38 protein-coding genes and 1 pseudogene are annotated in these 44,947 nt (G+C 44.6%); 12 read left to right on the top strand and 27 right to left on the bottom strand.

Going from position 1 to position 44,947, the window contains the following annotated elements:
- The first annotated feature begins 18 nt into the window (after positions 1–18).
- The 3 genes from AB6D93_RS21485 to AB6D93_RS21475 all read left to right on the top strand — a co-directional run bounded on the left by AB6D93_RS21485 (position 19) and on the right by AB6D93_RS21475 (position 1,767).
- On the top strand, positions 19–354 hold the full coding sequence (locus AB6D93_RS21485) for a type I restriction endonuclease subunit M (protein ID WP_136975210.1): 336 nt from the start codon (positions 19–21) through the stop codon (positions 352–354).
- Positions 355–408: 54 nt separating this feature from the next.
- Positions 409–852, top strand: a complete 444-nt coding sequence (locus AB6D93_RS21480; protein WP_102333049.1) for a lytic transglycosylase domain-containing protein — start codon at positions 409–411, stop codon at positions 850–852.
- 555 nt (positions 853–1,407) lie between these two features.
- Positions 1,408–1,767: a hypothetical protein gene (locus tag AB6D93_RS21475; RefSeq protein WP_029224421.1), complete on the top strand. Its 360-nt coding sequence runs from the start codon at positions 1,408–1,410 to the stop codon at positions 1,765–1,767.
- A gap of 20 nt (positions 1,768–1,787) precedes the next feature.
- Here AB6D93_RS21475 and traI read toward each other — a convergent pair whose 3' ends face one another.
- Together traI and traD are read right to left on the bottom strand one after the other, a co-directional pair.
- Complete coding sequence (traI, locus tag AB6D93_RS21470) at positions 1,788–7,571, bottom strand: conjugative transfer relaxase/helicase TraI (protein ID WP_102333050.1); 5,784 nt, start codon at positions 7,569–7,571, stop codon at positions 1,788–1,790.
- A 181-nt stretch (positions 7,572–7,752) separates the two neighbouring features.
- Positions 7,753–9,792: a type IV conjugative transfer system coupling protein TraD gene (gene traD, locus AB6D93_RS21465; protein ID WP_102333051.1), complete on the bottom strand. Its 2,040-nt coding sequence runs from the start codon at positions 9,790–9,792 to the stop codon at positions 7,753–7,755.
- A gap of 372 nt (positions 9,793–10,164) precedes the next feature.
- Here traD and AB6D93_RS21460 point away from each other — a divergent pair, with 372 nt between their 5' ends.
- The 4 genes from AB6D93_RS21460 to AB6D93_RS21445 all read left to right on the top strand — a co-directional run bounded on the left by AB6D93_RS21460 (position 10,165) and on the right by AB6D93_RS21445 (position 15,387).
- The gene (locus AB6D93_RS21460) at positions 10,165–11,862 is read left to right on the top strand and encodes an ATP-dependent endonuclease (protein ID WP_102333052.1); all 1,698 of its coding nucleotides are present in this window, start codon (positions 10,165–10,167) and stop codon (positions 11,860–11,862) included.
- Positions 11,859–13,232 (top strand): UvrD-helicase domain-containing protein, encoded by a 1,374-nt coding sequence (locus AB6D93_RS21455; protein WP_102333053.1) that lies wholly within the window; start codon positions 11,859–11,861, stop codon positions 13,230–13,232. The genes AB6D93_RS21460 and AB6D93_RS21455 overlap by 4 nt, the downstream gene beginning before the upstream one ends.
- 88 nt (positions 13,233–13,320) lie before the next feature.
- A complete protein-coding gene (locus AB6D93_RS21450) occupies positions 13,321–14,355 on the top strand; it encodes a restriction endonuclease (RefSeq protein WP_102333054.1) in 1,035 nt (344 codons plus the stop codon).
- A 201-nt stretch (positions 14,356–14,556) separates the two neighbouring features.
- The gene (locus AB6D93_RS21445; protein ID WP_102333055.1) at positions 14,557–15,387 is read left to right on the top strand and encodes a hypothetical protein; all 831 of its coding nucleotides are present in this window, start codon (positions 14,557–14,559) and stop codon (positions 15,385–15,387) included.
- A 275-nt stretch (positions 15,388–15,662) separates the two neighbouring features.
- On the opposite strand, the gene AB6D93_RS21440 is transcribed toward AB6D93_RS21445, so the two are convergent.
- The 4 genes from AB6D93_RS21440 to AB6D93_RS21425 are packed head-to-tail and all read right to left on the bottom strand — an operon-like array spanning position 15,663 to position 20,320.
- Positions 15,663–16,130 carry a Mov34/MPN/PAD-1 family protein gene (locus AB6D93_RS21440; RefSeq protein WP_102333056.1) on the bottom strand — a complete coding sequence of 156 codons (468 nt, stop codon included), beginning with the start codon at positions 16,128–16,130 and terminating at the stop codon, positions 15,663–15,665.
- Entirely contained in the window at positions 16,120–17,898 is a 1,779-nt protein-coding gene (locus AB6D93_RS21435) for a ThiF family adenylyltransferase (protein WP_102333057.1), read from the bottom strand. Before AB6D93_RS21435 ends, AB6D93_RS21440 begins: the two co-directional genes overlap by 11 nt.
- Positions 17,899–17,903: 5 nt before the next feature.
- Positions 17,904–19,229 (bottom strand): CBASS cGAMP synthase, encoded by a 1,326-nt coding sequence (locus tag AB6D93_RS21430; RefSeq protein ID WP_102333058.1) that lies wholly within the window; start codon positions 19,227–19,229, stop codon positions 17,904–17,906.
- On the bottom strand, positions 19,226–20,320 hold the full coding sequence (locus tag AB6D93_RS21425; protein ID WP_102333059.1) for a CBASS cGAMP-activated phospholipase: 1,095 nt from the start codon (positions 20,318–20,320) through the stop codon (positions 19,226–19,228). The genes AB6D93_RS21430 and AB6D93_RS21425 overlap by 4 nt, the downstream gene beginning before the upstream one ends.
- A gap of 640 nt (positions 20,321–20,960) precedes the next feature.
- Here AB6D93_RS21425 and AB6D93_RS21420 point away from each other — a divergent pair.
- From AB6D93_RS21420 to AB6D93_RS21410, 3 genes and pseudogenes are all read left to right on the top strand, one after another.
- Complete coding sequence (locus AB6D93_RS21420) at positions 20,961–21,689, top strand: zeta toxin family protein (protein WP_102333060.1); 729 nt, start codon at positions 20,961–20,963, stop codon at positions 21,687–21,689.
- A gap of 18 nt (positions 21,690–21,707) precedes the next feature.
- Positions 21,708–21,866, top strand: a complete 159-nt coding sequence (locus AB6D93_RS21415; RefSeq protein WP_016799988.1) for a hypothetical protein — start codon at positions 21,708–21,710, stop codon at positions 21,864–21,866.
- Between the two features lie 249 nt (positions 21,867–22,115).
- Positions 22,116–22,315: pseudogene (locus AB6D93_RS21410) on the top strand (group II intron reverse transcriptase/maturase); the annotation flags it as partial.
- A 617-nt stretch (positions 22,316–22,932) separates the two neighbouring features.
- On the opposite strand, the gene AB6D93_RS21405 reads toward AB6D93_RS21410, so the two are convergent.
- Positions 22,933–23,754, bottom strand: coding sequence for a restriction endonuclease (locus AB6D93_RS21405; RefSeq protein WP_102333061.1), 822 nt, complete (start codon positions 23,752–23,754; stop codon positions 22,933–22,935).
- A gap of 331 nt (positions 23,755–24,085) precedes the next feature.
- On the opposite strand from AB6D93_RS21405, the gene AB6D93_RS21400 reads away from it, so the two are divergent.
- Complete coding sequence (locus AB6D93_RS21400; protein ID WP_102333062.1) at positions 24,086–24,358, top strand: helix-turn-helix domain-containing protein; 273 nt, start codon at positions 24,086–24,088, stop codon at positions 24,356–24,358.
- 131 nt (positions 24,359–24,489) lie between these two features.
- Here the strand turns inward: AB6D93_RS21400 and AB6D93_RS21395 are convergent, their stop codons facing one another.
- The 20 genes from AB6D93_RS21395 to AB6D93_RS21300 all read right to left on the bottom strand — a co-directional run bounded on the left by AB6D93_RS21395 (position 24,490) and on the right by AB6D93_RS21300 (position 43,107).
- Positions 24,490–24,936, bottom strand: coding sequence for a hypothetical protein (locus AB6D93_RS21395; protein ID WP_102333063.1), 447 nt, complete (start codon positions 24,934–24,936; stop codon positions 24,490–24,492).
- 108 nt (positions 24,937–25,044) lie between these two features.
- The gene (locus tag AB6D93_RS21390; RefSeq protein WP_102333064.1) at positions 25,045–27,729 is read right to left on the bottom strand and encodes a conjugal transfer protein TraG N-terminal domain-containing protein; all 2,685 of its coding nucleotides are present in this window, start codon (positions 27,727–27,729) and stop codon (positions 25,045–25,047) included.
- A gap of 11 nt (positions 27,730–27,740) precedes the next feature.
- Positions 27,741–29,102, bottom strand: a complete 1,362-nt coding sequence (locus tag AB6D93_RS21385; protein ID WP_102333065.1) for a conjugal transfer protein TraH — start codon at positions 29,100–29,102, stop codon at positions 27,741–27,743.
- Positions 29,099–29,536: a conjugal transfer protein TraF gene (gene traF / locus AB6D93_RS21380; RefSeq protein ID WP_102333066.1), complete on the bottom strand. Its 438-nt coding sequence runs from the start codon at positions 29,534–29,536 to the stop codon at positions 29,099–29,101. The genes AB6D93_RS21385 and traF (AB6D93_RS21380) overlap by 4 nt, the downstream gene beginning before the upstream one ends.
- A 15-nt stretch (positions 29,537–29,551) precedes the next feature.
- Positions 29,552–30,361, bottom strand: a complete 810-nt coding sequence (gene traF / locus AB6D93_RS21375; RefSeq protein ID WP_102333067.1) for a type-F conjugative transfer system pilin assembly protein TraF — start codon at positions 30,359–30,361, stop codon at positions 29,552–29,554.
- A gap of 12 nt (positions 30,362–30,373) precedes the next feature.
- Entirely contained in the window at positions 30,374–30,580 is a 207-nt protein-coding gene (locus AB6D93_RS21370) for a hypothetical protein (protein WP_102333068.1), read from the bottom strand.
- A 24-nt stretch (positions 30,581–30,604) separates the two neighbouring features.
- Complete coding sequence (gene traN / locus AB6D93_RS21365; protein ID WP_102333069.1) at positions 30,605–32,365, bottom strand: type-F conjugative transfer system mating-pair stabilization protein TraN; 1,761 nt, start codon at positions 32,363–32,365, stop codon at positions 30,605–30,607.
- On the bottom strand, positions 32,362–33,048 hold the full coding sequence (trbC, locus tag AB6D93_RS21360) for a type-F conjugative transfer system pilin assembly protein TrbC (protein ID WP_102333070.1): 687 nt from the start codon (positions 33,046–33,048) through the stop codon (positions 32,362–32,364). The genes traN and trbC overlap by 4 nt, the downstream gene beginning before the upstream one ends.
- Positions 33,049–33,059: 11 nt before the next feature.
- Positions 33,060–34,040: a conjugal transfer pilus assembly protein TraU gene (traU, locus tag AB6D93_RS21355; protein WP_102333083.1), complete on the bottom strand. Its 981-nt coding sequence runs from the start codon at positions 34,038–34,040 to the stop codon at positions 33,060–33,062.
- Positions 34,041–34,072: 32 nt separating this feature from the next.
- Positions 34,073–34,798, bottom strand: coding sequence for a type-F conjugative transfer system protein TraW (gene traW, locus AB6D93_RS21350; RefSeq protein WP_102333071.1), 726 nt, complete (start codon positions 34,796–34,798; stop codon positions 34,073–34,075).
- A gap of 4 nt (positions 34,799–34,802) precedes the next feature.
- Positions 34,803–35,150 carry a TrbI F-type domain-containing protein gene (locus tag AB6D93_RS21345; protein ID WP_102333072.1) on the bottom strand — a complete coding sequence of 116 codons (348 nt, stop codon included), beginning with the start codon at positions 35,148–35,150 and terminating at the stop codon, positions 34,803–34,805.
- On the bottom strand, positions 35,147–37,690 hold the full coding sequence (gene traC, locus AB6D93_RS21340) for a type IV secretion system protein TraC (RefSeq protein WP_102333073.1): 2,544 nt from the start codon (positions 37,688–37,690) through the stop codon (positions 35,147–35,149). Before traC ends, AB6D93_RS21345 begins: the two co-directional genes overlap by 4 nt.
- A 4-nt stretch (positions 37,691–37,694) precedes the next feature.
- Positions 37,695–38,078, bottom strand: a complete 384-nt coding sequence (gene traV, locus AB6D93_RS21335) for a type IV conjugative transfer system lipoprotein TraV (RefSeq protein ID WP_102333074.1) — start codon at positions 38,076–38,078, stop codon at positions 37,695–37,697.
- Between the two features lie 11 nt (positions 38,079–38,089).
- A complete protein-coding gene (locus AB6D93_RS21330) occupies positions 38,090–39,502 on the bottom strand; it encodes a TrbI/VirB10 family protein (RefSeq protein ID WP_102333075.1) in 1,413 nt (470 codons plus the stop codon).
- Entirely contained in the window at positions 39,502–40,224 is a 723-nt protein-coding gene (gene traK, locus AB6D93_RS21325) for a type-F conjugative transfer system secretin TraK (RefSeq protein ID WP_102333076.1), read from the bottom strand. Before traK ends, AB6D93_RS21330 begins: the two co-directional genes overlap by 1 nt.
- Positions 40,221–40,781 carry a type IV conjugative transfer system protein TraE gene (gene traE / locus AB6D93_RS21320; protein WP_102333077.1) on the bottom strand — a complete coding sequence of 187 codons (561 nt, stop codon included), beginning with the start codon at positions 40,779–40,781 and terminating at the stop codon, positions 40,221–40,223. Before traE ends, traK begins: the two co-directional genes overlap by 4 nt.
- A complete protein-coding gene (gene traL, locus AB6D93_RS21315) occupies positions 40,781–41,086 on the bottom strand; it encodes a type IV conjugative transfer system protein TraL (RefSeq protein ID WP_016800278.1) in 306 nt (101 codons plus the stop codon). Before traL ends, traE begins: the two co-directional genes overlap by 1 nt.
- Before the next feature lie 49 nt (positions 41,087–41,135).
- Complete coding sequence (locus tag AB6D93_RS21310; RefSeq protein WP_102333078.1) at positions 41,136–41,438, bottom strand: type IV conjugative transfer system pilin TraA; 303 nt, start codon at positions 41,436–41,438, stop codon at positions 41,136–41,138.
- Positions 41,439–41,612: 174 nt separating this feature from the next.
- Positions 41,613–41,984, bottom strand: a complete 372-nt coding sequence (locus AB6D93_RS21305) for a hypothetical protein (protein WP_102333079.1) — start codon at positions 41,982–41,984, stop codon at positions 41,613–41,615.
- 616 nt (positions 41,985–42,600) lie between these two features.
- The gene (locus AB6D93_RS21300; protein WP_235612492.1) at positions 42,601–43,107 is read right to left on the bottom strand and encodes an EAL domain-containing protein; all 507 of its coding nucleotides are present in this window, start codon (positions 43,105–43,107) and stop codon (positions 42,601–42,603) included.
- A 198-nt stretch (positions 43,108–43,305) separates the two neighbouring features.
- Here AB6D93_RS21300 and AB6D93_RS21295 point away from each other — a divergent pair, with 198 nt between their 5' ends.
- Positions 43,306–44,013 carry a KilA-N domain-containing protein gene (locus tag AB6D93_RS21295; protein ID WP_102333082.1) on the top strand — a complete coding sequence of 236 codons (708 nt, stop codon included), beginning with the start codon at positions 43,306–43,308 and terminating at the stop codon, positions 44,011–44,013.
- The last annotated feature ends 934 nt before the right edge of the window (positions 44,014–44,947 follow it).

Genomic DNA, 44,947 nt, shown 5'->3' with positions numbered 1-44,947 from the left:
AATACAGGGGTAAATAAAATGAACATTAAAAATGTTACATCAGGTAACGAAGAAACAAAAGAAAAAAATTATGTTTGTACGGCTGTGCCGTTTGATCTTGGCAAAGTTGTTTGTACACAAGGCATTGCTGAACTGCTAAACAACAATATTGGTGTGAATTTACCGATTTACTTACATCGTCACCAAAATGGTGATTGGGGAAATGTCTGTGTTGAAGATAAACTTACCAATGACGAAGCCACCAAGACAGGCGAGCGGGTTTTATCCAGTTACACCATTTGTAATGAACAAGTCTGGATAATTACCGAGCGTGATCGTAGTTGCACTACGATTTTACTCCCTAATGAATATTGATGACGTCAATTCACACGATATAATGGAGTTCCTTTGGGCTCCATTTTTTAGCTTATGAAAAAACTAATGTTATTATTGTCGGTATTTCCAAGTGTCGGGTATTCGTTTTGTTTTGATGAAGCAGGACAACATTATAATGTTGATCCAGATTTGCTGCGATCGATAGCACAAGTTGAAAGCAGTCTTGATCCTAATGCTTATAACGAAAACAAAAATAAAAAAGGTCAAGTAACCAGTCGTGACTTTGGACTCATGCAAATTAACTCTAGTTGGTTTCCTCGACTGACTGAATTTAATGTCAATGAAACCAATGTCTACGAACCATGTTTTAATGTTTCATTAGGTGCGTGGGTATTAAGCTCTAACTTTGCCAGCCATGGTTATAACTGGAATAGCGTAGGTGCTTATAATGCAGGATTTCTTAAACGTACCGAAAACGCCAGAAGAATATACATCAAAAAAGTTCAAAAAGTCTATTATCAGTTGCCATTAAAATAACCTTTCTTGCACCATAACGGTGCGGCGCTAGTTGTGTCACGATCTTCTTTTTCCGTTTTACATTCCTTCCCTAATGGTCTCAATCACCCTAGATTCAATCGCCAACGGTTCGGCTTTTGAGCTCGACGTCCCTAAAACACACCCCAAGAAAACAAACTAGATGCAGACTCATTGGAGGTCATTGTTACCACTTGGGAATCATCCACACACCACGGCGCATTGAAATCAATGCAAATGGTTGTCTGTTAAAAACATAAAGACAATAAAAACAAGAATTTAAAGATATAATAGTCGTTTAAAGTAACGTGGAAAAATTTTCAAAAATTACACTAATTAGCCGCTTAAATTTCAATGGATAAATATATATTTTCAATGAATATTGATTGATCCCTTATATGTAAAGCGATGAGAGCGTTTTCAATGTTATTTTAATTGGAAATCATTAAATGTTGATTGAGCCCTTTATTGACAAGGCTCAATGGGTGTTTTATAAAATTAATTGATTGAAATTTCATTGGAATAACAATGCTTTTAATTGGGATTGAGGAGGGCAATATGACACGTTCTTATCCATTACAAAGCTCATTACGTGGAAAGTTAGCGCAAGATTTTAAGACGTTTAGGGATAAGGAAGCGTTAAGTGATGCCGAGGCCACGCGGCAACTTTTGATGTTGGCACTGCGCATTAAACTCAATGATAGTGAGGATGATAGTCCATCGAATCGTGCGTTGATGGAAGAGATTTATCGTGTCGTTCGTGGTTCATCTGCGATCACTGATGTGGTTCATGGACAAACCTTTGATGGTGAAAAATTATTCCGAGAACAAAAAGAATCCAAACCCTTTAGGCAACAGGTGAAATCTGATATCGATAATAAAGTCGATGAGTTTCTGGCAGGCAAAAAAAAAGGGTAGTCCATTGGACACCCCTTTTTCTACCGCTCTAACTCTCTATCTAGTTTATTATATTGGTCATTGTTGTTGTCACGCTCCTGATTAAAATCAAACGTTTTTTGAGGGGAGGGTTCTTTGCTGTCGAAGTGTTCAAGCTCTTTATCTTTGATTTCTTTTGTGTGTTGATTAATATCAGTGTCCTGCTTGTTGGTTAATGAATCATGGTCTTGAGTGGGTGTGTCGAATTCCTCTTTTTGTTGATGCGTTTGTTGATGGTATTGTTCAATACCCTGTTTGATTTCCTCAAGCATATTGTCAGGCGAAACAAACTGAATATTTCTCCCTGAAAAGTTAGCCATGATTTTTTCAATGTTGTTGGGATTTAAATCAGTATTGCCTTGACTCAGTACAATCACAATGTTCTGTCTGAGTTCATCGGTAGAGATATTCTGAATGTCATTCTTATGATTGACATTGATAATGTCGTATTGGCCTTGATGCGCTTGATTAATAATAAAAGCATTCTCGATTGAGGTACTGATGATGGTGGTGTGCAAATCACGGCCTTGATGGAATTGCGTTATTTGTTTGGATTTCGTGCCTAATATCCGTGGATTGATGTCGAGTGCCGGATCTTTATTTCCTTGCCCGTCTAAATAAGTCACTTCAATCGCTTTTGTTTCTCCTTTTTTATCGTGAATGTTAGTTATCATCGCCGGGTGAAATGTTTTGTCCTCTGAGGAATATACTGCTTGATGAAAATGAACATGGTCATTCTTAGGGTGTTCAATCCCCAATTTATTGAGGTAAGTTTCGGCTAATGTGCCTGTGAGTGGCAGGCTGGTTTGTATATATTCTTTCGCTCTCTCTTCAAATTGTGCCATGTGTTTTGGCGTCGTATTCAGTAATTGGTCATGTTTGGGGTTGGCGGTGAGTTGGTATTTATCAGGATCATTAAGAATGTTGTGGGCTTCTTGCATTGCCTCCTTATAATATATTTCCTTATGAATCATCATTAAATTGATTAATGAGCCTTTTTTACCGGTGGTATAGTCTTTAAAATACCCTCGATATTCCCCCGTTAACGATACCTTTATTGCCGATTTTCCAATACCAAAGGTGAGATAATCACGGTCTGATTTAGATGGGTTCGGTTGCCCCAAGAGGTTGATGGCTAAGCTTTCGGTGTATTTCGGTAACGTTTGGCTGATGTGTTCTTTAAATTGGTTGTAGTCAAAATCTCCGTTTCTATTGTGATAACGCACGTCTTCATGAGATAGGGCTTTGTCATTAAAGTAAGGCGTACTGTGTGGTGCTATGTTCTCGATGGTTTCAATGGCACTGTGTTTATTGACCTCTTTCGATAACCAGCTCTTCATCATCTGTTTTGGGCTGTCAGTAAAGAGTTTCACATGACTACTCGCCCGGCTTAAATCGATGTAAGCGCGTCTTAAGTTCGTCAGTGCGCCTTTACCCTTTAGGGTGGTAATGACGTTCTGATACGTCGCGCCTTGCGCCATATCTGCGGTTCTGGTGTAAGCGTAATCCCAATGGCCGTCTTTCAGTTGGTTTGGATTAAGGCTTAACGCTTGCCCCTCTTTCGACAGCGCGGTGATTTCTTCTTTGGTGGCATGACTGATGGTGTATTCCACATTGGCTTTAATGCCTCGCGCTTTGTCGGTAAATCGGGTCATGATTTTATCCCCGGTTGAAAGTGGCTTTTCTGATTGAACGAAGAGTGACGTGTATTTGTGGTCTTTGTTGCGTGGTAAAAATGGCTTTGTCTTACCTGTATTTACGTCTTGAAGAGTCACCAAACCGTGCTCCGAATCAACGTGGGTAATGATGTCGTACTCTCCTGGCTTGGTGCTTAAAATGAGCCCTTTCTGATAAGGCATCATGGTGGTCAGCTCTTCTTTGCTATCACCTGTAGAGCGTAATCGGGTGGTGATGATGTTTTCTTGGCCTATCTCCTGTGTTTTCATCAGTCCGGCACGAATGTGCTCAGTGATGTGGTCACGCTCATTATTTGTGTAAGCGATGATCAGCGTGTTTTCTCGTGTCTCGGGCGTGCGGGCAAGGTAGTCCTGCGCCACCGCGTAAGGCAGCTTTTCGGTGGCGATGAGTTGCGCTTTGCTTTGGTCTTTCGCATTCTCATCGAGGGTTGAGACGATATGTTGCGTGCTACCGAGTGTATCAGGGCCTTGCTGAGAGAGTTTATCGAGGGCGCTGTCTGGCTGCTTATCTACAATGTTGTGTACGGCGCCAAGCAGTATTTCATTCTTCTGACGAACGATGTCGGTCATGTAAGCCGTATCGATACGGCCCTGACTTATGCTCAATTCAAACGGTTTACCAGCATTAAGAGAAAGCAGCTGCTCTTTATCCCCAAGCAAGGTGGCTTTGGAGCCGCTTTTCAATACAAGGTCGGTGAGCTCTTTGGCTTGTTGGTTGCTGACCATGGAGCTTTCATCGAGGAAGAACAGCGTGTTTTTGTGCTCCTCTGGTAAGGTGATGCCACGTCTTAGGTCGGTCAGTAAGCTTTCCAGCGTTTGCGCTTGTATCCCTTTGCTTTCCAGTTCGCTGACGGCGGCGTGAGTGGGCGCTAGGCCGATCACTTGCGAAGGTGCCTGGTTACAGGCTTGGGTGGCGTGTTGAATCAATTCAAGGTTGGATTCGAGCAGGGTGGATTTACCGGTGCCCGCCAAACCTTGCACGGCCACAAAACTGTCTTTGGTCGTTGAGATAAGGGTGATGCCGTCCTTTTGTCCTTGGGTAAGGAGAGGCTGTGCATCGAGATAATTTCTGACTTGTTGGTGGGTGGCAAACGGCTTGTGTTGATTTTTCCCTTGCTCAATGTTTCGTAAAATGTGTTTTTCGGTATCGAGTGCCGCTTGGGTGGTCCAGCGTGTACCATCGCTGTATTCGGCAGAGAGGACGTCACTGCGTTTGGCGAGCTCTGTTTCAATTTGCTCTTTGATTATCGGTTGATTGGCCTCTTCAAAAGCGTAACGGATCGCTTCGACGACTAACTCTTTTTGTGTAAACGCCGCTTCTTTTTCAGAAAGATGACCCAGGGCAAAGTTCAACGCTTTCTCTTGCAGTGGTGAATTGTGCTCTTTGTTTAAGAGAGTGAGGGCTTGCTGGATGTCGCTTTTGACTGTGGCGGCGGTGGTTTCAGAGAGGTAGCGGTCGTTGACGTTTTGAGTCTGCATGACTCGCTCGATGGCAGAAAGCTTCACTTCGCTTTTCTCAAGCGCGGCCTGGGCTTTATCGGGGTTGTCGGTAAACACATCGATGCGCGCGCTTTTCTCGGTCAGCTCGTGAAAGAGCGCTTTCGAGAGCGTAAAGGCTTTGCCTGAAAGGAGGGTGTGCGCCCTTGGTTCGATATGACTGGCGGTATGGACATAGTCGTATTGTAGTGGTGCGTCTTTCAGGGCTTCAACGGGGATGGTGTTCGATTCGCCCTGTGTGTCCGTTAACGTTAGGGTTTCTTTAGAAATATCCGTGACTACGTAACGCTCATTGGCGTTCAACTCAGATGGAAAGTGCTTACCTGTGGTCATGAGGCGTTCACCTTGGTTAACTTGCAGCGAGTCAGGTTTAAAGATCTGCATGTTGAGGGCTTTGAATCCGGCGGAAGCGGGATCGAGGGTGTATTCTTGTCCATCGGTTTTGCTCAGGACATGGAGTCGATTGTTTGCCTTATCCGAGGTTGAAACCACTAACTCTTGAGGTTGTCCGTCTTCCCAATGGCGAAGGGTCATACCTGGCTTGTAATGTTGCGCTAACTCCTGTTGGGGCTTAGACAAATAATGAGGCTGCTGAGTGAACAAGGTGATACCGCTGCGGGCAAGTTGACCCTCGTTCTGCAGAGAGGACCGGATCGCGTCCGTCAATCGTCGTTGTTCAAGGTGAGAAGTCGCCAGCACTTGTGTGTCTTCTTTGTTTGGTAAGTGGGTATACGCTCTAGCGAGGGTGCGTGTATCGCTGTTGTGCAAGGTAACCTTACTGTCTTTCTGTTTGCTGTCTACCCAAGAGTGCGAGACGACGTTGCCTCTGCGATAAAGCTCGATCGCGTTATAAGATTTAAAACCTTGGCGACTGGACGTGTTGTTCAGCAAGATGACTTTGCTACCCGATCCCTTAGCTTTTGCGTTTAAAGCCATCAACTCATTGGCGCTCATTTTGTGGGCGCTGTCGACAAGAAGGATGTCTTTGTTGGTCATAGGGACGTCTGAGTGCAACAAACTATGGACAGAGTGGCGCTGCTCTTCTTGAAATCGGTGTTTTATCCAGGTGGCGACCGTATGACTTTCACGTTGGATGGTTTGGCTATGACGGTGTTTGTCTTTGGCGTTTTGTGACACTAAGTGGACACGTTTACCGACATGGTTGCCGACGTTCAAGAGGTTTTGCGCGATTTGCTCACTGTTGCCAAACACATTAACCACATGAAACTGCTTGGTGGACTGGTAAATGTCCGCCACCTTTTGGCGGTTGCCTTGAGTGAGGTTTAATTTATCTAACGTAGCGTCATTGACTGGCGTGCGCATATGGCGCGTACGCCCTTTGCTGGCCGCCATTAACGCTTGTTCGGTTTTCAGCATGGCTTGAGTGGTGTATTGACCTTTTTCTGAAAGAGGGATGAGAGCACCGTTTTTCACCCATTGGTCAGCGACCATTTTAAGGTCAATCGCATTGGCTTGTACGCCGCCTTTGGTAAACTCGGCCGCGGCTAATTCTATAATCTTTTCCAGTTTTAATGCTGTGTTGTATTGCCCTAAGTGTTCAACGGCGCGACCAAACGCGTCTTTAGCGATTTCTTCAGGGTTCTGTTCTTGTGGAGTGATCCCCAGGGCGTTTTTAACCAGTTCTTCGGGCTTATGGCCTGCGTTGCGCACCGTTTGTTGCCAATGAGCATTGAGCGTTGCCTCACTTTCGTAGGTTTTGGACTTGCGCGTATCAAGGTTGGCTACGTCTTTTGCCGCGCGGGATTCAAAGCCTAAGTCTAAGGTTTGTTGTTCTATTTGTTGTGAGCGAGTGGAGAAGGTGTCGATTAATACTTGAGGAACGCCTTCAACATCAAATTGACCATTGCCGAGGGCTCGCGTTGTATAGCCTAACTCTATAACTTCTTTAGCCAATTGGCTCTGGTACAAAATACCGTAGTATTTTTGGAAGTTGTAAATGCGCTCGCCTGTCCCATTGATGACGCCGCCTTTTTGTTTGAGAGAAGAGGCGAGTGTACGCAGTTGCCCTTCTTTGTCGCGGGTCATGTTTGCCGTCAAGGCATGGGAATGGAGTTGTGGATCGTTTTCACGACTGGTTTTGTGGCGGACGACCGCAAAGGCCATGTTTTCGGTATTGTTAAACTCACGCTCCCCTTCTTTGTTAATCGAGACGGCTTGTGCTGCGTCTGTCTCTAATTGAGATAGAGCAAATTTGACCGCGTCATTATGTGCATCAATAAGGCGAGTATCCCCGCCAACGAGTGCGAGCGTGCTTAATCTTTTTGGTGCTGAAAAAGTCAGGTCAAAACCACATTTATGGTCGCCCCGTTTACCTTTGATGGTTTCATTGCCTAGGTGTCCAGATAAAACGGACTCTAACGTTTTTTGGTTAACCGGTTTACCGATTAGACCTGCTTCTTTGGCTAACTGACCGTGCCAAAAAGTGTTTTCATTGGTACTGCTTTCTTTGAGGTAGTAGTTGTCGTTACTGTCTTTCTCGAGTGACGTATCAAAGGTATTTGGTGTGTTTTCTTCGTTCAAGTAATACTTGGCGGCGCCAGAGGCGGATTTAAGAGGGCTAATAGACATCATAAGGTGTTCTCCTTTTGTTGGGGCGCAGCAAAGCTGCCACGTCAGCGAAATGCCGGTGATTTGGATTCCGTGCGAATGGGTTAGCGACGGTGTTGATGCGAATGGAGGGGGCCGGGCTTGTTACAGGGGAGGGCTAAATTGTTTTTGCTCTCAGTGAGCATTGATGTTGTATTTCGTGTGGTTAATCGTACATCTCGCCCTGTTCTATTTGTGTTATGGATGCCTCTTCGGTTTCTCGCTGAAGTGCATTTTGTGTGTCTTCTGCGAGCTGTTGGTTTTGGGTTGCGTTATTGGTCGGGTTTTTCTTTTTCGAGGCTTTGGCAAGAGTTTGTTTTTGACGGGCTCTGGTTTGCTGCTGCTCTTCTTCGTTTTCATAGGTACTTTGCTGGATGGCAAGTAATCGGTTTCTTTGGGTTTCATCGAGTTCATGCAAAGCAATTAATTCATGAAAAATTAAGGCTTGATCGATACTCTCCATTGCTTTCCCTCCGAGTATGCTGCGTTTGATGAAGGAGGGTTGGAGATTGCTCATGCGATCGTATTTCAGTTGCAGTTTCGTGATGAGCATGGAGTTAGGCGTTCGCAAGTAACACTCTAAATCATCCAAACCTTGGATTTCCGCTGGAGAAACCACCGGGCGCGTTTTGTTTTGATGGCCGAGTGAGACACCGTCACGCAGTGCGTTCGCACCGTAAGAGATATTTTCTCGTGAGATATCGATTTCTTGATCACCAAGGTCCTCCGAGGAAATGGCGGCCATCGCTTTTGAAGGGGCACGGAAGAAAAAGCGCGTGTTGAGCAAATCAAAAATGACTCTGGCCGCGTTACGCCCATAAGTGGTTTCTAATTGAGCGTAAGATTGCAACCCCAGTAAATAACACCCCCCAAATTTACGCACTTCAGAAATAATGTGCGTGAGCTCAGGCAGTTTATGTAACGTAGGCATTTCATCGATGATCACCCAAATTCGGCGGTCGTCATCGGGCTCCATTCCTAGAATGGCGTTGGAGGCAATCGCAAGCCACATCGAGATCAGTGGTCTGAGGGCGGTGTGTTGTCTTGCATTACTGGATAGGAACAGAAACCCTTGTTGTGATTCGTCTTGTACCCAATCAGTGATCGAAAATGGCGCCCGTTTACGGTGGCCTTGGGCGTCTTTTTCATCCAAACCATGTAAGTAACGTAAGGATTTAATGTAAGTCGCCAGAACCGATTTGATGGAGATAGCCGTCTTCTCAATACTTTTCGAGACTAGGGAGCTGGCTTCGGTGTCTTTTAAGTGTTCACCTAACGTTGAAAGCTCAGATGTTAAGATAATGTGCAGCAAATTTTCAATGGTACATTTGTGTTTGTCATCGATCATCATTTGATAGGTGGTTGCTGCGAAAATGGTTCGTGCGGAATCCACCCAAAACGGGTCGCCTTCGCCGTGTTGCGGAATAAGCGCGGCCGCGAGCGATTCAAAGTCCGGGGCTTCTTTGGCATCACTCCAAATATCCCATGCAGCGCAACGCTCATCGAAGGGATTCAAAATCACGTCTTTATGCGGGTCATAGAACTTACTGACAAAATCGCAGCCTTTGTCGTAGATGATGGCTTTATCGCCTCGCGCCCGTATCCAACGTAAGAGCTTGCGAATTGCAACGGATTTACCTGCCCCCGTAGTGCCGTCAATCATCAGGTGTTTGACTTCAAATCCATCAACAAAAAGCTTGTGACCATCGAGCGCAAAAGGGGAGAGTTTTTTCTTCTTTTTTAGCTCTGCGGTGACGGCTTTAGGCTCAGCCAATTGAAAGCCTCGAATGTGATTATCTTCGCTCTGCTTCTGCCCTTTTCTCTTAAACCAGTGGTTAATCATCACAAACAGCACGGTGGAAGCGGCCACATAGACCAGTAGGCCAACAAACAGGGCTTGCAGCAATTCTTGGTAGCACTGTGACAAGATGGGGTTTTGCAGTTGTTGGCCAAGGGTGCTGCTGTAGCGTTGCTCTTCCCATTCGACCACCACGTTGCGCTCTAAGCTAAAACCTAACTTGTTGAAAAGCTGAAATAGACTGTAGTAGTAGGCACCCGTGAATGTGTTAGTCGAGGTGATGAAGTAGGTGGTGAGGAGCCCTAGCAAGGCCGCGAAGATATTGAGGTACTTGATTGTGGTCACGTTCACTTGCCACCACATACGGATGTTGTGAAAAGTGATTTGACCACCACGAGTTGTAGACATAGAAAAACTCCTTGTGAAGGAAAACAAAAAAAAAGCGCCCACACTGAGTGCGGCGCTTTTGGTCGGTAGAATGAAATCAGAAATAAGGTGACAGGCTGCAAAGGAGGTGTATTACGAGTGCCAAGGTTAAGGTTCGACAGAATCGCTTGGTGATCACAATGCTAGAGCCGAGCACGGCAACACACTTTTGCCCCATTGTGAGTTGAATACTTAAATCACACCTATAGTCTTTCGATATGTTTTTCTAATGTTCGAGGGCATGTGAGGCTAATCATAGATGCTGTAATTATGACGGTAAAACACTTATTTGAATTCGATCTTTTGTAGTACATTAGTGGCATATGCGCTTGTATGCTTTATAGGATAATTCTTATGTACATCAAAAAGGTAACGATTAATAACTACCGCAGCTTTCGATCTTTTGAGGCTCAGTTACAAAAGCTAACTGTTGTTATCGGAGAAAACGACACGGGCAAGACAAACTTCTTCACCGCACTTTCGTTACCCCTAAGTGGCAATCAGATAGATTTCAATCAAAAGCGTTTAAGCATTTCTGATATCAACAAGGACTCAGTTATAGAGTTCTTTGCTTCAGTAATCAGCGAAGAACCTACACCAAACCAGCTCCTGAAAATTCCAAAAGTATCAGTGACTGTAGAGTTCGCTGATCCCAAAGATAGCTATGAGACTGCATTGTTATCTAAATGGGTAGTATCTGATGGTGATGGCGAAACTTATAAAATTAGATATGACTTTAAGCCTAAAGACGACGCGGACTTACTTGAAGTAGTAAAAAAGTCGCTTGAAGGTAAGACTATCGACGATGTGAACTGGTTTACCTTACCCGTCGAGCTATATGATTATCAAATCGTATCGGTAAACAACGAAAAAACTATCGCCTTTAGCGACCTCAAACACGTAAGCATTCATAGTATCAACGCTGAGCGAGATGATTTCTCAGAAAGCAGTTCAATGAAATCTAACAGCATCTTCACAAAGCTGCTTATGAACACACTCGATGATGATGGCAAAAGTCAGATCAATACTGCTTACTCTGAGTTCTTTACCGCAATCGAAGACACAGAGACATTCGACAAAGTCATTAGTACTAACCCAGACTTTGATAACTACGATGACATTATCAAAAAACTAGAATGCACTCCTAATCTGCCTAACTTGAAGAATATTTTATCGAACATCACGCTCAAATATGGCGACGAGTTTCTGTACCAAAAAGGCTTGGGACAAAGAAACCTTATTTACATATTCATTCTGTTTGCTTACTACAAGTCGTGCGGCGATACATTCAACCTATGTTGTATTGAAGAGCCTGAAGCGCACTTAAGCGTTAACAATCTGCGTTTAGTAAGAGACTTCGTCGAGAAAAGTTCAAATAACAGCGGCTCGCTGGTACAAACCATAATCTCGACTCATAACCCTACGATCATCAACAAGCTACAAATCTCTAATGTATTAGCATTTACTGGAGATAAAGCTATTAGCCTATCAGACGCTTCACCTAAATTAGTTGATTATCTAAGAAAACGACCTAACTTCGACATACTGAAGCTGTTGTTCGCAAACAAAGTGATTCTGGTCGAAGGTACGACCGAAGAAATGCTAATTAGTACATATCTGTCTAAAAAAGCTGGTCTACAAGACCTAGAACTCATAGCTATTGGGCAACGCGGTTACACCAACTTCTTAAATATTTGGCTAGCATTAAACAAAGATAATCTTAATAAGAAAATCGGTGTTATCCGTGACTATGACAATTCAGATGCAACGAAAGCAAAACATGATGCTTATGACGCAGCTCATACCAACATCACTGTAAGAACAACCACCAACTACACTCTAGAAATTGATTTAGTAGAAACAGACGACAACTTGTCTTTACTAAATGGTTTGTTCGGTATGACGGAAGATATTAAAGAAGTATCAGATCACATGATCAAGGGTAAAGCAGCTAGAATGCTAGATGTGTGTGATGCAATGGTCCGTGAAGAAGACCCAATTGATATTGAGCTACCACCTCATATTGCACAAGTCATTGAGGCAGTATCATGATTGAAGTGCAAATTGCTGGGGCTGGAGCTGGAAAAACTTATGGCTTAGCAGAAGCTTTGATAAAGCACATCAAAGCCTGTACCAGTCACAAGAAGACGTTTGCACTAACGTACACAAACACAGCAACAGCAAAGATCGAGCAAGAGGTTATCAAACAGCATGGCTTTATCCCGCCAAATCTCTGTATACAAACAGTACATAGCTTCTTGCTGAATGAAATTATCTATCCGTTTTCATCATTTACACTCGGTGATGTATATAACGATGCATCAATTATGTCTGTTGGGAATCCTAAATATAAAGCTCGTTTATTCAAACACTTAAGAGAGCGAAATGTCATTCACGCAGAGAACGTCTATAACATCGCTAAACAAATTGTTGATGAGACCGTAAGCAAACACAGCAACAGATCTAAGAAAGCCAAGGTTCAACGACTCTTGGCTATTCTTGAAAACTGTTTTGATAAAATATTCATTGATGAAGTTCAAGACCTAGATGGTGACGCACTGCGAATATTCGAGGTACTCGGCAGTAACGGTATTGACGTATACATGATCGGAGACCCGAAACAAGCAATCAAGTACCCCAAAGCACTCGATAGTTTTATTGAGAAAGTAACAGCACAAGAATATGCAACCATACTTGAGATCAACAACCATACTAGACGTGTACCTACCGAGATACTAGCCATCTCTAACGGTTTTTGCTATGAAGATCAGCAACAAGAGTCGCTATCGGAGGTTGTCGGTGAGTTAATGTATATAGAGTCAACCGACGCTAAGTACGACGATCTACTCAATAGCTACATAGACACTAAACAAATAGTTTGTATCGACAAAAAAACTGGTCGGTATTCAACATCATCTAAGCATCGATATTCTTTCCCCCGAGAGATCGAGGAGATGATTCGTGAGTCTAACCACAAGAAAGACAAGACATTGTTTGTGAAAGCAGCTTTTGCTGACTTTATGGATGATGTAGCTAAAGATAATGCTAAAAGAGCAGTAAACAAGCTAAAAGCTAGACATTCGTTGACACTAGAGAATTATCACTTTGCTCAGCTATATGAACTATGCGCTAAATGTACAGAAGACAACGTTCAGTTTAGAGTACAAAGCATTGACTCGGTTAAAGGGCTGGATGCCGATACTTGTGTTGTTATTATTAGTCCTAACCTACTGAAATATCTAACTAAAAATAACCTCAGTAGAGCTAATTATTTTAACAAAGAGTGGAAGAAGGTTTATGTAGCTCTTACGCGGGCAAAGAAGAGATTGATACTGGCCTTGGATCATGACCTACTCTCTGATTCTGACATGGGTGTGGTGAGAGATTCCATTGGAGCACTCGGTTTCGTCTATCATGACTGACTTGGTTTTGCTCACACTGAATAAAGAGATACTTTTATACGTCTGAGTAGCATTAGGCATTAAGATGAAATAAATAAGACTTGGTGAAATGAATTATAAAGAAGAATACAAAAAGTGGCTTGAACCACCAGAGGGAGCATCTTCAACTTGGTTTAGACAACGAGGGTATGCTTTTGAAGAAATTCTCAAAAATTGCTTAAATAGTGAGGGAATGGACCCACGTTCTAGTTATAAAGCCGATGGGGAACAGATTGACGGATCATTTTTCCTTGATGGTAGCGTCTTCTTGCTTGAAGCAAAGTGGCATTCAAATGAGCTTCCTGCCTCATCGATCTATCAGTTCAAAGGTAAAGTCGATGGTAAGCTGCTGGGGACAATTGGAGTCTTCATTTCAATGTCTGGCTACTCGAAAGACGCCGTTGATGCTCTCACTTTAGGTAAATCTCTCAATGTTATATTGTTTGGTAAAGAGGATATTGATGCTGCGTTGATTGGCAACAGCACATTCAAAAATGTTCTTAAGTCTAAGTTACGAATTGCAGCGGAACAGGGGGTGGTGTACCACTCGACCAACTACGAGCAAGCTACCAAAGATGGACAAATAATCATTGAGGCATTTACTTATGACAATATGTCATCGAGTTTAGTTAGACAAGATGCAAACTTTGAAGGTCAATCAGATTTGGTTGTTATCTGTGAAGGTTCCACCGACCGTGAAATTATTTCGCTATTAGCTACCAGAATCTTGCGAGAAAATGGATTAGCTAAAAAGGTCAATATAGTTGTAGCTATGGGTAAAATGACAATTCCTAGAGTTGCAAATGCGACAGTAAATATTGGCACAAGCTCACCTGTGCTTATTGTCACAGATTCAGATGACGACTTTTCTGGTACAAGAGATATGCTAAAACGTGGTGTCGAGTTATCAAATTGGGAGTACGCAATACCTGATCCAGCTATTGAATCTTGGCTTGGCGTAAAACGTGAGGACTTACGTAGGGTGCGCCGTGGTGACAATATGCGAGAATTTTTATCGAAACAGGTCGAACAGCTAGATTTAAATGAACTAGCAGCAAAGAACGACTCATTTAAAATTCTGCATGACTGGGTAAAAAATGCCTAACTAGCATTTAAGGTTTAAAGATACTTTTTCTAATCTGACAGAAACGGTTTTGTGCAATACCCCTAAATTGTTTCTGTCCAGAGACTTCTCAGCGGGGTTCATGGCTTACAAAAAATTGCCCTATTCTAAGCTAGATCTGTTCCGTTTCTCATTTCTATATGAGGTTATTTGACCTATTTTTTCTTATGCCACAAAGTGTCTATGGATTTGGTGGCAATTCAACACCTCGGCAAAAAGGATTTATTCGAGCAAATGAAAACGATAACAGTTGAAAAGGGTGACATAGAGCTAGGCCTTTGGACTTTCGAAGATAATAAACTCACTACAGGGACTTACAACGTACAAGAAATACCTATACAAGACGTTGTTAAGCTTCAAAAGAATGAGGTAATAGGAAAGAAGTATTACGTAACTTTTGAGTTAGGTTCTACTCAATCTTTCGTTGCTACTATGAAAGAAAAAACTTACTTGGCTATCTATGATAGTTTCGTGAAACTTGGCAACAACCCGATCTCAACAGTACTTCTGTTAAAAAGAAAATCGAAGAAAAATGTGGTTTGGTCGGTGTTAGGGGTGTTATTTTTGGTCGGTATATTTTCTGGCTCTGGCTCAGATTCTCGACCAGAAGAATGTGACTTTTTGTCTGACGATAAATTAAGCACAAGGGCTTGGAACAAAGAGTATAAATCTTGTAGCTCCGATTATTTAAATATTGACGCAAATATTGTTGGCTCATCTGGAGCGCCTAACAACATCGCATACTATTACCAGAAAGGTCAGGCTTGGTTAGTGCTGAATATGAATGCTCCTAACAACACTAAAAGGTCATTTGATAAACTAGTTTCTTCGGCAAAAACTCTGTCACTAAAAAGCACTGGACTGGAACTACCGACAGAAATTGCAGAAGCAGTTAAAGATCACTCTAAACTGCCTTTATCTATGGCTAATGGTAAACATCGTTGGAAACTAGTTAAGGAACAATGGCCAAGTGGCAATGGTTATGAACTCAAGTTCTACCTCTATGATTTATAGACTTTTTGATAGAAGTGTTTTGAGTTCTTTTGTGCTGTTGCTGTATAACCGACTTGAATGTCTGAAAATGATTCGTATCAGTCAATAATGGATACAAACTTAAGTTATTTTCCATACTTTTAGTTATTCATGTATTGCTAATTTAGATGGGGTACTGGCACGCTTTTGTCCAAAAACTTCTCAGATTGAATTTTTACCCGTGGCATTTTATAGCTCGAAAATGCCCCAATCCAAGTTTCAGTACCTTCTAAGATCTATAAACAAAACTAATTCGATTACCTGCGAGAGGAAAGTTTTGATAATCTAGTCCCTTTCATCTTTCCGATCCAAAAATCTTTTATCCCGACAATGAGAACTATCTTAGTTGCTCCGCCTTTGAGGTGTGCTGACCATGATGACTTATCTTGTTGCGATGGTTGAGGGAAGTCCTCGGGGTGAGTATGCCACTCTCCGATATAATTAACCGTTCCCCCAGACAACTGGAAACAATTATCTACTTTCTGTTGATGGTGTTTACCTCGCCTATCCACTAGGTTTCTCTGTCTAAGATCACCAAATCCGGGCTTAGACAGATCAGTAATAACTATATGCTGGCCTCTTTCTTCACCAAGTAGCACACCTGCTGCTTCAGTATCTTGCATTTCAGTTTGTCTATATTTTTCTAGAACGGCTAAAACATGTTCAGTAATTATGACGAGGTGTCCATTGCTATCTTGATACGTAAGCTCTCTCTCAAACTTCATTGCATACCACGCATTGCATTTGAGGCTGCAGTACCTTTCTCTTTCCGGTACGATGGCGAGGGTCTAAGATAAACTCACTGTAAGTCCAAGGCGTGCTTGCATTAAGAGTATTTAGTACGGCCTCCAACGCCATAGCTGCAGAAATCTGGCTTACTCCAGCGTCATAAACTGTATAAGTATTTCCACAGCTGACTTTTTTTTCTTTAGACAGGTCTAGGTCTTTAAAGCGCATGTCGATATGGTCTTGATGGATGCTCTTATCAACCGTCATACACCCATAGCAACTCAGACTGTCATCAACTAAAACCTTAGCTGCTCTACCATTACCATCATTGAACACATGAACGATAGTAGGCCGTTTGACTGATATCTGACGAACAACAAATGCTAGCCTCTTTGATATAGGGGGACGACCAGTTGCATCAATAACAATATCGTACTTACTAAGCGTTCCTTCATTGATAGGAAAATTATTATCAAATCCAGAAATATTTTTAGCTAAGTGTGTTGAGTTCTTAAGCTTTTTAGCCAAAGCTGAGGCTTTATTGCTCCCAAAGTCTGATACAGAAAGTGTATGCCGAGAAAAGTTATGAGGCTTTAGAGTATCTCTATCGTAGAGATGTAAGCATTTCGCATCTAAGCCAGCTCCGTTTCGAACGAGCAACTCTGCTAAATATCCCCCTATTGTACCGCACCCAATTAGAGCAATGCTTTTTGAGCTTAACTCAAACTCCCTCTGTTGATTACGGCTTAATATGGCGGATTTATCCGCTTTAGTAATTGATAACCGAGCGAGCTTGGAGCAAAAACCTTTTCTAGACATAATTCCGATCAGATTTTTGAAAGACGTTTGCTTCCTCTTTCTTCGGGTTTTCCGCGAACTAAACTGGCACTCAATACTATTGACATCTATCTCTAGATAAAGGGAAACCGGATCTTGCTTCTCAATATCAAGCACTACAATATTTCTTTTTGCTTTTGAGTTAGATAGGCATCGAACAAGATGATCTCTTGCGCTGAAATCAACTAGTTCAAGCCAAGATAGCACCTCTTTAAGATCTTGAGGCGGCCACTCTACACCGGATAACCGACTTGGACGAACCCAGACATAATGAGTTTTTATCGAAGGGCTCTCAGGACGAACCAACTCTAAGCCTCTTTGATTTAGCCAGCTTTGTAAGTACTGATTGCTCTGTAAGTCATGCTCTTTTTTATCAACCTCTACGGTAATATACTCACTTGACCGTAGCTTTTCTTTACCTGTCGCTCTTGCTAACACGGATGTGTAGCTGGAGTGTCTTCGAAGTTCGCTGAGTGAATATAATTCGGCAGTAGAAGACCAGTAAGATACAAATTCATTATCAAGCTCCTCGTCTCCCTTGACTTCATTGTTCATAGCATTTACTGCAATATCTAGTGTTGTCTTTATCTGAAGATCTACAGTTTTATATAGTTCAACTAAGTTATTCGGATTCCAGTCAGCTTCCATTTGTTCGACGTAACACAGGTAGCCTTCATGAGATATATGAGGGATTAGCCGCCCTTGGAGAGCTAGCGGCATCTCAATTACAAAGACAGTTGGAAGCTCAATATGCGGGTCACTCGCTTGTATCATTGCAACTTCAAACGCACCATACTTTGTATCGTATCTTTTTATATAAACCCCACCTAAAATGGAGTGTTTCTGTAAAAAGGATTCTTTTCTTAAACGGTTTATAGGTCTGTAACTATAACCAAGCTTAAGTAGAGCCTGATGAGTAATACTCACGATGTTTATCCACTCACCATTGAAGAACTGATTTGTGTAGAAGAGTTTGCTTTAGTTGGTTCCTGACTATATGCAGGAGCGGCAGCCTTATGCTTAATAAGCTCTCTGTCAAAAACTCGCTCTCCGAAAACTAAAGACAATTTAGATAGAGCATCACTTTTTGATTCAGCTCTTTCTGCTTCTCGTAGTTGTTCAGGTAATAACCTCAACTTACCAACAATATCTCGCTCTCTATTGGTATGCTGACTTTCTGGCGGAAACAATGGTCTTTCATCAGTGTCATCTGGACTTTCAACCCCTTTAAGAAACTCTTGGTATAAGTTGTCAGCAACAACCTTCATTGTCTCTCCCATATCTTGAGCCTCAACAGAGTGTTGCTGCAAAACTTCAACCGTTGCAGCCATCAAACTGATGGACGATGGACCACCAACTTGCCATTGTGCATCACGCCAAGCTTTCATATACCTGCATATTTTTCGCAAATGTTTGCCTATACGGCGGCACTCGCCTTCAAACCAATCTTCAACAATCTTCGGGTCACTATTCATCCACTTAGGACTACCAGGTTCTCCATCTCTAAGAGCAAGGTTTACATTTTCAGAGTCTAACTTTTCATACTCTAGGTCATCAGCTGAATCTTGTATAAAGCCATATGCTTCCATCCCCGCTGACTCATACATAGTACGATTATTTAACGCCTTGAGCATGGCTGTTTCTTTTTGCAAGAACTGTTCTTTTGGGATTGCATACATTGGCACATCAATGTGTGTTCGCTCTTGAGGGATTTTTATACGAGCACAAGTTCGTTTGCTATCGAACTCCCAGCCAATATTTTCTTCAACGAGTGATTTAAGGGAAGCATCAACCAGAAGAGTTAAGAGTTGGTGACCAATCTTTGGTTCAGACTCAAAGAAAGTCATTGGAAGATAGGTTCCATCATCAATGTCCATTTCTTGGCCTAGGTGAAAAGGGCGGTTTAAAGTTTTGTATTTGAAGCTTCCCTGAGTCCAAAATCTAGGCTTTAAGATTGAAAGCTCCTTTAAGGTATCTCTGTCCATTTGGCTCAACAAACTGCTTGCTTCAATGATTTTTTGTTGGGTAAGATATTGAAGATTTGTCTTTAGTAGACGAGTGTACAGATAGTCACTATTTTGGCTAAACGCAGCCTGCTCTTTGGCTATAGCCCCAACTTCCTCAAAGACACTTGTAATGCGCTTCCGGACAGTATTACGAAGATACAAAAGCTTTTCATCTTCTTCTTTATTGAGAAGAAGTTTACCCATTAAACCGTCTGTTCGATTAGTGTAGTAATGGTGTAGATTCCAATTCATGCTAATGTTCCTTTTTCGTTTGAGGTATCAGCCCTCGCTTTAGATTTAAATGTTTCAGCTGGTTTAGAAAAAATCAATTCTAGCCGTTTATCTTTTGCAAACTCTTCATTTGCCAACTGCTTGCCTCTAGAAGCCAAATTGTCTAGCGCTTCAATACTAGAGTTATCAAGTGTAATATCTCCTGCTGCTTCATTTGGGACTCGGCTATCTAAGCTAATATAATTGCCAATGGCACCGTGCACACTCAACTCTCTTGATAGCATAAACTGATGTAAAATCTGATTAGCGGTCATAGTAGTAAGAACTAATCGCTCTCCTAACCCCCACATCCCTAGGTAACCCTTTTTTGCTCTCAATAGCTTCGGACTAAGTGCATATTCTTCACCCATAGTCCCAACATTCAGAACATGGATATCTGAGTATGAAGCATCTGGAAAATCACTTTTCATATCACCAAAAACCTCATGCAACCCTACAAAGCTAGGATTGTTAGCAACTAACCCCCCATCAACAAAGTACGCTTTAAGATCTTCGCAAAAATATGGTTCGAAATAAGTAGGTGCAGCAGACGTGGCTAGAGCAGCATCCACCAACTTCAAAGGCCCATCACGAGTGAAATCTGGGTTATGTGGTGTCTTAAAAAACTGAGGACGCCCCGTTGATAAGTTGACAGTAGGGATCATTACACGCCTATCAAGATCGTTAAATGTTGTGCTTTCCCCAATCATTTCAATAATGGCTTCTTTCAGTGGCCCAGTTTTATAAGTGGCACCAAACGCTTTCTTGATTGTTTTTAGTAGATTATTGAACCATTTATGCTGAGGAAATATCTTATCGCTTTTACTATAAAAAACGTTTTTTAGCTCTCGTGCAGATTTCCCCTCGGCCAACCCTAAAGCGAGAAGTCCTCCTATGGATGTACCTGTAATCAGATCAAAGTAGTCACCAATCTTAATCGTCTTCTCGTTTGAAGAATCTTCAAGGATTCGCTCTAATTCAGCTAACACGCTAATAGTAAAAAGGCCTCGGACGCCCCCGCCATTGAGGCTCAAGACTCGGACTGCATTTGAGGGAAGGAGGTTATCGCTCATTTCTTTTCCTTTAATCTGATGTTACTGGAGTGCTTTATAAATGCCATCTGCACTTATAGTATCCATTCCATATATTGACACTTAAATAGCAACTAAACACAAGATATGGGTATGGGCGGTATTTTTCAATAGCTTGCAAAGGATAAAATGAACGATAATTCCAAAGAGGGATCTTTCTTGTTAGCGTCTGCTAACCCTAGGCCGTAGGAAATGCCTTCTGTTGATATATACAGTGAGCATGTTTGTGCATTAATTATCTGAGAATAATTTTGTATTGAATTTATTTAGGACGCAGACGAACCTCATGTATCATCAGGCTTGGTTAGAATTGCATAGACACGATAGTGTGTTTTTCGATACCAAAAGTTATCCACACTGCTCTAATTTAGCAAATTCCCTAACACAAAGATGTCCAAAAGCTTCTCAGGTCGAATTTTTACCAGTGGCACTTTCTTAGATTTTTTGCTCTTCTATATGTTTGTCGCCCCTAAGTTAGCCAAATTTAGCTCATGGTTGGTTCCTAGCTTTGCTTATATTTCACATGAATTTTTAGATGTATTGAAACGCACTTGTGGTAGAGCAAGTTATGCCTTTAGGCGTTAATTATTGTGTATAATGTGCGAAACATAATAATTATGAGATGGTCATTTTGGATCTTAATGACGAAGAACTTACAATCAGGGACAGGGCAGTCATCTTTGCCAAGAAAAACAGGACTAAGATTTGCCGAAGGCTTACTGATAAAGCAGTCTACCTTCCAGAAGAGGCTCCTGTATCTGTCTTTATGAGTGGTTCTCCAGGGGCAGGGAAAACAGAGTCATCTAAAGAATTAGTTGCTTCCATCTCTGATGGTCATGTGCAAGTTCTTCGCCTAGATCCTGATGACTTGCGCATTGAATTTGAAGATTACGATGGTTCGAATTCATACTTATTTCAGCGTGCAGTTGTTATTCTTGTTGAACGTTCAATGGACTATATCTTTAAGAATGGTCAGAGTTTCTTATTAGACGGAACGTTATCAAGCTACCATGTAGCGGAAAAAAACATTCAAAGATCTTTAGACAAAGACAGAGATGTACTGATAATATTTGTTTATCAACGTCCTGAACTGGCATGGGAATTTGTTAACGCGAGAGAAAAAGTTGAAGGTAGAAAAATTCTCCCTGAACACTTCGTAGAACAATTCTTTGGTTCTCAGTCAGTTATAGAGGCGTTGAAGGAAAAATTCGGTAAAAAGATCCAAGTCGACTTGTTGATGAAAGATAATGATGGCAGCACTAGAACTTATCATAGTAACGTTAGTAGCTTGAAACCTTATCTGAAACCGAATTATACTTTAGAAGAAGTAAAAAAAATTGTGGGCATTTAAAGGTTGATAGGAGGCTTTATGTTTAATTTTAGCAGTAAGAAGGTTGCTTCATCACCATTGTCAAATTTTGTGAAGCGTACATCTTCAAGTGAAAAGAAAAAAGTTTATAAAAGAGTGATCGTCGCTGCTTCAGAGTCTCAAAACTCAACAATTGAGAAGGCCAAAGCAGTTGCATAATCGAACATGCTCTTGCTCATCAATTCTTTAAGCCGATTCAAACTAACACAGTTGAATCGGCTTTTTTACACCTCTAACTTTAGCGTATGAACAAACAAAGGCATAACAATCGTTTAAGGTTTCAAGATACTCTTTCTAATCTGATGAAGCGGTTTAGTGCAGTGGTTGTAAATCATTTATGTCCGTACGACCTGAAGTCGTATGAAGCGTTGTTCACCGCTTTATGAGAATCTTAAAGGCTAGGGGTAATTTCACGGTTGGCAGACAATCATGAACATGGACTGTCACTTCAATCTGTCCCAAATAGCGAAAGTGCCCATCGAGCGACACGTGAAAATCAGGAGTGTTGCGACCCCTTTTGCCCCTCAATACCAAGAATACTTGGCGAAGAGAAAACCCAAAGGCTAGCTCGTAACTCTTGGAAAGAGCCTGTCCTGCTTGCTTTATAAGTTGTTGGGTATCAAATGATACCTTAGTGGAGGCTTGAGTCGTATGCAGTGAAAGTTGCACGTAGGTTCTTAGAGGGGCGGTACTTGGTAAGCAAGTGTTGTCTACTCGACAAAAACGTTTTTAAAACTGATCAGCCTTTGTGTGATTAGTTTTAGCATACTCTGGACAAAACCTATCTAGAGAGGGTTTAAAAGAGGTAATTGTCCCAATATCTCGCTAGACCTAGCCTTATCTTCTAGCTTGTAAGCCCATTCGTTTGTATCGACAACAACATATTGAAATTCAAGAGGCTGGTGGATGTATTCCTTCGTTAGAGCGTCGAGCTTGAGTCTCCGCAAGCAAAGCGAGGGAGGTCAGATGGTTTCAAACTCGGAATCACCAAATGGTTCGTAACGTACCCGCAAAATTGGTCAACACTTAAGGACCAGAAGCATGACTTTGAATATGTGTGATTAGACCAAATTTGGGCTTATGACTGTTCTTTTCGATTTGTCTTCCAGACATACCGCAATAAATCAGTTGTGCGCTATGCCAAATAGCATAGATGCCAGCAGCAACTTTCGGGCTATCAAAGATTACTTTCTACAACAAGCGTGTTTTGCGAATATATTAAAACTCAGCAGTCGCAAGTATAACGACACTTTGGATACGTAGAGCAACCATAAAAAGACATACCAGATTTAGCTCCTCGCTTAGCAACACGCATGACAAGCTTAGATTGGCAACTAGGGCAAATCATAGATTCGACGCCTGCCCTGTGTGTTTGGGGCGATATTGATGGTTTATTTTGAAAGCTGCGCCCATCTTCAATCATATGTACTAGTTCGCTGCCGTTGACTAGCCACAGGCGCTTATCTAGGGAAAAAGCGACAGCCTCAGAAGTAAAGTCTCCTGAAGTTACGATAATCATCTTACTGGCATTGTTCCCGATCATGACACCGTACATTTCCCTTAGAATTTGCACACCCACTTTGCGAGTTTTCCAATGCTTACATTGTACAAGACTTAATTCACTATCTTTTGTAAGCCAAATATCAACACCGCCATCAGATTTTTGAACGAAAGACTGTTTGACCGCATACCCTTGAGATTTAAAGTATTCTCCGATGTAACTTTCAAATTCGATCCAAGTTAGGTGATTTAGTGGGGAAGTATTCCTCTGAATTTTAATCTGAGTGTTCGTCTTGAGATAGCTTCTTTTTCTCTGATATTGCTTGAAAAACGCTATCGGTGCGGGGATAAGAAATAAGAACGTAAAATATGGAGCCATCAAGGGCAAGTTTGGAGCAATAGCTTCAAAGATGAAATTATTGCTATCCACGGCCAAGCTAGGCAATAGATATGAAAACCCAAAATAAATACAGGCAGAGAGCACTACGCTTAACCACCATGGAGCATCCATTAAGTGCCATATGATTCCATCGTTTTTTCGTGCCATTTGCAGATTACCTGATAAGCGTTTAGATGCATTAAAACACAAGCGATAGATGATGGGTATAGTTTGTAAGGTGATACTTATCAGTATGATAGCTATTGATGAGCTAGGGCTGGGAAGGCAACGCTTGAATTCGGATTTCTTGTTCGGAATCCGAACACTTCTAACTCATAGTTGTCGAGTAGACGACATACTCAAGTCAAGATGACTGTGCTCACCAAGCGACTACAAATCAAAACCTGCATGACATCAAATTTGGGAGTCAGCAGATTTTAAGGCACTTTCATGATAAATTTGCCAACATGATAAAATCGATTAACAACCTTCAATTTATATGAATGACCAACTAACCCCAATCAACAAAGACCATTTAAAAAAACTTATCCGAGCAGAACTGGAGCTAACATGGTTTGATAATAAATCAGCTAGCCCTGATATGTCTTGGGTTACTCCTACGGTGCTAGAAACATTGTTTACTGAGTTGATAGCTCATACGCGTGGTAATCAATCAAAGGCTGCTAGGATGTTAGGGATCAACAGGGGGAGTTTCAGCAAAAAATTAAACCAGATCACAAGTAATAAACTTGGATTGGTTGAAAGCTTATAGGTAGCCATCATTACCTTGAAAAACGCTGCAAGTCAGTAGCTTGGTCTAATTTACCCCCGTGATATATCACGGGGGTTACAGCGAACAGCATGATAAGAACGGATAACCTTTTAGCAAGGTAAATCGACAGCTTAAAATTGCTTTTGTACCGGGCAAGGGTATTGCTCTTTTAGCCCCATCGCTAAGTAATAACCGATAGAGCCGCTAATGCCTGGTTTACCGTATTTTTTAATATTATGTTCAATTTGGTTATTAATCAGCTCCATTAACTCTTCGGTTTTCCATTCCCATAACGTTTCGCGATTGGCTGGATCTTTCATGGGTAAGCAATAATCGATACGTTGATTGCGAGAGTCTAAGCGCGTGGTATACAGATTTATTGTATCCGCAGCAACACGAACCCCAATCAATAAATCTCGATACTCAGGGCTATCGGGATTTCGATAATGCTCAACGTAGTAACGCATATTTGCAGGGTTCTTGCCACTGCTCATGCGGTCGATTTCTGGAATTTGACTATTGGCTAAGCTTGAAAACGAACATAAAGTGGTTAAGCCTAATACGATCCATTTCATCATTAATTCCTCCATTTAACACTATTTGTGTATGTTACTAGTTTGTATTGATTTTTCACTTAGTGCGCTCAATAATTAATCATTATTTATAGTTTAAGAACGGGTTTTATCCTACTCCTTCTTTGTTGGCTGCAAGGTTGATGGTGGCTCAACACGCTTGCTGGTGCCCTCAAATTGTTCACGTGTTTCATTCACGATTTGTGAGTGGTTGTCGGGGTTGTAATAACGCTCTGTGCCGCCGCGTTTCTGATGCTGCTCCAGCACCGTTTGACCGGTATTACCTAGAGCCTGGCCTTTAAATTGTTCCCCCACCATCGTTTGCCACTCGGCTTGGGTCGGCTCAGGATTAAAGGCTTGTTCGTGCTCTTCTTGAGTGGGTACGCTGGCGAGCACAAAATCTTTAAACGTGGCGGTTGTTTTAAAGTATTCCCAGGCATCAGCGCGAGCTTGACGAGCATCGTCGCCCTGACCCGTGAGTATGTACCTTGATTCGTCTTTGGTAAGCCCGTTTTCAACAAACGTTTGGAATGGTATTTCCAGTTTCTCAATCAGGCTGGCCATATGACGTTGCTCTTGGCTGTTGACTTGACTGAGCGTATCGACCTCTTGTTGAGATTGTGTCGTGGACGTTATCAAGCCTTGTGTCTCACTAAAGTTCGCCGTAAAGCCAGTGGCGTAAGTGCCCATTTCTGTCTTACGTTCGTCGGCTGTGAGGCGGTTGCTCGCCTCGATGGTTTGGTTGGCACCAGAGCGGTAGGATTCGATGGCGGCTTGCATTTGGCTTTGTTGTTCGTTGCTCATGCTGCTGAGTGTTTCGCGGTCTTCCTGTGTCCATTTTTGTCCCGTGGACGCGTTCACACTCCCATTAAACCCTACGGCGTCACCGAGAGCGCCGCTTGACAGTCCAGCGTTCACGTCATAACCGCCGTACGCTGAGTGTAAGAAGGCATTCGCTTTCTCATGACTCCATCCGGTTGCTGCACTGACTTGCTCAGTGGCGGAGTTGACCTGCTCTAAGCCTTTTGAAGCCGCTGCAGTTGCACCGTGTCCATGAGTTAAACCGTAACCTTGGGTTGACGAATAATTCTCTTTCCAATCGGCCATCAGTTGAGTGCCACTTTGTGTGCTTTGTGACAAGGCCGCTTGTTGCGTCGAGAGGTTGGATTGAGCTTGAGTGTGCAAGTCTTGCACCGCTTCGCTGTATTGACTAGAGCTGGCGACGTTCCACTGGAAATTCGACGCGGTAGGGCTAGTGTCATACACGGTTGTATCACCGTATTGCGTTGAAAGCATACCGTCTTCGCTTTGCGTGGTACTGCCGTGTTGTTTCAGCAATGTCGACGTATCAAACTTATTGCCATTGACGTTGTTAAACGTGTGGGTCTGCAGTTGCGTATTACCGTGGCTGATGTCACCGCTTGAGGCCGCGGCTGACGTGCGGGCATTGGTTTGGTTTATCATTCCCGCCAGTTGGTAGTTTAAACTGCTCATCATGGCCGCGGCTCCTTTGGTTAACGCCAAAGCAATCGCGGGGGTGGACATCATCAAGTAACCGGTAATGGCGGCGTAACGCGTGTTGACGTAATCAATGCCGCTCATGTTCGAGAGGGTGATGCCGCGTAACCCTTGTGTCGCGCCCTGGGTCGCCCCTTCTAAGAACCACATCATGATTGCGTTGAGGATGGTGAATATCATCGGCCAAGTGGCCAGATAGAAAAAACTGCCAACGTAGTTTTTAAGGACAGGCAGCGCCATATGTGGCAGCAAGGCGATGATGGCAATGATCGCCCCAAAGCAGACAAACAAAATGACCCCGATTGAGTGCATCATTGGAATGAACTCTTTGGCTTGCAGCCCAATGTTGGCCCACATGGTGGTGGTTTGCATTTGGTTGGCGGTGTAGGCGTAGTTGGCCGCGATACCTCGGTGCGTGTTTTCGATGTTCCATCGCGTCATGTTGATGACCATGTTCTGTTTTAAAATATCGACCGCGCTATTACTGACCCCAATTAAATCTTGGTGGCTATTCTCGATGGCGTTTCTTAAGAACGTTGATTGGATGTTGCTCTCTCGTCCCAAGATATACGCGCCCAGTTTATTCATGGTTTGATTGGCCTCTTCATCAAATTGTTTAGTGAGTTCAGGAAAAGCGTCGCGGCAGGTTCTGTATTGACCCTGGGGGTTATAGAGTCCACGAATGGGGGACATCGATTTTGTGGCGAGAAAACCGAGTAAATCCGGTGCTTGCAGGATGTTTTGCATGGTGTATTTTTTGTTAATTCGAATGTCTCCGACGATGCAGTTGTGATAAAAGTCTTTCCAATAGCGTTGCAGGTCAATGGTTTCGGCGTTGGCGCTACGAAGCAACGTGTATAAATTCGAACCAAACACCATGCCTGAGGAGCTGTAGCTTTCATCTTCTGTACTGCTAAAGACGATTTCAATGCCTTCGGTTAAGCCGTGCATGAACGTGGTGGCCGCCCAACCGGGTATCGCGACGATGTAAGGCACGTTATTCACGTAATAAATGCGCATGGGATTTTGCGCGTCATTGATATGGACGGTGGCTTTCATGCTGATAAGAAAAGTGGGGATAGCCAAGTAAATGAACATAAAACGCATCACATGTTTCGCGTCTCGAGACACAAAAAACAGAGTGGCACTGATGATAAAAGCCAGTTGTAAGGCGATTTCGATTAACGAGCCAAAGGTGTTGGTGGTAAAAAAAGTGGCGACAGCGTTCAAGGCTCGTTGTAATTGAGGGCCTGCGCCATAGAGATAAAAGTCTAAGGTCATGGGGATCTCCTTTAATGGCCAAAGGTGAGGTTCGATAAGGTAGCGTCACTGGCCGATTGGCTAAGGAGCTTTCGTTTGCGTTTTAGGCGCTCAGTGAGGGCTAAGTACGCGTTCAATTTCGTTTTGTGACGGTCTCGAAGGGTTTGTAAGTAATCTCTTGCACGGTTGATGCCTTCGAGAGTGCGATTGACGTCAGTTGGGTTCACCGAAGCGAGGTTGGTCAGGGATTGATTGACGATCATCAGCATGTTATTGAGATAGGCATGCAAGAGATCGGCGGCAATATTTTGAGCGTATAAATGGCTTTCTGGCTGCAGGTTGAGGTGCGCATCATCAATGAGCATCGCCAAGATAGGAATGTCACTGAGTTCAACAAAGCTTTTCTCTGAGTCGGTGATAGGTTGGTCAGATTGTAAGTGGGCGTAGAGCGTATCGACGGTGTGGCGTACTTTGGCGTTAAAGGCTTGGCTTTCACTTAAGCGGATGGCGCTTAGGCTCATCGAAAGGCAGGTCTCGGTGTTTTCGCATCGATACACCTCCAAATCCCCTCCGGTCAAAAGGGCGTTAATGGCGGTGTCGTTACCCACTAACATCGCCGGAATGTAGCTTGGCGTCCCCTGCGCGTCGTAAATGACGGTGCCAGTGAGGCTTACGATAAACTCGGCGACCTCTTGATTGTCTTGAAGGTAAGCGCTTTTCATGAGCGCATCCCACACCACATTTAAGTTCACTTTCACAGCGTGCGCGGTGGCGTCATCGGTGTTGCCAGCCAGCATGCTCTGATTGGTACTGACGTGGCGACATTCGTGTTGCGCTTCTAACCAGTCAGAAAAGGCATTACTTTGCGTGCCTAGTGTGGCGCAGGCATGGCGCTTGGCTTCCCCATCGGTAAAGGCCGCTAAACCCGAGACCGCCGATTGTGCTACTTGGCAAGAGTTCATCGAGGTGGTGAGGAATTGGTCAGCAATCGCCTGCAGTTTGTCTCGATTCTCTTTGATGCTCGGCGCCCAAGTTTGCAGCGCTAAATCCACTGCGAAGGGCACGGCGTTGGCAATGACGGCTTTACCAAAAGACACCAGTTGATCCGAATTAATGTGAGAAAAACCGCCCATAAAGGCATCAATGCCCCCGCATCCTGCGCTGACAGAAGGCAGGGTGATGGCGGCCAATTGAATGTTTTTGATGTTGGTGCGAGCAAACAAGCTGCCCGCATTATAGTAAGTGGCGGATTGGCCTTGATAGGCACTTGGGTTCGTGATGTTGCGGTTAAAACTGCTGTCATCCCAAAAGCTGTCCATGGCATCGCCTAGGCCGCCGGCATGAAGTGAACCGGCAACACTCATTAAGAGAGCCAGGAGGGTCGGTCTTGTCATTGTAAACTCTCCATTATGGCCACATCGGCGCGCAAGGCTTGGTAGCTATTAAGCAGCGCGGGGTACGGAACATTGCCTTCACTCAAACGCACGTACTTACCATTGCTGACGTTGATTAAGAACGTGGCGGGCGTAATGGCGTTTTTGAGCTCACCAAAAAACGCGGAGGTGATGTCAGAGGTGGTCGGGATAGGGGTGGTGAAACCGGGTATAGGCTGTCCGTCAAAGGAGAAATCGTACACAGGCAATTGAGTGGTTTGCTCGAGTCGCTTCATGGTCGGCGCAAAGTGGTGACACTCAGGGCATTGACTGAAATGGAAGAAGACCAAGGCGTATTGACCTGTCATCACAGGGTGAGTTTGCGTTTGAGCGAATGAGGTTGAGGCGAGCATCATCAGCGCACTCAACAATAACGTGCGGATAAAAGCGTTCATAAGGGGCTCCTTAATTTAAAAGTCGCTGTCTTGGTAATTGGTCGCGATGTTGTGAAAGCGAGAGAGCAAGTCTTTTTGTGAAATGAAGCCGTAGGCGAGGGGTCTGAGCGCTTTGGTGTGAATATTGGCCAGCATTAAAGCCGGTGTGTAGCGCACCTGTACTTGCCCTGTCTCATCAATACGGTTTTCATCAATCGCCTCAAAGGTCTGACCGTCTTTGCTGATCCCCACCAGTTCGATGTGGTATCGGTGGGCAAAGTCTTGGATGGAGGGCGCCAGAGTTTGAGATAAGGCGTCTTGCCCTTCGTAGATGAAGTAGAGGCCCCAACCTTCTTGCACCAATTGACGCACAGTGGCTTCGTTTTTGAGTTGAATACCTTGATAGTACGTTGCTCTTGCGGCTTGCTCTGTGGGGCGGTCTTTGGTGTACGAGTATTCGGGGTGTTCGTTGATGAGCTTTTTGAAGGTCATGCCCGTTTGAGTGGTTTTGCCATCGATGAATTTTTTCAGCTTCATCAATTTTAGATTTTTCTCTTCATCGGTTGGGTTAATCGTGGCATCGTTTAACGCTTCCTCAAATGTACGGTGGAACCATTGCATCTGCTCGGTGGCGCTCATCACAGTAGACAGGCTATTGGGGGGGAGGCGCTCCTCCTCTTTGGGTGGGGCTTTCGGTGCTTTGGCCTCGTTATACCAGCGCCAGCCTTTGGGGGGCTCATTGGCGAAACTGTGAAAAGCCAATAAAGACAACAACAGCAACGGTAGGGATTTGATTGTTAATCGGTTAATTGAGTTGTTCACCGTTTTTGTGGATAAGTCCTTCATGGTGTGACCTCATTATTGCCAGAAACTCAGCATCTTGTGGGTGCGCGTATGAAATAACGTCCAAAGTGCTTCATCGTTGCCGTGTTTTTGTTGGTGCTTCATCATTTCTTGCTTGAGCTGATGGAGTTGTCGTTTGAACAGAAGATGGCGGATCAGGGTGGTAGCAAACCCGGTTGTCGACAGGGTGGCCACAAGTAAAGGGAGTAGGAGGGGATCCATATCATATCCTCATCATAGATTAAGTTAATGGCGATAAGCGCTTTGTAATCGCTCTTGGATTTCTGTGGCCGAAGGCAGGTTGGTGTTGCTGTGCATGTCGTCATAAAAGTCCGAAAAGTCGAGTCGTTCAAAATCTATGTCTTGAAGCTGCTCGGGAGTAAGGGCGCCGCAAATGGGGTGTTTGGCGGTTCCCAGACTGATCCCAAGTTGGCCTTTCGAGCCTTGCTCTTGGATGATGCGCGCCAACTTGCTATCAAAGACGCAGTAGGTCTTCTTTTTCCGGATACACGCGCCTAAGACTTTTTCTGCGCAATAACTGCCAAGGGCTATCGTAATGCCTTGCTCTTTGGCTTGACCGAGCGCCTTTTCTTCATCATTGCATTGGGCTATGCCAATACTCGTGCCCCAACCGCCGTCTTTGCAACAGTCGGCAAAACCAAAAGCCGCGTCTGTGCACTTCATGCCTTTGCCTGCAAATATCATTGGTGGATCGCCAAGACCGTCAGCGGCTTCTGCGAGGGCTGCTAAGGCTGAGGTGCTTTCATTAAAGCGGTTTGAAGTGGTCGCCATCGCTTCAAAACAATCGCCATCCAGACAAAAGCTCTCTTCTCCACAGATTAATTGAGTGGCACTGCAGCGCCGTTGTGGGCAGGATTTATTGACTTTCTCCTCAATGCACACACCGTTTTGCTGGAGGCTGCAATGGATCGACGTCGTGGTGCAATCGGCGGGCAGGACGTTGCACGTATTGGGTCGAGTGCATTGGTGGTCAACCCGATACTTCCAGCAATCGAGCGTGGTCGGAATGCCATTAATGGTCCGGGTGGCTCGACCTTCAATACACTGCTGGCGAGTGACATTGCACGAGTTCATCAGGCTGCATTGTGTTCGCCAGGTTATGGTGTTTTTAATGCAGTTCCCACCAGATAAGGTGAACCCGTTTGAGCAGCTTAGCGTGGCTTTTTTCGTTTGTGTGGTGGGTCGACAAATCTCGTAGCGTTTATCCCAGCGTTCGCTCGCTTGCCAATTAACGTGATAGGTCTGTTTTAACTCGCCAAGCGTGTAGCCTTGATTGGGAGAGACTTGCTTCCCACCCCATAAATACGTGGTTCGTGACGATGAGAAAATGCCATCACCTCCCGTTTGACTCACATAATGTTTATTATTGTATCGGCATTGTGGGAGGGGACGTTGGCAATCAATCCCTTGCTTTGTCCAGCCGGATGGACAGCGGTAGATCACCTCGCTGGTGCTCACGGTGGCAACGGGCACTTTTGTACAAGGCACGTTGTTGTTCGTTGGACGATGACATTGCTTTGCGATGTTATCAATGACGCATTGCGTGGCGTTGTCGCAATCGACGTATTGATTAGACTGACCATGACTGATTTCATAGGCGTTCTCAATGCCAAGGGTAGCGAATCGATACGTGTCATCATTGGGGTCAATGGTGGCACTATTATTGTCAAACCCCTCTTGTATCGCTTGAGCGTGTTCGTTGCTGCCAAACTCCAACGTGGATTGGTTTGTGATTTGTGCGTCAGTCATCCCCGCTTCATCAGGCTGTCGGATTTGGCTTTCACACCCTGGATTATTGTCGCTGCAGAAGTCGGACAGGTTAAGCGTCATCTCTGAGGGGTTGTAAGCCTCATTTTGGGCGTTTTTCGCCCATTCTACGTTGTCGTAAAACGTGTTTTCTTGAGAGTCGGCCAGGGAATCAAGGGAGAGTAAGAGAGGGGTGCTGAAAGAGAGCAAGACAAAAGGGAGTGAAAAGGGCGTATTCAAGGGGAACTCCTATTGAGCACTTGTTTGGCGATGTGGCCTACATCGCCTTGGCTTAAAATCGTTAAGGCGTTGGGAAGGGAAAGGTTGCCGTGAACCATGTCGTAATCACTTTGTGGGCAATACGCTTCATTGCACGCTTCGCCAATGGCCACAAACACGGGGACGTGGGTGATGTTAAATTGACGAAACCACTGTGGGCTGATGGCAAAACCGCCCTCAATCGCATCTCCCTCGTCGGACGCTTTTAACAAATCCATGATTCGAGAGGCGGTCGGGACCATGCCTTCTGGTAGTACCCCACGTATCACGAGAGGTACTTGATATTGCTGACTTTGTTTGAGTAGCTGTTTGAGCGCGGTATCTGGCATGGAAAGTGAGACAAACACCATCACACCTTGCGCCTTTTTGTTTGGGTTGACTTGAGGCATCCCAAGAACACTCGCCAGTGGCGAGTCTTGCAACGCGTTATCGAGGTGTTGATTCATCGACAACGCTTCTTGCTTATGTTTTTGACTCCGCTCTAGCAGGAGGGCCTGTTCACTTTGATGGGCTGGCGCTGCAATACTTTGCTCTTGCTTGGCAAGGGCTTTGAGTTCTTCTTGCGAGTAACCCGTCTCGGCCAATGCAAGAGGGCTCGCGAGCAGAATCAGTAACAGCCATGAGGCTCGTGGTTTAAATAACATTGTCTTTTTCCTTATAAAAATACGCAGTTACGTTTTCGCCAGTTCACAAAACCAAAGTTACCGCCGGTGGTTGGGTTATCTTTGCCTTGCTCCCAAAGTGACGATGTTGTGCCGTAGGGATAACAATGAGCGGCATCACCAATCGGCGCCGACAATTGATAGCGATAACGACTTTTCGGTAAGATTGGCTCTGGCCACTGATAACAGACCGCACCATCCTCGCCCCGGGTCTCCCATACAATGCCTTGCCTGTGCATTTTAAAATTAAAACGCTCTAACATTAGAGTGCCAACTTGAGGACCGGTATGAGAATAAGCGCTGTTACCGGTTAATGGGTAGACGCTGCCTTGTGAGCCTAAACACCAAAAAAGTGCATCAAAAGGCAAAACGCGCCCCGTGGTGGTCGCCATGGCTTCGGTGATACAAGAGAGCTGCGTGATGGGGTGACCGAATAGAATCGCCTCGGGGTTAAGAATGAACGACATCTCATCATCATCCCAAAAGGGATCAAGTTCGGTGAGGTAGGCCACATCGAAATTATCCGTGGCCATGCAGGCCGCCGACTGCATCAGTTGTAGCCAATAAATCACCGGATATTTGTACCAATGCACGTGATAGAAAGCATTGCCGCTGGTTTTGCTGCTTGAGTCGTGCTGCGAGCCTCCTATTTGTTGGCTATTGTCATTACTCAACTGCATCCCCATGTTGACCATGCAATAAGGGACTCGCGTCACGTCCACTAAGGAATACGGCTCCCAATACCCAATGTTTAAGCCAATTTGCATAAAAATGGGCGGGGGCTTAGGACAATAGGAAATAGGCAGACTTGGATTGGTGGTGTCAGGGTATGTCGAGCTAATGAGAGGCACACTGCCCAGTGTCATAGGAAATAGGCAGTCCCAGCAAATGTCAGACAATGGATTTAAGAAATGCCCCGTGCAAGCGGCGGATTGAGCTTGGGTTTGCCAAGGAAATAGGAACAAACTAAACAGTAATAACCCATGGGTTCTCAAGGTCTTTCTCCTTATTTTATTTCCGTCTCACTCTTGTTCATGGCTGTGGTGAACGGCGTCACATCGATCTCTGTGATTTTCCACCGCGCCCCGTCTTGTTCAATCAGAGAGGGAATGTGTGAGATTTGAAATTGACGGCTGTAGTGACCTTGTTGGTCAAAATAAATTCGGGCGTCAAACTCCTTGGCGACGTCTTCTGGACTGCCGTTGGTGAGGGTCCATTTTATCGGCTTATCTGCGCGGTATTGTTTGGCCCAAGCGCGCTGTCTTGGGTCGTCACCATCAAGAAAGACAATCACATGCGAGTAATCGAATGATTGTTTGGGAATGTCGACTGGCCAAGTGTCAGTATCAAAGGGGTTGATGATGACGCCTTTGGCATAAAGGAGGTTGCCTTGTGCATCTTTGATATCGGTGGCCAGCTTTAATGATGGATCGATGTAAAAGGTGTTGGGCGCGGTGGTGGTGGTCAACCCTTTTACGGGAGTGGGCCTTCGCACGCTATTTTCTACGCTCTCCACAAACTGTTGTTGCATCTTTGCGGTTTCTCCCGTGGCTTCTAAGTGTGTCAATCGGTTGTTGATCCATTGCAACATGTCCACTTCTGCAATAGGAAACAGTTCACCTTGACGCCCAAACTGTTGGCCAAGCGCGGTGGGGGCGATGGTCAGTAAAGTGACACTGACCACTTTTAAGAGGGCGGTGGGTGTGAGGGATGAATGACTGGGAACAATCATAAGCTCATGACTCCTTTTTAAGCGCCTCGATAACGTAATATTGGATCTCAGTGGTTCTATCTGGCGCGCCGCTGATGAGCGCGCCTGGCACGAAGATCACGAGGTGGTGCACTTGCGCGTATTCTTTCAAGAGTCGCCTGAGATCCGTATCAAAGGTCGCCAGTTGCGCGCTGTGCTCTTGATCGTCGAGGTTGGCTTCAATGAGTTGGTCTTGATATTGCGATAACGTTTGTTCGAGATCGAAGACCACGATTTGAGGCGCTGTATTGAGCTTGATGGCTATCAGGGTGAACATCATTAACGCTATAGCCAACAAGGCATAGATAAGACGTGGGTGACGGATGGATTTCATTTGGCCTCCTTGCCATAGATGAGGGTATTAAAGGTCTCAATTTCCTTTCCGTAAAAATGCTCGGCGGTTTGATTGACTGCTTGCATCAGTGATAGGCCTTGGTTCATCAAGTTTTCACAGTATTCAAACTCATGCGGCTCTGTTGAAAGGCATGCTCGGGTAAAAGGGTCGGCAAACAAGCGATGAAAGGTGGTCACATCCCCGGTTTTTAGCATGACAGAGCTGTAACCGGCGATGGAGGACTTTTCAAAGCTCTTGATGACAAACTGCTCATAGGGCGAAAAGTGTGAAGGGTTGTCTTTGATGAATTTTGTCAATCCACTGCCTTGACGCAGAGTGATATGAATATCGGAGTTATTGAACGCGGCGAGCGCTTCGGGTGTGCTGTAAAAATCCTCAATACCTTGCGTCACGGTGCAGAACGATCCCCCAAATTTTCGGGCGGTGCGGTAACCGGTGTTGATGAATTCTTGCGCCTGTGCATTAGAGCCCGCCATCAGAGACCACGCCTCTTCAATGATGCACATCTTCGGCGTTGAACGAGAGCCAGACAGGTACATCTGCTGAGTAATGCTCGACATCAGCGCAAAAATCACCGGTCGCATGATGTCCGAGGGAAATCCGTCCAGTTCAATGGTGGTAAAGTGGACATTGGGATCCAGCATGGACGGTTTATTGAAGGTGTCCCCGTAGATCCCCTCTGAGCGGTATTTATTCAGTTGCATGGCGATATCAGAAAGGCGGCTATCACCGCCCTGTTTTTCGGCCGCCGCAAACAGCGCTTCTTGAACATGGTCAACCAACGTCTCGCTTTTGTGTGCCTGCCAAGCCGTAATGATGCAATCCCCGAGAACCGATTTTTCAAAATCCCCCATTTCATGCGTGGGGCAGGCCATGGTCGCAAAGAGTCCGGTGATGGTGTGCAGCGTTTCCTTAAGAGGGTTGACCTGTTCGCCTTTCTCATCGGTATAGTCATCCCCCATAGCAATGCGTTCCAGGTGAGTAAATGGATTGAGGTAAATCTTCTCAGCCGTCATGTAGTGTCCGCCAAGCATCAAGGTGAGCTTTTTAAAGCTCTTTCCTTTGTCTAACGCCCAGATTTTGCCGTTCATGGCAAAGAGGGTTTCGGCGAGCTTTTGCACAAAGAAGGATTTTCCTGCCCCGGAGCCTCCGGTCAGGGCGATGTTGTAGTTATCTGAACCACAATTAAACGGATTAAACCAAAAGGCTTGTTGGCGCATGGTGGGCAGCATCATACCGCCACTGAAATTCTTTACGTCCATCACTAGAGGCAAGAGGTTGGCCACATTGCCGGTTTTTACGGTTTGAATGCGTCCAGCACGGTCGCAATCGGCCCAAAACCCATCGGTCATCATGAACGGTAAGGTCGTCATGAGCGCTTGGCCTTGCAGCATCGAGACGGTTTGTAAATCAATCCCGCCAGAGCGAAAGGCGTTAATGGCCGTAGTGCGGTGCAGCCGCTCGGATTTTTTGTTGGTAAATAACGTCAGCGTCAGGTGCATGTATGCCATGCTGTTGATGCCATCCGACATTTCATCTCGAATTTGCTCACGTTCGGCCTGCTCTTTCTTCGCTTGAGGGAAGAAAAATGCCATCGGGGACTTGAGCGTTTTTTCCAACTCTCCAATGCGCCCGCCATTTTTGGTCGCAAAACTGCCCGATTCTTGATGGCGAAAATTGAGTGTCATGAGGTGTGGACATTGCACATTTTTAGCCACGCTCTTTAAGGACGCAAAACAATCGGGCAAAGCGTACAGGCGGAAAGTGCGAGGCGTACTGCGTAAGCCCAAGGAAATGATCCGCGAGGTCACCGTTTGATGTTGGCGGTTACTAAAGCGAACGTCGGTGTAATGTCGGCGCGTTAAAAACTCGGTATCAGGAGAGAGGGCTTGTTTGTAGATAAACGCTTCGGGAGCATAGTCAGATTCACGAGGGGCGGTTTGTGTGGGGTCAAAATTGAGAATGCCTTCGACGTAGTTGATTAAGCCTTCGGGGGTAAGCGGCGTGAGCTCCAGTCCAATTTGGGATAAAGACGTGGTGAGCGCCTCTTTGCAATCCAACACTTGGTCAACATCGTCGGTACTGGAGACAAACAACCACGCGCTGTAATCTTTGATGTCAAAGTAATGCTTCTGACGATGAAAAAAGCCGTGGTGAGCCGCAAAGTTGGCGTAATCGGCTTCTTGTTTTGCTAATTCACCGCAAATACCCGCACGAGCGGATTTCAACGCGGCATTTTGCTCAATCAAATGACTCACGCGGTTGTGGCCCATCATGGAAAAATGGTAATCCCATTTATGGCCAGTCGGTAAATCCATGATGAGACGGTTAAACGCCTCCACCATATCGTCATTCGCCCCCGCTAAGACGCTTAATTTGAATCCAAATCCTACGCCTTTTTTGTTATGAAAGAGGCCGTCCTGCGCATCAAAAGTCCGGTAAGGCAGCTCAGAATGCAGGTGGTTATATTCACGTTTGGCTTCTTGATAAAAACCCTTTAAATATTTTGATACGCCCATGACGTTAATCCTTTTTGATAGCCTGAACAGGGCGACCTGTCCAGGTAGACTCGTCTAACACAATGTAAATATCCATTGTGTCGAGGTAAGTGGTGGTGTCATCCGAAGTAAAGGGAAAAACCACCACCTTCCTAACCGTGTCTTGGGTTCGAATCGGGTGGCCTTCACGCGTGCGTCTTGGCAGTAAGGCAAAAGGGTGGGAAGCCAGGACGTTAGCCTCGACGACTTGTTGGGTGGTTGGGTGGGTCGAGATGTTGCGAATGTCATCCATGCTGGCGCAGCCGGGTGTCCCGCCGATTTTTTGGCAGCTGAATTCATCTTGAAAGCCCGCCGAGCAGCCGGCGAGGGCGGCGCTGATAAGCAGCGCGGTGAAAAGTTTGATAGTCATAAAAGCCGACCTTAATTTAGTTGTTGGTTAACTTCTGCCGCGAGAGGGTTGAGGGTGATGGTTTCTAAAAGGGTGTCCGGTTTTGCTTGCTCTTGCTCTTTTGCTTGATAATCAACATAGCGTTTGATTACTTCCTCATCATCGAGAGGGAACCCTTTCGTAAAGACGATATTCACGATGCCCCCTGGATTGATTTCGATGAAGGGGTGATATAACTCGGCTAAGGCAATGTAGTAATCCGAAAGCTTACTCCCCACGTCTGAGGTGGCATTGCCCAATAAACTTAATCCCACATCCTTGCTGTTGAGGCTCGACGTTGAGCCCAGCGCTGAGGTTGAGGTGGTGCTGGCCAATCCCGCCCCCGTCTCACCCAGTCCGGTTAAGATGCCTGAGATGCCCGCCATTTGGACGATTTTACCGTTACGCAAAATTGAAGTACCACGGATGCCATTGCGGCCAAAGTTAAAGACGGTGCCTTGTACAGGAATGTCTAAAATGCGACCGTCCCGAATGCAACTGAGGGTGTGAGTGCGCGCCACGCCGCGATTGGAAGAGAGGTCACCGTACACGCTCCCAATAATGGTGCAGTCTTTGAGGTGGCTCTTTTCTCCATTGGGCAACACGCCTTCATGCACGGTTTGAAACACGATAGGCGCGGTATCGCTTTGACCGAACGCTCCGGCATTGGCATCCGCGCCACCGGTGATTTTGGCGGTCACAAAAGTGCCCGACGGGACGTAATTGTCGACGGTGCGTTGATACGCTGACTCTGAGGAGGCTGTCCAAAAAAAATCAAACGAGTCAAACGCTTGTCCTTGGTCATCAAACGAGGCCTTATCGGCGTTGCTGTATTGAAAGCTCTCTTTTTGCAGATCATTGGTGGCGTAAGAGGGCAAAGGTTTGGGAGGAAGTGGGCGCGATCCAAACGGCGCAGGCTCTCCCATGACGGTGAGGTGACGGGTTTCCTTTGAGGCTGGTGATGGGGTTGATGGCAAGGCGACGGCGCGCTGCACTTCTTGATGGCGGCGTATTTCATCGCGTAAGGTTTCGTTCTCTTTTTTCATTTGTGTGAGCGTATTTTCATTGCTCGTTATCAAACGTTCGACGTCTCGATTGAGGTTTTCCATCTTCTCTTTTACGTCTTCAATGTCTTGACCTTGTAAGGTCAAGGCTGAGCGGTTGTCTTTGTCGGTAAAATCATCAGTAATGATTTCCCCAAAATTGGGGGCTGACTCAACGACCTCTTGCGCAATATCAAGCGAGGAGCGAGGTTGTTTAAAGGCTTTAAATGCAAAAAAAACCGCGACCAAGAGCGCAACGGTCAATAAGCTGAGTATTTGGTTGCGTTGCTTACTTTGCTTATTGGCATTGACTCCATCCTCTAAGTCCGACTCTCTTAAAAGCCACTGTTTAAATCGTCTCATTAGTGTCCTCCTGTGATGATGTACAGATGGGTGGAATCACCTGGGGCCAAGGTATAACGATCAAGCGAGGCGCTCCGGCTGGCGTAACTGTAAAATTGCGCTTCGGTCAGTGTCACGGTGTCACTGGATTGATTTTTAACTTGATAAATAAGCCCTGAGAAAGGGCGACCGACAAACAGGGTTTGCGGAATAATGGCCAGTGGTGACGTGTCTTTAGGGAGTGTCTCTGGGTCAATCGGATGGACACGAAACCCTGGGATAGGCGTCTTGGAGCGCTGCCAATGTATCATTTGTTTGGAGAGTTGCCCCAAGGCCAAAGGGTATTCGAGATCTTTTTCAAAGACACTTTTCTCTTCAGTAGAGCGAAGCGAAATGAACTCGCTGACCACCGCAGGGACGGCTTTAGGATTAATAAAAAGCGAGAAATTTTGGCCTTTTTCTGTGGTGACGTGCGCGGTAAAAGGCAAGGCGATGTTGAGTTTGACGGTAATAGAGCCCGATTGGTCTCGTTGATTGGCTTTAGCGAGACAAAATCCTCTAGGGCAATGAAGGTTTAATATCTTGTCGTCTTTCACCACTAAACGATTGGTGTTGACTGAGGATAAGGGCAACACAATGGTGTCATTTTGCTCAAAATAGTAGGTCTTTGCGTCAATCGTATGGGCGTGGCTTATGATGGGTAACAACAAACCAACAAAAGCATAAATCAAGCGTATTTTCATAACGGTATCTCTTTAGCTATGGTGTGAAGTTCAATCAAGCCACTTGAATAATTGGCTTGGAGTAGATACGTCACGGGCTCAGGGTCGAGTGTGCGCCCCGCGATGGTTTTGTTGAGTGTGCCTCTGACCCGTATTTTCATTTCATTGAGATTGATAGACAGCGTGTCAACTTCAAAAAAACTGGTGACGTCGTTCTCGATGATAAATTCGGCTTCTCGCATTAACTTGTCTTGTAAGCCGCTCCAGTATTTAGGCGGCACGTAGGTAATGAGTAAGTTGAATTGACGTTTAACGTTAGAGGGCGTGACATTAAATTTTAGGTGTATCCACCAATCGGCCATCATAGACAGATACGCTTCATCAACCGCATCGCTTGAGATCGTAAACGCTCGGTCGATATGAGGTGGCACGAAGGTGCGCTTTTCCGCTTGGTTTTGGCTTAATAAAACAAAACTCAACCCAGCGGTTCCTAAGGCGGTGATCAACACCACCGCGGTGAGGACGTAATTGATAAAGCGAGCCGCTTTAAGCGCCTCGCCGTTATGTTCATTGAGCATCAGTAAATCCAATATTTTTTTGTGGCGGGGGGCGTGCGTTTAAAAATGGTTTTATTCGCTGTGTCATCCCCATACCAGTGGATGAAGTGAATGATGAATTTGGGGCCGTGTCGGACTTTTAAGCTGCGAATGGTGAGGAAAAATCCGATACACACGGCGACCGCGACCAACCGATTGATGTTGAACAACATCAAAAACAACAAGATAGAAGGGAGTATTTCATCGATTGGAAATCCGACTATTTTGACGTCGGTTTGTAAGTAGTTTGGAAAAGCGAAGAGGGTTTGTTTGTCTTGATGATCCATGGTGAAATAAGGCGAATAGTTTCGCGCTCTCCTTATGTGGTTTATAAGCCTACAAACCTACAAACCCTTTACCGACTTCCCAGAACACCACGCCAACGAAAAAGCCGATGATGCCACCCACCCAGTTCTTTTGCATGATGCCAACGATGATGCCGCCAATCAGGCCTGCCACCAGAATGTAGAACTCGCCAGAAGACCCCGTTCCGACCGTGTTGGTCACGGTATCTTTACCACTGGCAAAAAGGTCATCAGCGCAAGCGGGTGACGCACAGGCAAAGTAGACGGCCATGAGCGTACAAAAGTGACGCCAATACGTAAGAGGAAGGTTGAAGCGTGAGGTTTTATCTTTCATGTGGTTACCTTTAAATGTAAATAAAAGAGGCACGACATCGCACCGCCTTTATCAAAAGGGGTGTCGTGCATCTGGTGGGTTGAAAAATGGACGTTGTTAGTTCCCCATATTTTGGGGAATGCTTTGGGCCGCATGAGTGAAGGTGTTGCCGTTGAGCCCCATGGTTCTTCTCGATTACATTAAAGGCAACAAGGAAGCGTTTACATACTTCAAACCGCGATTGCGACTGACGTGTTGTTTCCAATTTTGAGGGGTCATGATCGTATTCTTGAGTTTACGATAATGTTTTTTGCGAGCATTCTTTGATGGTGGTGGCGTGAGTTGACGGACTGATTGGGTTTGTTTTTGAACCGAAACGAAATGAACACCTTTCCAATAGAAAGGAAAGGGGAGGCGGTCAGTAAAAGGCAACAAAGCAGCAAATGCCATGTATTCACGCCCGACCGAGCCCAGTTCTTTGAAGCTGACAAAATCCCCTTGTTCAACAAAGCGGTCCAATAAACTCACCGCCTCATCTTCACGACAATATCCGTATACAATTTGCATTATTTAAACTCCTTTTAAGGACATTGTTTTGCTCTTTTAAAAGAACAAAACAATGGGCTCTCTCTCAAGAGCCGTGCTACAAACTGGCTTGTGCATTCTTGTAGTAGAATACGCACACCCAAAGGGTGTGGTGTCTGGTATTCCCAAGTAACTCTGTTGAACCACTCAACCAGCATGCTTAATTGAGTAGAAAAACAGCCTTGGACGTCGCCCCAGATAAGGCTCCTGAACTTTTTAGGCATATTACGCAGGCCTGCGCCCATCGGCGGCGCTTTTTGCAATAGTGAAGGCAGCCACTCTTACGGTGATGCGGGTGTTGGTATGCAGATGGAATAAAAAGCCGACGAATGTGTTTTTCGACTTTGAGTTCAAAGACTGCGATATCAACGTAGTCAGTATTAATCAACATTAATGGGGAAGACAATGTTTGAAAACATCGGAAACGCACAATGGACTTGGGGTTCGATAGCTCGTGAAAGAACGGGGCCAAAAGGGTTTTCTGAAGAACATGCTCTGATGTATAAGGCGGAAACGGTCTGCTATCCTGGTTGGGCTCCAATAGGCTAAACCAGGAGTACTAGCAACAACATCTTTTCGTTGTGGATTAAGGTAAGCTTTATGACGTTTTTGTGAGCGTCTCACTAATCCGCTCGTGAGTATAACCATGAGCTAAAGCCCAGCGATGGAGATCTTCAATCGGCATAGGTTTGGCGTAATAGTAACCTTGATGTTGAAAGACGCCTCTGAATAAAAGCCCTTTAGCTTCGAGTTTATTTTCAACTCCTTCCGCTACTAGATTGAGATCTAATTGTTTAGTCATCTTAATATACCCATCGAGAACAGCGGACTTTCCTTCATCAATGGACCGTGTAAACATTTTGTCTATCTGGAACCGCGTGTTTTCTCTGGAATTTTTTGTCTCAATCCTGTCTACGTTCATGGGTAAGGCAAGCCGATTGTAAGAGTCGTACTCTATACAATATGCAACGTTATTAAACGTTTGACACCGATCTCCCACATCGTTAATCTGTAACGGCACTGGCAAAATCCAGTGCCGGGCGTAGGAACCCGTTTTGTTTTTCTCAAGGCGCATGGACGTCAGCTTTTTGCTGGTTTTTTTCATGTGCGGCTTCGGCACATCTAAACATGGTGGCTTTGCTTATCTATTAAGCAAAATGCATCTGAATTATGGTGGGCTGGGCAGGGCAGCTTCGGCTGGCCGTGTCCTTGAGAGCGGTATTCCTACCCCTGTTCAGTTCACCACCCGAAGCGTAGGAACTCCGAGTGGTGATTTAGCAGGCTAAATCTCAAGGAGGCCATCATGCCAAATCTAACAATCCTTTCTAAAGACATCCGCACACTTGATAATTTGTATTCGTTAAATGACCTGCATAAAGCGAGTGGTGGACACAATCGACATCGTCCAAGTATTTTTATCAAGAATCAGCAAACTCAAGAACTGGTTAATGAAATTGAGCAAAGCAGTAATTTCTGCTTTGCTGTAAACACCAAACGTGGCGGTAGTAATGCGGGGACTTGGGTATGCAAAGAACTTGTTTATTCTTATGCAATGTGGGTTAGCCCTAAGTTTCATCTAAATGTCATTCGTGCGTTCGACAGTATGCCCACAGCTGCAGCTCTTCCAGCTCCAACCGTTCCGCAAGACCTCTCCTTAAACGACTTAATTTTTGAGTTGGCGAAGGCGAAAAACGTAACAAGCCAAAATGTTCATGTGTACTACAATGCCGTATTCAACACCAATACTTGGTTCCAAGAGCATGGATTCGAACATGCGTTGGCAAAAAGAATATTAAAACAAGACTTGGCAAATGAGTTGCGCAGTCAAACCCCTGAACTACAATTCCTTAAGCAACAAGCTAGAGAGAATGGTTTAGCATTAGTGGATGAAAGTGAATATCAAAGCTTCCAAGGCCGAATGCAAATGCAGCAAAAGCAAATCGAGAAGTTGGTAGATGATGTAATGGCGTTAAGTCGAAATCATAGTGCGCTAACAAGACATGTTCTGTGATAAGTATTACTAATATTTAGTAACTCAATGGAAGAGTGATGATCTACTTGAAATCTACTATGATTAGATTTGATGAAATTTGTCATGCTTCCTTTCAATCTCCTGAGAAGCTACAAGAACATTTAGAACTGATAGCTAAGGTAAAGGTGTATATCAGTTGGTAGACCAGAAAGGCAACTTTGAACGTAAGGCAGACCAAAGCGACAAGCTTTCGTGTCATAAGGACTATCTCCATATACCTCGATGATGCTTGGAGTGTTTGTATTAACTGCGACATGCAGTTTTGTCTGCACTCTACGTTGGCCATCCGTACTATGCTCTAACCTAAATATAAGTCGATGACCCACCCAGTGGTATTGAGAAGATTCTCTTCACCATAAGGGTTTTCGTGAAGACTAAATCAGTGAATATACCTGCACTATCACACTTACTTTGTTTAAGTCGGATCCATCCACTTCTAGTTTCTTCATTAATTTAAAAGGTCAGAGAGTTCGTTTAATAGCCGCTTGATTGTGTTGCTTCAAGTTGATTTTTATAATGAGGCTAAGGTATATGATTAAGACGTATGACGAGTGTAGTTGATTAGATCGTAGGTTCGAGACTTAGCGTCATTGAACTATGCTACAAAGCTTTACGTAGAGCAAAATAAACTGAAATAATTTCAAAATTATTTTCAAAGATGGCTCTATTGAAGTTTCAATATAAACAAAGGCTTAGTTCTTAATTGTTCGTTATGTGAACATGACAGTTGACGATGCGATGATCAGATCCATCAAATGGGATTACATTAAAAACACTTTTCTAACTAATATTCACTTCGAAGCAGCGAGACGCTGTATTAATTTGAATAATCCAACAAATATCATTATTAAGTTATTCGTTAGATTATTTACTCCTTATATTTAGTAACAAGAGTAAATTTGTCATGGACATT

It is taken from the genome of Vibrio sp. 10N.247.310.23 (assembly GCF_041467155.1).
GTDB classification, from domain to species: domain Bacteria; phylum Pseudomonadota; class Gammaproteobacteria; order Enterobacterales; family Vibrionaceae; genus Vibrio; species Vibrio crassostreae_C.
This window is presented reverse-complemented; position numbering and strand designations above follow the sequence as displayed.

Bases quoted from the DNA above. Each gene is read 5' to 3' on its own strand.
- traI (WP_102333050.1), bottom strand. From the start codon at position 7,571: ATGATGTCTATTAGCCCTCTTAAATCCGCCTCTGGCGCCGCCAAGTAT.
- traK (WP_102333076.1), bottom strand. From the start codon at position 40,224: ATGAAAATACGCTTGATTTATGCTTTTGTTGGTTTGTTGTTACCCATC.
- AB6D93_RS21460 (WP_102333052.1), top strand. From the start codon at position 10,165: ATGTACATCAAAAAGGTAACGATTAATAACTACCGCAGCTTTCGATCT.
- AB6D93_RS21310 (WP_102333078.1), bottom strand. From the start codon at position 41,438: ATGAAAGATAAAACCTCACGCTTCAACCTTCCTCTTACGTATTGGCGT.
- AB6D93_RS21345 (WP_102333072.1), bottom strand. From the start codon at position 35,150: ATGAAATCCATCCGTCACCCACGTCTTATCTATGCCTTGTTGGCTATA.
- traF (WP_102333066.1), bottom strand. From the start codon at position 29,536: ATGAACGCTTTTATCCGCACGTTATTGTTGAGTGCGCTGATGATGCTC.
- AB6D93_RS21440 (WP_102333056.1), bottom strand. From the start codon at position 16,130: ATGAAGTTTGAGAGAGAGCTTACGTATCAAGATAGCAATGGACACCTC.
- AB6D93_RS21420 (WP_102333060.1), top strand. From the start codon at position 20,961: ATGGTCATTTTGGATCTTAATGACGAAGAACTTACAATCAGGGACAGG.
- traD (WP_102333051.1), bottom strand. From the start codon at position 9,792: ATGTCTACAACTCGTGGTGGTCAAATCACTTTTCACAACATCCGTATG.
- traL (WP_016800278.1), bottom strand. From the start codon at position 41,086: ATGGATCATCAAGACAAACAAACCCTCTTCGCTTTTCCAAACTACTTA.
- AB6D93_RS21385 (WP_102333065.1), bottom strand. From the start codon at position 29,102: ATGACAAGACCGACCCTCCTGGCTCTCTTAATGAGTGTTGCCGGTTCA.
- AB6D93_RS21330 (WP_102333075.1), bottom strand. From the start codon at position 39,502: ATGAGACGATTTAAACAGTGGCTTTTAAGAGAGTCGGACTTAGAGGAT.
- AB6D93_RS21400 (WP_102333062.1), top strand. From the start codon at position 24,086: ATGAATGACCAACTAACCCCAATCAACAAAGACCATTTAAAAAAACTT.
- AB6D93_RS21485 (WP_136975210.1), top strand. From the start codon at position 19: ATGAACATTAAAAATGTTACATCAGGTAACGAAGAAACAAAAGAAAAA.
- AB6D93_RS21295 (WP_102333082.1), top strand. From the start codon at position 43,306: ATGCCAAATCTAACAATCCTTTCTAAAGACATCCGCACACTTGATAAT.
- AB6D93_RS21475 (WP_029224421.1), top strand. From the start codon at position 1,408: ATGACACGTTCTTATCCATTACAAAGCTCATTACGTGGAAAGTTAGCG.
- AB6D93_RS21445 (WP_102333055.1), top strand. From the start codon at position 14,557: ATGGATTTGGTGGCAATTCAACACCTCGGCAAAAAGGATTTATTCGAG.
- traV (WP_102333074.1), bottom strand. From the start codon at position 38,078: ATGACTATCAAACTTTTCACCGCGCTGCTTATCAGCGCCGCCCTCGCC.
- AB6D93_RS21390 (WP_102333064.1), bottom strand. From the start codon at position 27,729: ATGACCTTAGACTTTTATCTCTATGGCGCAGGCCCTCAATTACAACGA.
- AB6D93_RS21405 (WP_102333061.1), bottom strand. From the start codon at position 23,754: ATGGCACGAAAAAACGATGGAATCATATGGCACTTAATGGATGCTCCA.
- AB6D93_RS21305 (WP_102333079.1), bottom strand. From the start codon at position 41,984: ATGCAAATTGTATACGGATATTGTCGTGAAGATGAGGCGGTGAGTTTA.
- traF (WP_102333067.1), bottom strand. From the start codon at position 30,361: ATGAAGGACTTATCCACAAAAACGGTGAACAACTCAATTAACCGATTA.
- AB6D93_RS21425 (WP_102333059.1), bottom strand. From the start codon at position 20,320: ATGAGCGATAACCTCCTTCCCTCAAATGCAGTCCGAGTCTTGAGCCTC.
- AB6D93_RS21430 (WP_102333058.1), bottom strand. From the start codon at position 19,229: ATGAATTGGAATCTACACCATTACTACACTAATCGAACAGACGGTTTA.
- AB6D93_RS21455 (WP_102333053.1), top strand. From the start codon at position 11,859: ATGATTGAAGTGCAAATTGCTGGGGCTGGAGCTGGAAAAACTTATGGC.
- AB6D93_RS21480 (WP_102333049.1), top strand. From the start codon at position 409: ATGAAAAAACTAATGTTATTATTGTCGGTATTTCCAAGTGTCGGGTAT.
- traE (WP_102333077.1), bottom strand. From the start codon at position 40,781: ATGCTCAATGAACATAACGGCGAGGCGCTTAAAGCGGCTCGCTTTATC.
- AB6D93_RS21395 (WP_102333063.1), bottom strand. From the start codon at position 24,936: ATGATGAAATGGATCGTATTAGGCTTAACCACTTTATGTTCGTTTTCA.
- AB6D93_RS21450 (WP_102333054.1), top strand. From the start codon at position 13,321: ATGAATTATAAAGAAGAATACAAAAAGTGGCTTGAACCACCAGAGGGA.
- AB6D93_RS21300 (WP_235612492.1), bottom strand. From the start codon at position 43,107: ATGAAAAAAACCAGCAAAAAGCTGACGTCCATGCGCCTTGAGAAAAAC.
- trbC (WP_102333070.1), bottom strand. From the start codon at position 33,048: ATGTTATTTAAACCACGAGCCTCATGGCTGTTACTGATTCTGCTCGCG.
- traC (WP_102333073.1), bottom strand. From the start codon at position 37,690: ATGGGCGTATCAAAATATTTAAAGGGTTTTTATCAAGAAGCCAAACGT.
- AB6D93_RS21370 (WP_102333068.1), bottom strand. From the start codon at position 30,580: ATGGATCCCCTCCTACTCCCTTTACTTGTGGCCACCCTGTCGACAACC.
- traW (WP_102333071.1), bottom strand. From the start codon at position 34,798: ATGATTGTTCCCAGTCATTCATCCCTCACACCCACCGCCCTCTTAAAA.
- AB6D93_RS21415 (WP_016799988.1), top strand. From the start codon at position 21,708: ATGTTTAATTTTAGCAGTAAGAAGGTTGCTTCATCACCATTGTCAAAT.